This window comes from Brucella daejeonensis (assembly GCF_014199265.1).
GTDB classification, from domain to species: domain Bacteria; phylum Pseudomonadota; class Alphaproteobacteria; order Rhizobiales; family Rhizobiaceae; genus Brucella; species Brucella daejeonensis.
The window spans coordinates 1-56,902 of the sequence record NZ_JACIJG010000008.1; the positions used below are offsets into that span (position 1 = coordinate 1).

The following is a 56,902-nucleotide window of genomic DNA, read 5'->3' on the forward strand; positions in this document are numbered from 1 at the left end:
ACATCGGCCATCTCGTCACAACCATCGAACCAGCAGAATGCGCAAACTACTTCGAAAGCGCCGGATACGCTTCCGTCAAAACCTGAAAGGCTCTAAAGCCGCGCCCGTGTCGAGCGCGGGGTGGCAAGCAGCAGATTGGTTTCGCTGGCCTTGATGCCCGGCACCAGGCGAATGCGCCGCAACACAGCGTCGAAATCGGTGAGCGTCGCCGCACCCAGTTCCACCACCAGATCGAAACGGCCATTGGTGGTATGGACCGCCGAAACCTCGGAAAAGCCGCCAAGCGCCTTCACCACCCGGTCGGCGACATGGCCCTCAATCTCGATCATCATGATGCCGCGAACGGGCAGATCGACCGCATCGGACCGCAGGATGACGGTATAACCGATGATATCGCCGGAGCGTTCGAGCCGCTCCATGCGGGCGCGCACGGTCGCGCGGGACACGCCGAGATCGATCGCGATATCGGAAATGCTGCGGCGGCCATTATGTCGTAAAAGCGTTATCAGCTTTTCATCCAGATCGTCCATGCTTTCTCCATTTTGAAAAGCCAATCCGACATTCTGATAAACCAATCCGATAAAATTGCCAATCCGGTTGGTTCACATCGCCAAGCGTAAATGGTCAATCTTGGTACAGAGATTAGAAGGACTCCAGATTATGCATTGCAAGATTTTGGGATTGCCCGTTCAGGAAGGCACCGGCCGCGTAGGCTGCAATATGGGCCCGGATTCCTATCGCGCCGCGGGTATCGCGGCTGCCATCAGGGAACTCGGGCACGACTTCACCGATCTCGGCAATCTGGCGCCTGCCGTCCCGCGTCCGCTTGGCCATCCGAACCGGGCGATCAAGGCGCTTCCCCATGCTGTCGCATGGATCGAGGCGATCAGCGAAGCAGCCTATCGCGAGAGCGCTGACGGTTTTCCGATCTTTCTCGGCGGTGACCACCTTCTGGCTGCCGGTACCGTGCCCGGCATTGCGCGCCGCGCTGCCGAAAAGGGACGCAAGCAGTTCGTCCTCTGGCTCGATGCCCATACGGATTTCCACACGCTGGAAACGACGGAAAGCGGTAATCTGCATGGCACGCCGGTGGCCTATTACACTGGTCAGAAGGGTTTCGAAGGCTATTTCCCGGACCTCGTTGCCCCGGTTGATCCGAAGAATGTCTGTATGCTGGGCATCCGCAGCGTCGATCCCGCCGAACGCAATGCGATCAAGAAGACGGATGTTGCCGTCTATGACATGCGCCTGATCGACGAACACGGCGTTGCCGCCCTGCTGCGCCGCTTTCTGGAGCGGGTGACGGAGGAGGACGGTCTGCTGCATGTGAGCCTCGACGTCGATTTCCTCGATCCGGCCATTGCACCTGCCGTCGGCACGACCGTGCCGGGCGGCGCAACGTTCCGCGAGGCGCATCTCATCATGGAAATGCTGCACGACAGCGGGCTGGTGACAAGCCTCGATCTCGTTGAACTCAATCCATTCCTCGATGAACGCGGGCGGACCGCGACCGTGATGGTGGACCTGATGGCAAGCCTGCTTGGCCGCAGCGTCATGGATCGTCCCACCATCAGCTACTGACGCAGCCCGCTTGGCTGCCAAATGCTCAAGGAGCAATGATGACCCAACCGAACCTCAATATCGTTCCCTTCGTCAGCGTCGATCACATGATGAAGCTGGTGCTTTCCGTCGGTGTCGAGACGTTTCTGAAGGAACTTGCCGATTATGTGGAAGAAGATTTCCGCCGCTGGGAAAGCTTCGACAAGACGCCGCGTGTGGCTTCGCATTCCAAGGAAGGCGTGATCGAACTGATGCCGACGAGCGACGGTACGCTCTACGGCTTCAAATATGTGAACGGCCATCCGAAGAATACGCGGGAAGGTCTTCAGACCGTGACGGCATTCGGTGTTCTCGCCGATGTGGGCAGCGGCTATCCGATGCTGCTGACCGAAATGACCATTCTGACGGCGCTGCGCACGGCTGCGACTTCGGCCGTTGCCGCACGGCATCTGGCGCCGAAGAATGCCCGCACCATGGCGATCATCGGCAATGGCGCGCAAAGCGAGTTTCAGGCGATGGCCTTCAAGGCGATCCTCGGTATCGACAAGCTGCGCCTCTATGACATCGACCGCGGCGCATCGGAAAAATGCGCCCGCAACCTTCAGGGTGCCGGTTTTGACATCGTGATCTGCAAGGACGTCGAGGAAGTGGTCGAGGGTGCCGAAATCATCACCACCGTGACCGCCGACAAGGCCAATGCGACGATCCTCACCGACAACATGGTTGGCGCTGGCGTGCATATCAATGCGGTCGGCGGCGATTGCCCCGGCAAGACGGAACTGCATGGCGATATTCTGCGCCGCTCGGATATTTTCGTGGAATATCCGCCGCAGACCCGCATTGAAGGTGAAATACAGCAACTGCCGGAAGACTATCCGGTCAATGAGCTTTGGGAAGTCATTACCGGCAAGATCGCCGGGCGCAAGGACGCTCGCCAGATCACGCTGTTCGACTCCGTGGGTTTCGCAACCGAGGATTTTTCGGCGCTGCGCTATGTGCGTGACAAGCTGAAGGATACGGGCCTTTACGAACCGCTCGACCTTCTGGCCGACCCGGATGAGCCGCGCGATCTCTACGGCATGTTGCTGCGCCACGAAAAGCAGCTTCAGTCCGAAAAGACCAAGCCTGCGGCCTGATCCCGCTTTTCCGGAGACGGCCTCGGTCTGGATCCCGAACCGTCGCCGCTAGAGCGGTTCCTGTTTTGACTGAATCGTTGGAACGGCTCTAACTATTTGTTTTTACGCATTATCCTACGCAAAGCCGCTTCGCACTTTTGCTGGAAATGCTCTATTCCCTGCCGCGCTGACCGCGTCAGGGATGGGTTGCCGCAATCAGTGCGATAAGCGCTTGGTGCCTTCTGCAATTTCCATTATGGAAGATGTGGGTTTCAAAAACGGGGCAGGCGGCATGAATGACAGCGCGCAAGGTGAAACGATCTTCGGACAATCAGGGCGAGACGTTCGGTCTGCCGCCGCGCCCATCGTTTTTTGCGATACGCTGGGACTTTACCAGCAGCCTCTTGGCCAGCCTCTCGACACTGTTGTCCTGTTTGCAAGCCCCTGGGGGCTGGAAGATCTTTGCACGACTCGGAAATTCTGGCGCATCATCGCCGATGAACTCGCCGCACGCGGCATAGGTTCGTTCCGCTTCGACTGGCCCGGCACGGGCGACGGACGCGACGATATCGACTTTTCGAAGGGGCTTCAGGTCTGGCGGGACGCACTCGTCGAGGCGGCGACGAAGGCCCGCACGCTGTCCGGGGCCAGCCGTGTCGTGATCATCGGCCAGAGCCTTGGAGCCGCCATTGCCGCCGAAACAGCGCCGCAAATCGAAGGTGTCGAGGCACTGGCTCTGCTCGCGCCGGTTATTTCCGGGCGATTTTACATACGCGAGCTTGCCGTCTGGTCGAGCATGGTCGATGCCGATCTGGGACTGACGGACGATCAGAGGATAAGGGACGGCGTGGCCATCGCATCGTTGAAGATGCAGCCGGAAATCGCTGCCGATGTGAAGAAGCTCAATCTCCTGTCGCTCACGGCAAAGCCTGCACCGGCCTGTCTCCTGCTGGCGCGTACCGACCGTCCGAACGATGCCGAGCTTGCCATCCATCTGGAAGGGCTTGGCGCCAATGTGACGGTGGAATCCTTTGACGGCTACCGCAATCTGATCTCCAACCCGGTCATTACCCGCTTGCCCCTGGACGTGGCAGATCGTCTCGTTGCGTGGGTAGCGGGGATAGCCGGCGAGACGCCTGCCAGCAGTGAAGCCGACGATGCCGATCTTGGCGGCGAACTTGCCGGCGACGGGTTTTTCGACACGCCGGTTTCCTTCGGACCGAACAACCGTCTTTCCGGCGTGCTGTGTGCGCCTGCCGGGCTGCGTCGAGGCAGGACGGTCCTGTTCCTGTCATCGTCTTATGACCGCCGCATCGGCTGGGGCCGCACCACCGTCGAGATGGCGCGCAAGCTTGCGCGTGAGGGCATTGCATCCCTGCGTTTTGATCTTGCCAATGCAGGCGACAGCCCGCCCAATCCGGCCATGCCCGAACAGGTGCTTTATACGCATGGGCCGGAGGCCGACGTTGCCGATGCTCTCGATTATCTCGATGCAATCGGCTTGGGGCGTCCTGTGGTCGCGGGACGATGCAGCGGCGCGTTTCTCGGCTTCTATTGCGCGGTCAAGGACGAGCGCGTTTCCGGGGCGATTCTCGTCAATCCGGTCACGCTCTACTGGGCGCCGGGGCGTTCCGTAGAGGAAGCGGTGCGCGAGGGCAATCGCACGCTGGAAGATTATGGCAGCCGCGCCATGCGTCTGGAAACCTTCCAACGCCTGTTTCGCGGCGAGCTGGATTTTCGCGCCATCCTGCGCAATCTTGCACGCGGTGTCGGCGGGCGTATCCGAGGGGTAGGGCGCAAGCTGTTTCGCGGTCACACGCCGGAAGGCCGGGCGATCTATTCGGCCTTTGACGAGTTGAAGTCGCGTCAGGTCCCGCTGGCTCTGGTCTTTGCCGAAAAAGACAGCGGGCGCGAGCATTTCAATTTCTATTTCGACCAGACGGGTGACAGGGTACAGCGGTTCGATAATGTGTCGGTGTCGATCATCCCGAACGCCGACCATAATCTGACGCCGGAACATTCACGCGAAATCTATATCGACGCGATTCGTTCTCTGGCTCTGAAGTCGTCAGAACCAGACGATGCGTGACGAACCGGCGATGCGAATTTCGCCTGAAGGCTTTTCGGGCGTTTCGTTGCGTGGAAGGAGCGCGACGCGCCTCGTCTCGTTGGGTGCGAGGTGAAACCAGTTTTCTGCGGGGCGCCAGTCGCCCGCATCGATGCTGACGGACTGAGCCAGAACCTGCGTCTTCAGATCGAGGAACCAGTTTCCGTTCTCTTCAACAGTTGCGGCTTCGATAATCGCATCGTGGAAGGCCTTTGTTCGGCCAAGCGGGAAGTGAAAGGCCTCGGCGACGGTCTCGCCGTTGTGTTTCAGTCGCGCGACGGTCACGTCATGGGCCGGAGGGCCGAAACGATAGGCGTAGGTGATATCGAAAAACGCGCCGAACAGGTCTGTGGCGGGGATCGTGACTGCTGAACGGCCTGCGAGGGACAGTTCGCGACGGCCGGTCACCACGGGCTGCGAACCGGCGCGCAGACAGGCCACATCGAGCGAGAGATCGGCAGTGCGCGCCTTTTCATTCAATACGTGAATCGCAAGGCCATTGACGCCTTCATCGGTCAAGGCGACCTGCTGCGGGCGGGAGGCGCGCTTGAGGCCATGCCACGAGGCCTTGGGTTCGCCGGTTGCATCGATCATGCCCCAGCCCGCACCGGGCAGCACGTCCTGAAACATCCAGACAAGCGCGCCGAAGCAGGTGCTTCCCGGCCTGCGCCATTCGGCAAGGGTCGCTTCCATCACTTCCGCGGTCACAGCGCGGGAAAGATGGAGATATTGTTCCACATCCTCGCGGCGCAGGCGCGCCGGATCGTAACCGTAGAGCGTTTCCAGATAGTGATCGCGCACGTCCTCGAAGTCCCACGACACGCCACGGTCGCGCGGCACACGTGCTTTCCAGCGCGGATCGTGAACGGGTGGAACGTCGAGATGGGTTTTCAGCGTGCGGGCTTCCGGCACGTTGGAAAAGGCAAGGCATTCCGTGGCGAAGCGTACTTCGGCGCGTCGTGCGTCCTCCAACGGACGGCAATAGGCGCTGACGCCGTAATAATGGCTTACACCTTCATTGCTGGTGAAGGGCAGGGCGCCATCGCAAGGCGAGTTCGGCACATAAGGAATGCCGGGGCAGAGCGCGCGCGCCACGCCGGGCAGTATCTCCTCGGTGAGCGCGCCCTTCCAGGTCGTTTCCGGCAGGCCCATCATCGCGCCCTGCTGGTAGATTTCGCTGCCGCCGCAAAGGACGGTCAGCGACGGTGCGTGTCCGACAGCGGCGAGGAGCTGGGATGCTTCAGCCTGTACTTTCCCGACAAATGCCTCGTCCTTCACCGGATAGTCGAAGTTGGCGAACATGAAGTCCTGCCACACCATGATGCCAAGCTCGTCGCAAAGGGCATAGAAATCCGGTGTTTCATAGGCGGTGATGCCGCTCAGGCGCAGCATGTTCATGCCTGCTTCCTGTGCAAGTTTCAGCCACGGCTCATAATCGTCGCGCGTGCCCGGCAGGCGGATAATGTCGGCGGAACTCCATACCGCGCCCCGGCAGAAGATTTTTTCGCCATTGATCCTGAGTGCAAATCCCTTGCCGTCTGCGCCTCGGTCCACGCCGATGCGGCGAAAACCAGTCCGTCCGAGCGACCGCATTTTTCCATCGAACGACAGCTCGACATCATGAAGCGTTGGATTGCCATGCGTGTGCGGCCACCATGGTTCGACTGACGGGATGGTCAATTTCACCCGCCATTGCCCGTCGACCGACCGCGCACAGGCGATATGCCGGCCAGCACAATGGAGAATCAGTTCTGCGGCCTTGCCGTCATAAATAAAGCTGACGTCGAGTTCGCCGTCTCCACCTTCTGTCAGTGTTGCCCGAATGACGATCTCGCTGATGGCTTCGGTATCGGCGCGGCTGATCGTTATCGGACGCCATGGACCAACGGCATGTATCTCCGGGCACCAGCCCGGCATATAGCCCAGTGCCGTGGTGCGTACGAGGCGCAGACCCTGATTGCTCATCAATTGCGTGCGCCAGCGGGCGCGCGGGCCTTTCTGATCGAGACGCGATGCGAGCGCACGAAAACAGAGCGCAAGCTCGTCCCCGCCGCTCAGAACGACGGGCAGATCATGGTGCAGGAACATGCTGTCGGTTTGCAGCAGCAATTCGCCGTTGAGGAAAATATCGCAAATGGTGGCGAGGCCATCGAAATGCAGCGTGGCGGGGCCGGGCGCTGCATCGAGATCGAGGAAATACCAGGCGTCCCGATTGTCGAGCGGTATCGGCTTGTTACGGTCGAAGCGTCCGGCCTTTTCGAGCGCTTCGGCTACGGTGCCGGGAACCGGCGCTTCAAGGCCGTTTCCGTCACGCCCGACATCGCCGGGTTTCCGGGCAGCATCCGGTGTGGTGACGAAAAGCCGCCAGCCTTTCGCGAGCGAACGACTGGCGGCATTTGCGTCCATCGGCATTTCAGGCGGCATCACGGACGAGTTCCGTTGCAAGAGCCTCCATCATGCGATCCCAGGCGTCGGCAGCCGGTTGCAGGCTTCCGGCCAGGGCGTCGAATTTCTTGCGCATGACGGCGCGGGCAAGCTGGAACTGGACAGCCTTGGCGGTTTCCGCGATCTGCAAGGCATCTGCCGAGGCCGATGCAAAGCGCCTGCCTTGCCCCAGCCACTCCAGATGGCTTGCCGCGAGCTCGAAATTCGCGCCGAGCTGGCGCAGCGTGTTGAAAGCATATTTATGGAAGAAGCCGAACTGACGTTCCGCGATTGCTTCCACCTGTGCTGGAAAAAGCTGCGCGAAGGCCCTGATCGGGTTCTCCCCCGGTCTGCGCGCAAAATGGCGCGGCAGGAGAATTTCGGCGACACGTCGCTGATGAGCCTCGTCCGGCACGTTCTTCGGAAATTTGGCGAATTCCGTATAAGGCAGGAATGGCGGATCGTTCTCCGTCAGGTGCCGCTGGAAAACGCCATCGAAATCCTCGCCTTCCAGATGATAGAAGCCGCCATTGTGGAAGTAGTCCAGCGCGCGGTTTTCGACATCCATGCGGTTGATGGCGATGGTGGTCTTGCCATGTTCGGTGCGATAGCTCACGCCGTGCGTATCCGGCATGAAGAAGCTGTCCATCTCCACCATGCACAGGCGACCGCGCCCGATCTGGGCCGCAATATGGCTCTCGACGTTGTCGAAGATCGCAAGTTCCGTTGCGCGCAGGCCGTAAAGCGCCTCGAGGTCTTCCAACGGCACCTTGAAAAAGGTGAACTGGTCGCCCTCGAAATCCTGTGTCAGCGTGAAACCGAGCATGGCTTCAGGGGCGGCGCCCAAAGTCGCCAGAACTTCGATCCAGAGATCGACGTAGCAATTGGTTTCCGGCCAGATGCGCGTCTGCGCGTGAAGTGCGTGCGGCTCGTAACGTTCGGGTGCGATGTTCGGAAAAACAGCCTGCATAGAAGCGATCAGCCCCACAATTCCTTGCGCGTGTTTTCAGGCCAGGCTTCGACGTCCAGGCCATGGTGATGAAACAGCGCCAGTGCGATGCGTTCCAGTCCGAAACCGACGCAGGCGGTATGCGCCACGGAACCGTCGTGCAGCGAGAGGCCCCATTTCACGCCGAACTGATCCTGATGATAGTTGAAGCTCATGCAGGCGGTCGGCTTTTCGGTGCTGGTGATCGGGATCAGCAGTTCGAATTTCAGGTTCTGGTCGCGCTGGTTGTTGACCAGCATCTTGCCCGCGCGTCCGAAGAAGGGATCGTTGGCGACGTCGATCTCGACCGGCAGGCCAACCCTCTTCATCATTTCCGTGCCGCGCTCGATCCAGAGCTGGCGGAAGGCCATCACGTCGGCTTCTGTGCCCATGCGCACATATTCGCGCATACGGAAAAGCTGTTGCCGGGCCGGGTCCACCGAAGGTTCATGGCGGAAGCAATAGGATTGCAGATCGTATAGCCCGCCGCCCTGCGGCAACGGTCCGCGCCGGGCAACGGTCGGATAGAGTGGATAGCAGGCCGCGGGCGTCAGCACGATGTCCGTCGCCTTCTGTTCCAGTGTCCAGTCCTCGCCTTCGTCCATGCACTTGATGAGACTGATATGGTCAAGCTCGCAGCCGCAGAAGCTGTGCACGGTGCCCGCCAGTTGCGGGAAGCTTTTCATATAGCCGCTTTTTTCGAAAAAAGCGCGGTTCATGCCGGGCGGGAAGCGGATCGCTTCCGCGCCGTCATTGCCGCCTGTTCGGTCGATCAGCCGTTCGAAAGCCTGGATGACGTCCTCGAACCGACCGGAACGGCCATAAAGCCCGTCCACGCCGGTGTCGATCAGCAGGCCGGAATCGAAAAGCCGGTCGAGAAACGATCTTTGAGCATCCATTGCGATTATCCCAAAAGGCTGTTGTTCTGTTTGTGAATGAGCAGCATCGTGGCCGTATTGCCGAGAATGCGCTCGTTGGAAATCATGAGCTGTGCGGAATGTGCATCGCGCAGATGGCGTCCGAGGCTGTAGGGCGTGCCGTTCTTGTAGCCCATGATGCCGCAAACCAGCATGGCGTGGTTGATGATCTGGAGGATGGTCTGCGAGGCGGCAATCTTGAGATTGTTCATCGCAATCGCAAAACCCATCGAGGCCAGCTTGTCGGGATCGTGCTTCGCGTCGCGATAGGTCTTGAGACAGGCGACGATTTCCGACTTCAGCATCTGAAGCATGTTGGATGCTTCGGCAACACGCAATACGCCCGGCTGCGGTGCGCCCGGATTGCGCCGCGCGGCGGCGCGCACGAATGCCTGTGCCCGGTTGACCGCATCGACGGCGATGCCGTACCAGAGCGAACTCCACAGCGTATGCGACTGCGCCAGCATGGATTGCGCCGCGATTTCGGCGAAGGGATGCGGCAGTATCTGCACCTTTTTTGCCTCGCCGCGGAAGACGAAACCTTCGGAGCAGGTGCCGCGCATGCCGAGCGTGTCCCAGTCATTGGTCTTTTCGAGCGTATACTGGTCCTTGAGGAACACCGTCATCACCTGATCGGACGAAGCCGCGTCCTTGTGTGCGCGCGACGTGATCAGGATGGCGTCGGCGTAGACGCCGTAAGAGATGACCGTTGCATTCTTCTCCAGGCGGCACGTGTCGCCTTCGACCTCGATGGCGCAGATCGAATTGCGCAGATCGCCACCGATGCCGCCCTCCGTCGTCGCGGAAGCGAGCAGCAACTGCTCCCTGGCGATCCGCCGCATGAAATCGCGATGCCAGTCTACCGACTGGCCATGTTCCACGAGGCTCGAGAGCTTGATGTGATGCATGGCGAAAATCATCGCGCTCGACGCGCAGGACTGGCCCAGGATGCAGCACAGTTCGGCAATCTGGTCGATTCCGGCGCTTTCGCCGCCCAGTTCGCCCGGCACCTGAATGCCGAGCAGGCCTTCGGCCTTCATCGCGTCGATCGCCTCACGCGGGAAGCGGCCTTCCTTATCGACGCCATCGGAAAATTTGCCCGCTATGGCCGCAACGCGGCCCATGCGCTCTGAAAGACTGTTCCCCGCACCGACATTCATTATACGGCCTCTTTATCCTTGAGAATCTGGCTGATCGTCTGTTCGATGGCCTTGATGCTCGCGAAAGACTTGCGGTTGAGATACTGGTCCGGGAATTCGATATCGAACCTGTCTTCGAGACCGAGCATGAGCTGGACCGATGCAAAGGACGACAGGCCCGCGCTGTAAAGATCGGCGTCGTCGGCGATGTCCGTCACCGGCGTCGGCAATCCGCCGACCCTGGACAGAAGTTCGCGAATGGATTCGTTCATATTCAATCTCCCTGCATGTCTGCCCAAGTGGAATGTTCGCGTCTGGGTTGACGGAGCGTCCGGCCTTTGAGCTTCCCTGAAAAGCCATGGCAACTGTTCGAAATTCTCGTCGATTATGCAAGCGGCATATTGTGAATATTAGTTAGTTCGTAAATACGTCGCCGTGCGTTTCGCCTTATCTGCCCTTGCAAGCCTTTATTTTCTGTTGACGTGACTGAGCGGCAATCCGCCAGATCTGGAGAAGTGCTTATATAGTTAAATATTCGATGACAAGATGTATTGTATTGCCCGCAAGAGTTGCGGATACGACTTTCAGAGGGGGCGGCGTGAATGCCTCGGCGTGGAAATTTTTCCCGTATGGGTGGCGATTGCCATTTCGAAGCTGTCGGCGATGCGCCGTGCGCGGTCGATGAAGATGATCGCAGCTTCCGGTGGAAAAATCTCGCGCGCGGTTTGTTCGAACAGGTCCAGCCAGCGGTCGAAGTGTTCGTTTGCCAGCGCCAGTTTCAGGTGGGGCGGCATGGGGCGCCCCTCATAGCCGCCGGTCTTGAGGATGACGGACGACCAGAAGGCGGCAATCTGCGCGATGTGATGGTCCCAGTCGTGCACTGCCCTGGCGAAGATTGGACCGATGACGGCGTCTTCACGCGCTCGTCCATAAAACGTGGCCACCAGCTTGTGAATGGAGGTCGTGTCGATGGAGGGATGCGGCTGATTGATGAGAACGGTCATGATCGTATGTCCGGGTGCCTGTAATGGCGGGAGTTGCGGGCTGCGCCACCGATATAGTCGTTCGATCCCCCGCAATCCAGTGAAGCGTTGCCGCACGGTTTCCGCTGGCAGCGTGGAGAGGAGGTTGACTGTTGTCCAACTCGCCCAAACGATAAAACCGAAAGAATCGATAAGAGTATCTTCGTTAACCTAAGAAAGTTAAAGTCCATTTTTACGATAGACAGAAAATACAAAATTTTATATCCATTTTTCGGGAAAGCACAGCCTGTAGACGAAGTATTCCAAGATCAAAATGGAATATTATGAGTTGCTTATATAATATTTTGGATTGGTTTCTTTTCGGCAGGGTAAGGATGGCGGTCCCGTTCATTTTTGAGGATGTGGGTTTTGCTATGGAGAACCCTTCATTGAGTTTGCATGGCGTGAACCGTCTCTTCTCTTGGAGTTCAGGTTGCCAAATGAGCCGATAGCGCCTCAAACCAAAGTCGTTGAACTGACAGATGAGGAGAAAAAACGAAGGGCAAAGGTCAGGATGACAGGTGGGCCGGTTCCCACGAAATATCAGAGGTCATGAAGGCCGGGGGCTTCGCATTGATGCGAAATTCGCAAGGCGATGAGTTGGCGGCGGAAGGATGTTCCGCCTGCAACATGGACATACAGACGGAAATACCGGTCGATGCTTGCTGAAATCGTGACATGGCTGGCAAGGTTTTCGTCAAGTCAGGTCGTTGCCCGGATTACAGGCGTCCACGAAAACATGACGTGTTGGCGTTGAAGTTGGCTTCGCCATTTATTGGCGGTGCGACGAAAGGCAGGACCGCGGTGTCCGCATAAAGAATACTCTTCCTTTACAACGCTCTGCCGGTTTTGACTGGCGTATAAGGAGATAAAATGAAATCCATCCTCAAGAAAAACGCTCTCAGGCTCACGGTTGTTGCTTTTGCAACGATCGGCGCGAGTGCATCGGCTTTGGCCGAACCGGATGTGCCGCCGTTTTATGCAGCGGTGATGCAGATGAAGCCTGAAGGCAAGCTTGGTCAGGTCATCAGCAAGGAAAAAATCTCTACGTCGATCGAAGGCGCTCAGGCCTGGCGAATTGCCTATATTTCCTCGGACGTCAATGATCGCAAGACGATTTCGACCGGCTTTCTGGTTGCTCCCATTGGCGATGCCCCGAAGGAAGGGCGGCCGGTGATTTCCTGGGCGCATGGCACGACGGGCACGGCGCAGAATTGCGGCCCCTCGCAAGTGGTCAGCCCGGCGGCCCCGTTGAACCTGTATTTCCTTCCTGATGGTAACGCATCGACGGATTATGGCGCCCCTGCACTCGATACTTTCATCAAGGCCGGTTACGTCGTCGTCGCGACGGATTATCAGGGTCTGGGCGGTGGCGGCAAGCACCAGTATACTGTTGCGGCAACCAACGGTCGGGATGCCATCAATGCCATTCGTGCTGCGGGTGACGTGAAGGAAACCGGAGCTGGAAAGAAGGCTCTTATCTATGGCTGGTCGCAGGGGGGCGGAACAACCATTGCTGCCGCCAGTTCGGGCGATTACATCAATCAGACAGGTACGGCTTTCGACGGCATTGAACTCGTCGGATTTGTCGCCATGGCGCCGCAGGATATCGCGGCCGCAGCTTCTAAAGGCGAGATAACCGAAGCATCGAGCCAAGCCATGCTGGGGCGCTTGGTGAATCACTTTGCCGGCAACGTGTTCGATTTTACGCACTTTGCACAGAACATCTGGGCGACACAGTCAGCGTTTCCCGACAAGCTTAAGCTGACGGACATCTTCACGGATGACGGTGCCAAAATCGTTGACGAAATCATGTCGAACAAATGTATCCATGTGGCTTCGGATTCGTTGAACTACGCGCTGGGCGATAAATTCAGTTCAATGCTGAAACCCACACCGACGAATGCCAAGGCATGGGCAGATGCCATGCTGGCGGGCAGCGTTCCGAATGCCAAGCCGGTTGCTCCCGTCCTTGTTTACTGGGGCACGAAGGACACGGTCGTTCCACCGGTCATGGGTGAGATTTATCGGGAACAGATGTGCAAATTGGGCGGTAACGTTACGCGTGTGCAGTTGCCGGGCCAACAGAGCCATTTCAGCACGCCTGCTGCTGCACTGCCGCTGTATCTGCCCTGGATCACTGATCGGTTCGCCGGTAAAACTGCGGCTGATGGCTGCGCCGCTCAGTAAGCCCGATGTGGTGGCATTCCCGGCTCATCGGTCTCCACGATCCGATGTGAATATCCGGGAAGCGAGCCGCGACAGTTTATTGATGGCTTGAAAACAGTTTGCCAGGAGGAACACCGGTTTCCTCCTGGCACAGGCTGCCGCAATGGCTTTTTTTAGAACCTGTGCCAAAGTCGCCATAAGCGGTTGCAATCTTGCGGTGATGACACGGTTCTATCACGCTATCCTCGACGCAAGGCGTTGAAGCGTGTCGCGCTCAATCACATTCGGGCGGTACACTTTAAGTTTTTGTTTTGACGCATGTCTTTATCCCGTCGAAGCGGGACTAGAAATCAGTCCAGTAGACTGATTTCCCTGCGTAGCCGGTTTCCACTTTCGGGAGACAGGCTGTAGGATTGCCTTCCCGCGAAATGATGCCGATTATCGCTAGCCGTAGCATTGGGCCAATAATGGTCCATCTAGCTTGCTGCGCCATTTTTATAATGAAATCAGAGTTTTGGTAGCGGAGGAGGGATTCGAACCCCCGACACAAGGATTATGATTCCTCTGCTCTAACCTACTGAGCTACTCCGCCACGCGTCGCTTTACAGAGACGATCTCACAGTCACCGTTTCCAGTAAGGCAAATCATCGTTCCTGCAAGGAATGGCGGCGGTATATGTGGGGAATGAAAAGCTGTCAAGCACTCTTCGCATAGCTTTCGTCTTGTTTTCTATCATTTGCACCGATAAGGAACTCCGTATCAATAAAGGCTTGGTTTTATGGCACCTCGTATTGCGGTTTTGGGTTGCGGCTATTGGGGCGGCAACCACATTCGTACCCTGAAGAGCCTCGGAGTCCTTCAGGCAGTTTCAGATTCACGGACAGAACAGGCGGAACGCTTCGCGACCGAGTTCAACGTTCCCAGCGTTCCCGTCGACGAATTGTTCTCCCGTCCGGATATTGACGGCATCGTTCTCGCATTGCCGGCGCAGTTTCATGCGCAATATGCCATCGAGGCCGTGAAGAACGGCAAGGACGTTCTGGTCGAAAAGCCGATCGCGCTCGATATTCCGGCCGCCGAGGCCGAAGTCGAGGCCGCGCGCGACAATGGCCGGATTTTCATGGTCGGTCATGTTTTGCGCTTCCATCCGGCTTTCGAGAAGCTGCTCGACATGGTGAAGAGTGGCGAACTTGGCGATATTCGCTATGTGCATTCGCATCGCGTCGGGCTTGGAAAATTTCACAGCGAATTCGACGCCCTGTGGGACCTTGCGCCGCACGATCTCTCGATGATCCTTGCCATCACCGGCGAGGAACCGACCGCAGTTCGCGGCGAAGGCGTCGCGACGCTCGATCATCTCAGCGATTTCGCCCATCTTCATCTGGAATTCCCGAACGGTATTCGCGGACATCTGTTCGCCTCGCGGCTGAATGCCTATCGCGAACGCCGCCTGAGCGTTACCGGCACCAAGGGCATGGCGGTGTTCGACGACGGTGAGCCCTGGGACCGCAAACTTGCGCTCTACAGCCATGAAGTCTGGCGGGAAGACGACCGCTGGTCTTTCAAATCCGCGGAGCCTGCCTATATTCCGGTCGAGGAAGGGATGCCCCTGACCCGCGAATTGCAGCATTTCCTGCATTGCATCGAAACACGCGAAAAGCCGCGTACGGATGGCTGGGAGGCGATCAGCGTTCTGCGTATCCTTACCGAAGGTACGGTGCGCCATCCCCGATAGGGGGGGCTGCGCGGTTCGCTTTACGCCGCGTCAAGCGGTGTTACAGGAATCGCAAAACTTTGAACGCGCCAGCCATGGCAGGGCAGGGCGCAAGCGAATAAACAGGTTGCCGAGGATTCGCACATAGACTGTGCGGGCCAGATATATTGGAGCCAACATGCAGTTCATTGATCTTGGAGCGCAGCGCGCGCGTATCGAAGACCGTCTCAATGCCGCCATTTCCAAGGTTGTTGCGGAAGGCCGTTATATTCTTGGACCGGAAGTCGCCGAATTCGAAAAGAAGCTCGGCGAATATCTGGGCGTCGAGCATGTGATTGCCTGCGCCAACGGCACCGACGCCTTGCAGATGCCCTTGATGGCACGGGGTATCGGTCCGGGTCATGCGGTTTTCGTCCCCTCCTTCACTTTTGCCGCCACGGCGGAAGTCGTCGCGCTTGTTGGCGCGGAGCCGGTATTCGTCGATGTGGATCCGGACAGCTACAACATGAATGTCGAGCAGCTTGAAGCTGCCGTCGCCGCTATCCGCAAGGAAGGCCGTCTGGAGCCGAAGGCGATCATCCCGGTCGATCTGTTCGGTCTGGCTGCCGATTATAACGGCATCACGGCCATTGCCGACCGTGAAGGCCTGTTCATCATAGAAGATGCAGCCCAGTCCATCGGCGGCAAGCGCGACAATGTCATGTGCGGCGCTTTCGGTCATGTCGGGTCGACCAGCTTCTATCCGGCCAAGCCGCTCGGCTGCTATGGCGATGGCGGTGCGATGTTCACGAACGATGCGGAGCTTGCCGACACGCTGCGTTCGGTCCTGTTCCACGGCAAGGGCGAAACGCAATACGACAATGTCCGCATTGGCATCAATTCGCGTCTCGACACGATCCAGGCCGCTGTTCTCCTTGAGAAGCTGGCGATCCTCGAAGATGAAATGGAAGCCCGCGACCGTATTGCCAAGCGCTACAATGAAGCGCTGAAGGATGTGGTGAAGGTTCCGGCACTTCCTGCTGGCAATCGTTCTGCCTGGGCGCAATATTCCATCGAGAGCGAAAACCGCGATGGGCTGAAGGCGCATCTTCAGGCGGAAGCCATTCCTTCGGTTATCTATTATGTGAAGCCGCTGCATCTCCAGACGGCCTATAAGCATTATCCGGTCGCGCCGGGCGGTCTGCCGGTTTCCGAAGCCCTGCCATCGCGCATTCTGAGCCTGCCGATGCACCCTTACCTGTCGGAAGCGGATCAGGACAAGATTATCGGCGCGATCCGTGGTTTCCACGGCAAGAAGAGCTGATCTGCTCTCAATCCAATTGACAGGAAACCCGGCGAAAGCCGGGTTTTTTGTTCAGGTTTGCAGGTTCAGCTGCCAGGAGACGCCATATTTATCCTTGATCCAGGCGAAACGTTTGCTGAAACCGTAATCGTCGAGCGGCATCAATATCTCGCCGCCATCCGATAGCTTTTCGAAAACGCTGTCCAGTTTTTCCTCGTCGTGAAAATCCACGAAAAGGGAAATGGATGGGTTGAAATCGAACTGGTGAGGGATGGGGCTGTCGATGACGATCAGCCGATGTTCGGCAAAGGACACCCGGGCGATCTGCACCTTGCCGGGGCTGGCGCTCTCTTCGTCATAAATCTTGATCGAGTCGATCTGAAAGTCGGGAAAGATCGAGCGATATGTTTCGAGAGCTGCGCTTGCACTGCCCTGAAACATGAGATGGGTGCAAACCTGTGTCATGAAGAAAGCCTAACACGGTCCCGCCAGTTCCGGCAATCGGGCTTGTAGGCTACTCGTCCGCCCGCCTGGCGGTGAGGCGTTTATTGACGCGAGCGGCGACGAAACGGGCAATGGCGGGGCCTGCGAGAAGCACGATGAAGAAACGGCTCGTCTGCATCGCGATGATGAAGGGCAGGTCGACATTGCTCGATGCGGCGATGATGGCGACCACGTCCGCGCCGCCCGGACTGGTGGCAAGATAGGCGGTCAGCGGATCGAAGCCGAAAAGATGGCCGAGCGCCATGCCGAACAGGCCGCAGATGGCGATCAGGACCAGCGTGGATGTCAGGACCGCAGGGAGGGCTCGCGCCGCATGGGCGATGATGGATCGCGAGAAACCGAGACCGATCCGCCAGCCGATGAGCACATAGCTGGCGCCAAGCAGCCATGGCGGAAGGTCGATCGTCATGATCCCTATGGCCTGCAACAATGCGCCCAGCGCGAGCGGCACCAGCATGGCGCCGGTCGGAATGCGGGAGATTTCACCGACAAACGCGCCACCCACGATCAAGAGCAGGGTCGGGCCGAGTGTCGTCCAGTCTGGGGGCGGGAACCACACCGTTTCCGCCGGCGCCACGGTTTCAACGCCTGTGCTGAGACGGAGGACGAGCGAGGCGGCGGTGGCGACGAGCACGACGCGCAGATACAGCATGAAGGCAACGAGGCGGGCATCCGCTCCGTAGGACTCGGCCATCAGCGTCATTGCCGTGGCAGCTCCCGGCGAAGAACCCCACACGGCGGTTGTTCCGGGCAGGATGCGAAAGCGGGCAAGGAGATAGCCGATCAGCGTGCTTGCAAGCAGCACAAAGCCGACGGACAGCAGGATCACCAGCAGATGCTGGCCCATGCTGGTGAAGAACTCAGCGGTAATCGAGCGGGCTATGAGAGAGCCAACGACCGCTTGTGCGCCAAGCGACAGCCAGTGATGAATCCGCAGGGTGGTTTCGCCCGCGGTCATCAATATGGCGCCCAGCATGGCGCCAAGCAGCAGCGCGGCAGGCAATTGCAGTTTTTCGCCCGCAAGGATCAGGGCGGCGGAAAACACGACCAGCAAGCCCCACTGGACCAGCTTCGGTGCATTTCTGAAACTGAACTTGCCTGGGGTCACAACCGATCCGGAAGGGGAGATTTTCTGCATTGCCCTTTCTCACTACATCCGGCGCAGGGGCTATGCAAATCCGATTTTACGTCGGAAATATTGATTTCCAAATATCAATATGTCGGGGAAATCAAGATGGTTGCAGCAGACGGCAGGACGCTGCTTTTTAAAGACAGCGTCCTCAAATTCGGTTGGAACCGCTTCGATCAGCCGATCATTGCGCGGCGCTGATTGGCAGGCCGTTCGACGATTGCCCTAGGTGCCTTGCCGCCGTCGCGCTCTTCCAGTGCCTCGGCTTTCGACAGTTCGACCTCCGCAGCCGACAGTTCAGCTTCGGCTGCTTCCTTCTGGGACATCAGGTCGCGAATCGAAACGAAGAGATTGTCGCGCCGCTGGCGTGCCGCCTTGGCAAAGGTCGGATAGGCGAAATGATTAATGTCGGTGATGCCGGCCTTCTTTTCCTCCGAAAGAATCTGGGCGTCGAGTTCGCCTGCCATCCGTTCGAATTCGCCGATCATCAGGTCAAGCTGCCCCAGTTGACGGCGTTTCTCTTTCACCTGAAACAGTTTCAGCCTGACGAGGCTTTCACGTGGCTTCATACGCAATACTCCTTGAACACCAACCAGCTTCATATGTTGGGGCGTTCCCCCCGACTTTGTTAACAGGTGTAAACAGGCAAAACGCACCTGTTACACCGCCGAATCTCCTTGCGAATCCGCCTTCCCTAAAGGGGGAAGCGCCGCATTTGGCTTTAGAATGAGCTTCATAAGCGAAACAAAAAGTTAAGGATTCGCTCGTTTGGTAACCATTCCTTTACCGGCGGAGTTAATCATACGCGTTAGGACTTAAGGCTCGGTAAACCGAGTGTGGTTTTTGGGTAACAGGCGAAAGCTAGAGTCAGATGAATCGCTTAGAGAAGATTCTTAAAGTGATGCATTAGAGTCGTTATAGGGCGAATGTCTTTATGATTCAGGCAGATATGAGAATTTTCTAAACGGAACATAAATATGCTTGCCAAGCAGAATCATATTTTGTTAACCATTTGCTGGCACCTTCATGCAAAGGCAACGACAGTTCCGTGTGCTGCCGTGAGGGACATCTGGTCGGCTGCGGAAAGGGGATAAAAGATGCGCGTCCTTTTGATTGAAGACGACAGTGCTATCGCACAGAGCATCGAGTTGATGCTCAAGTCCGAGAGTTTCAATGTCTACACGACCGATCTGGGCGAAGAAGGCATCGATCTCGGCAAGCTTTACGATTACGATATCATCCTGCTGGATCTGAACCTGCCGGATATGTCGGGTTATGAAGTCCTGCGTACCTTGCGTCTGTCCAAGGTCAAGACGCCGATCCTCATCCTTTCCGGCATGGCCGGCATCGAGGACAAGGTTCGCGGTCTGGGCTTCGGCGCCGACGACTACATGACAAAGCCCTTCCACAAGGACGAGCTGATCGCCCGTATTCATGCGATCGTGCGCCGTTCGAAGGGTCATGCCCAGTCGGTCATCACGACGGGCGACCTGATCGTCAATCTCGATGCCAAGACGGTGGAAGTCGGCGGTCAGCGTGTTCATCTGACCGGCAAGGAATATCAGATGCTGGAGCTTCTGTCGCTCCGCAAGGGCACAACGCTCACCAAGGAAATGTTCCTGAACCATCTTTATGGCGGCATGGACGAGCCGGAACTGAAGATCATCGACGTCTTCATCTGCAAGCTGCGCAAGAAGCTCGATGCGGTTTCCGGTAGCCAAAGCTATATCGAGACTGTCTGGGGCCGCGGTTATGTGCTGCGCGAGCCGGATGCCGAATTGCGCGAAAGCGCCTGATCGCACGGCAGGGACTGAAACGTAAAAAGCTCCGCTTCGGCGGAGCTTTTGCTTTTGAGCCGGATATTTAAAGCGTGTCGCGTTCAATCATGCTCAGGCGACATGCTTTCGTTACAAAAGAAAAGCGCGGGACGTTTGCCCGCGCTTTTTTTGATTCATTCCGCTGAGAATACGATGTCTTCCGCGGTGGCATGAATGGAAATCTTCATGCCTGCTTCTTCCGCCAGAAGCAGCGTGTAATAGGGTTGGACGGAATGCGCATCGATCGGTTCTTCCGGCGTCGCGCCTGAGTGAAGCTCAAGAAACTTTGGCGGAACCCGCAGGATACGGCCCTTCACGGTGATGACGAAACGCGGTTCGGTGTCGCCGCCTTCAAGGCGCACGGCCAGTGAACCGCCGCGCGGTATGGCGGCATTGCCGATGAGGAGCAGGTTGAGGAGCAGCTTGACCTTGTTCTTCGGCAGAAGGACACGCGTGCCTTCCCAGCTGAATTCCGGCTTCTCGTTCTTGAAATATTCGGCGGCGACATTCTGCGCGTCACCTGTGTCGATCTGCACACCGGCGGAGCCTGCCGCGCCAAAAGCGATGCGGGCGAACTGGAGCCGTGCAGAGGCGTTGCGCGCGCTCGACTTGATCAGCGCCATCGCATCTTCGTCCGCTCCGCCTTCTTCAAGCAGTTCCAGGCCATTATTGATCGCGCCGACAGGCGAGATGATGTCATGACAGATCCTGCTGCACAGAAGCGCACCGAGGTCGAGTGCGGAAAGGGTAACGGGCAATGGCATGGCGCTTTCTCCGGGAACGCGGATCGATCCTTGTCGTTCTGGCGACGCCAGGTGACAGAACCGTTATCGGTTGACAAAACAGCCCGTAAAGCCTGTCGTTTACGCGCTGCATGAAGGCGGGCGAATCGCCCTGAATATCGATTTAACTGGATACACGCGACATCTGGCCGCCGCAACAAAGCTCTATTCTCCAGCCACGCCGGGATGGCCCGTCAGGCGCGGGTTCACATCGGCGTGAGAACCGGCTTTTTCTGTCCGCGAGGCCCAAATCGCGTCGCCTTTGTAAAGCCAATTTCAGACCCTAAAGGTTTAGACAATAAATTTGCGTCTAAAATAGACGCGATTCGACGGAAACGTCCGCAAGAGGCGCCGTCCGGCTTTCCAACAGGGGCCGTCAGACAGAGGAACGGATAGCCAAAAGGAATTGTAAATGGCCATACCAACCCTGTCACAAACCAGAATCCGCAAAGCGGCGTGCTTCATGGCGTTTTTCGCGGCTCTGTTTGTTTCTTTCATCGCCCGGCCCGATCAGGCCAGGGCACAGAACACCTACACGGCCGAAGAAATCGTCGCGTCCGGTCACAGATTTTTCGGCTCGACCTCGGGCGGCCTTGCCAGCGCGGTCGAGAAGGCATTTCAGAGCTTCGGATTGCCGAACGGCTACATTCTGGGCGAAGAAGGCTCCGGCGCCTTTATCGGCGGACTGACCTATGGTGAAGGCACGCTCTACACCAAGAATGCCGGCGATCATAAGACGTTCTGGCAGGGGCCTTCGCTCGGCTGGGATTTTGGCGGGCAGGGCTCTCGTGTGATGATGCTCGTCTATAATCTCGACGACATTCAGAACCTTTACGGCCGCTATGCAGGCGTCTCCGGTTCTGCCTATGTTGTCGCGGGCGTCGGTTTCAATGTTCTCAAGCGCGGGAATATCGTGCTGGTTCCGATCCGCACCGGCGTCGGCGCGAGGCTCGGCGTGAATATCGGTTATCTGAAGCTTTCAGCCGCGCCGACCTGGAACCCGTTCTGAGAGCCTTTTCCAAAAGTCGCCATGCCGGTCTGTTTCAATCAGATCGGCGCTCCGGCGCGCATACCCGAAACTGCCCGAAAAATGACCGACAACCGGTTCACACCTTTCGGGATGCGCTCTATGATCAGCCCGTTGAGAGCCTGTTCCAAAGTCGTCATGGGTGACTGCAAATGGCAGTTTTCGCACGCACATGCCGCTTTTGATTCAGGCCCTGAGTTCCTGTCCGAAACCGCCCGAGCTCGTTTGAAACCGTGATCCAGTCCGCTCTCTTTTTCATCCTTGGCGTTCTCGTGGCGGTTTTCGCCGTGGTTCTGCTTGGGCCGTCGGTCTGGCGTCGGGCTTTCTTTCTTGCGCGACGACAGGTTCAGGCGGAATTGCCGATCACGCTTGCCGAGATACGCGCCGACCGGGACGGACTTCGGGCGGAACATGCCGTCGCGGCGAGCCGTCTGGAGCAGCTTCTGAAGCTCGAACGTCATGAGGCGGCGGAACGACAAGTGGTTCTGGCCCGGCAACATGAAGAGCTGAAACGGATTCCGCTTCTCGAAGAAGGTCTCGCTCATGCGCAGACACAGATGGCGGAGCACGAAAAAGCCGTGAAGGAAGCCGGGACCGTGCGCGATACTGCTCTTGAAGAAGCCGGTATCCTGAAGGCCGAACTGGAGCGGATGCAGAGCCATTACAGCGCGCTTGAAGGGCTTGCCGATACGTTGCGTATAGAGATAAGTGGGAACGAGGCTGAATACAGCCGCCTGATAAACGAGATGACCGAAATGCGCCGTGACCGCAAGGAAGCCACTGCCCGCTACAACAAGCTCTCGACAGAACTGACGACAGCGCAAACGGAGCTGAAAAGCGAAAAGCGCCGGAATGGTGAGTTGCAGCAGAAGCTTGAAAAGCTGATTTCCGATTTATCCGATGCGCAGGAAAAACTGGAGCGTCGCGGTCGCAACGGCGCGGAGCCATCCGAAAGCGCCGATCTGGCGGAGATCAACAGGGAAAATGCGGTACTCCGCGAGGAAATGGCGCGTCTTGCCGCCCGCATGGTTGCGGCAACGGCTGAAAAGGAAGGGCCGGGATCGCCCATCCATAAGATCCTGGAGGCTGAAGACGTTCTCCATAAGGGGAAAAAGCCGCGCCGGAAAAGCCTGGCGCGACGTGTCCGCGATCTGCAATAGAGCGGTTCCTGTTTTCACCGCATTTGCGGCCGGATGCCGGCCTATTCGTTTCCGAAGACATCCGACCAGTCGGGATGGCGCATGGACTGCGCATGCATGAAGCTGCAGCGCGGAATGATCTTCCATCCGTTGCGGCGTGCATCCATGACCGCGTTCTTCGCGAGAGCCTGCGCGATGCCCTTGCCGCGCATCGCGTCGGGAACAAAAGTGTGATCGATGGAGACGAGCGAAGGCCCGAGCTTCGTATAGGTCATTTCGGCTTCGCTGCCGTCGAGCAGGGCGGAGTAGCGTCCGCCGTCCGAACTGTCTTCCTTGCGAATAGCGATATTTCCGCTCATGCCATCCTCCTGATGAAATTGTTTTCCAGTTCATATTATCGGGAAGAATTGTGCAAACAAAAACCGGCCCGAGGGCCGGTTTTCCGTTTGTTGAGCCGATGGCTGTCATTGCAGCGGCTCCCGGCATAGAAGGTTTTAATGCCGATATTGTTGAATTCTGGTGGTCCTGAGGCCGGCGAGACCATGCTCATCGATTGAGGATTGCCAGGAAAGGAATTCCTCCACCGTCAACGTGTAACGCTGGCATGCCTCCTCAAGACTCAGAAGCCCGCCGCGTACAGCGGCAACGACTTCGGCCTTGCGGCGGATGACCCAGCGCCTCGTATTGGCGGGGGGGAGGTCCGCGATGGTCAGCGGGCTGCCATCAGGACCAATAACATATTTTATACGCGGTCTTACCAGATCGGTCATTGTACTCTCTACACAACACTCAAGGACCTAATCGTGTAGGAGACTAGCGCGACAGCTTTAAAATTTACCTAAGCTGCCGGTAACGCTCTGGTAAGACTTGGAAAAATATTCACCTATGCCGGATTTCGGGCAATCTTGCGGCACACTGCGGGAAAACTTCACGGGGAAGTGCGCGCGACCCGCGGCAATCCTGACAATGATTGTTAGCTTACCCTTGGCAAATTGCCGCAGTTTGGCCTATATAGGGCGCAGAAACCTAAATTCTGAGAAGCAGGGCATATGCCCGGAAGCTGGATCAATCATGAGCCTGAACAGCCTCGATCTGCCGGGAAAGCCGGAAGACACGCGCGTTGTCGTCGCCATGTCGGGCGGCGTCGATTCATCTGTTGTGGCCGGGATTCTCAAACGTGAAGGTTACGATGTCGTCGGCGTTACGCTTCAGCTTTACGATCATGGCGCGGCGGTTCACCGCGCCGGGTCCTGCTGCGCGGGACAGGATATCGAAGATGCCCGCCGCGTTTCGGAAAGCCTTGGCATTCCCCATTACGTCCTCGATTACGAAGCCCGTTTTCGCGAGGCGGTGATCGATCCTTTCGCCAATTCCTATGTGAGCGGCGAGACGCCGATCCCTTGCGTCGCCTGCAACCAGACCGTCAAATTCGCCGATCTTCTCCAGACCGCGCGCGATCTGGGCGCTGATGCGCTTGCCACGGGGCATTATATCCGCAGTCGTGCCAATGGCGCGCATCGGGCACTTTATCGCCCCGTCGATGCCGACCGCGACCAGAGCTATTTCCTTTTTGCGACCACGCAGGAGCAGATCGATTATCTGCGTTTCCCGCTGGGGCATCTGCCGAAGGCACAGGTGCGCGAGATCGCCGAGGAAATGGGGCTGACGGTTGCCAAGAAGCAGGATAGTCAGGACATCTGCTTCGTGCCGCAGGGCAAATATTCCGATATTATCTCGCGCCTCAAGCCGGAAGCCGCCAATCCGGGCGATATCGTCCATATCGACGGACGCACGCTTGGACGCCACGACGGCATCGTTCATTATACGGTCGGTCAGCGGCGCGGTATCGGTGTCGCCACCGGCGAGCCGCTTTATGTGGTGCATCTTGATGCCGCCAACGCCCGGGTGATCGTGGGGCCGCGTGAGGCGCTTGAAACGCACAAGGTGTTCCTGCGCGATATCAACTGGCTGGGCGACGGTCCGATCGGCGGTCTGCCGGAAGGCGGGATGGAAGTTTTCGCCAAGGTGCGCTCCACGCGTCCGCCGCGTCCGGCGGTGCTGCATCATGCCGACGGCCAGACCTGGGTCGAACTGGTTGACGGCGAAAGCGGTATCGCGCCAGGTCAGGCCTGCGTGCTCTATTCCGATGAAAGCAACACGGCGCGTGTTTTCGGCGGCGGCTTCATCGGCCGGTCCGAACGGGAACCGAAGGCGGAAGAAATGCTTCGCCGCCTCGTTGCCGGCACGACAAGCGCTTCGGCGGCCTGACCCGCTCTCGCTGCGGTCTGTTTCCTGGAAGAGAGACGCCGCGTTGAAAACAAGAACCCCGGCTCGAAGCCGGGGTTTCTCTTTTGGTGGGTTCGCGCAAGCCCTTCAGGAAAATTTGCTGAAATGCGACAGTGCAATCCCCGAGGCGGTCGCGACGTTCAGGCTGTCGAATTCCGTCGACATGGGAATGCGGGCCGCCTGCAGCTTTTCGAGCAGGCGGGGCGGCAGTCCTTCCCCTTCCGTGCCGAGGAGGAGAGCCTGACGATCATGCCTGTCCGCGCGATAGATGCTGAGGTCGGACGACGGGCTGAGCGCGAGCAGATTGAACCCGGCGTCCCCGATCGCGCCGATGATCTCATCGATAGTGCCGCCGCGAAAGTAGGGGACCTTGAGCGTCGCGCCCACGGAAACGCGAGTGGCTTTGCGATAGAGCGGGTCGCAGCAGGTCTCGTCCATAAGCACGCAGTCGGCTTCAAACGCCGCCGCATTGCGAAAGATTGAACCGACATTGTCGTGATTGGAAATGCCGCATAGCACGACGATGAGCGATTTTGCCGGCAATCCATTCAGCATGGACCGCAAATCCGGTTGCGGTTTGCGGTGACCGACGGCCAGAATGCCGCGATGAACATGAAAACCCGCAACCGCATCCATGACCGTTTGCGGAACGGAATAGACGGGTACGCCATCGGGTAATTGCCGCAATTGCCCGGCAAGGCCGGCGAGGCGGTTTTCCAGCACGAGCAGGGACCGGGTCTCAAAACGTGCGGAAGAGGAAAGCAGGACGTTGAGGACGACTTTGCCTTCAGCGATGAAACTCTGCTGACGGCCAACGAGATCTTTCTCCCGTATGTCGCGATAAGGCGCCAGACGTCCGTCGTCGGGATCGTCGATCCTCAAGACACAGCCGTGCGAACAGGTTTTTTCCTTCATCGCACGGCTATATCCTCATGTGCTATGATGCGTGGGCGACTGCCGCCAGATTATGACGACGTGGAGTCGGACTCATATACAGACTCGAAAGCGTCGACAACATCAGTTCGATATGCGGTGAAGAGACCATGTAATATATGGTCTGTGCGTCGCGACGGGTCGATACGAGGTCAAGAGCCCGTAACTTCGCCAGATGCTGAGACAAGGCGGATTGGCTGAGGTCGATCGCTTTGGCGAGCGCGCCTACAGACATTTCATTGTGAAGCAACTTACATAATATCTGCAATCTCTTGTTATTGGCGAGAGCCGAAAGAAAATCGGCTGCCTGATCTACATTTTCCATCAAATCAATAAAAGTAACTTCGTTGCTCATTTGCCGTCATACCCCCGTAAGACTGGACAAAGTTAAAAATAAACATGCGTATTTCTATAGGCATGCAGATATAAATTAATACTATCTGTCGGGTTTGAAAAGCCCTTGCTTATATTCGTTGCAGGGCAAAATTATGCAGTTTTGTCCCAAAAAAAGAGCCGATTTGTTTCAAGGGGCTTTATTTTCCCATTTGGTCAATGTTTTAACCATCAAACTTGGGGAATCGAACGCGGACGAAAAACCATGCCGCAATACGGTATCGCCCAGGGCGATATCCATGCCGTCCGGGTCCAATCCTATCACCTTCCCACGGTCATTGACACTCGCAACTTTCAAGAGCGTTTGCAGGATGCGAGGGACCGTATCCCGGTCCTTCCGGTTCAAGGCGTCAATGGCTTCCTGCTCGCCATCCGCAAACCTTTCACTGGCGTCTTTCGCGCAGAGCAGGTCCTCACGGCGCAGGTTGAACGCCTTGCCGAAGCCGCCATTCAGGCTTGCGCTTTCGACCTTGAGGCGGAAGAAGGAGAAATCTCCCAGATCGACGTAAAGAGACCCTTTGGGATTGTGGTTCAGGTAACGCCGGCGAATGCGTGCATAGTCGGGCGCTGTGGGGGCGACCTTTTCGGCTTCGCAATGGATCGTGATCCGGGGGTGGGCGAGGGGGTCGCCTTTGCCCGGTTCCCCCAGAAGCAGGGACGAGGCCGGATGCGCCAGCAGGCCCGGCGTGTGCGCGGCCAGACCGGAAACAAGGATCAGCGGCGTCCCGTCAATGTCGGTTGCGACCGCGACGCGGCTGGCCAGCGGTCTTCCCGTTGCGGGGTCCAGCACCGCAATCGCGCCATGGCGCGCGGTTCGCAGCAGGCCCTTGGCAAGCCCGATGGCTTCGGGCGTCGTCGGGCGGATAGGGTTGCCGGTTTGTGTCATGGCTCCTGCCTCAAAGGTGAGTGTATTTATCCGGTTAATAGCCTGCATTTTGACGCCGGGCCAGAACCAGGCTGCCCTTTTCGATTCAAACACTGAAACCGGTTCGCTTACAGGACGGAAGTCATCGTGTTTCGGCACCATTGCAGGTTGTGTTCCCGTTGCCGGGGAATCAGCTGAAACGGGTAAAAACCCTGTGCGAATATTATTATAATTTAAATGGCTTTAGCGCAATTTTTCGAAAAGTCGGCAAATTTTGGAATAAAAATCCATCAGACGGAGCTTAAACCGGTTGAGAATGTGAACGCTTTCCTAAAATTGCGCTTGCAAAGTAGCGACCCACACGTTTCGATAGATGCAGGCTGCGGGCAATGGGGTGCGCGCGGCGTGTTTTTCCGTGGAGGCGGATAATAATGAAACTCTACCAGAAACTCCTGGCAGCGACTGCGCTCGTGGCTCTGATGAGCGGCGCTGCTTCGGCCAAAACTTTTGTGTACTGCTCGCCGGCATCGCCGGAAGGCTTCGATCCGGCAGCTTATACGGGCGGTGACACGTTCGATGCGTCGGCGCATCCGGTTTACAACCGTCTTGCGGAATTCGAAAACGGCACGACCAAGGTCGTACCGGGTCTGGCCGAGAGCTGGGACGTGTCCGACGACGGTCTGGAATATACGTTCCATCTGCGCAAGGGCGTGAAGTTCCATTCGAACGATCGCTTTACGCCGACCCGCGATTTCAATGCGGACGATGTGATCTTCTCCTTCGATCGCATGAGCAACAAGGAAAATCCCTGGCACGAATATACCGCAGGCATCACCTACGAGTATTTCGACAGCATGGAAATGGGCACGCTGATCAAGGAAATCGTCAAGGTTGACGACTACACGGTCAAGTTCGTGCTCAACCGTCCTGAAGCGCCGTTCCTTGCCAATATCTCGATGCCTTTCGCGTCGATCATCTCCAAGGAATATACGGACAAGCTCGCTGCCGAAGGCAAGAAGGAAGACCTGAACCAGTACCCGGTCGGTACCGGTCCGTTCGTCTTCGTCGCCTATCAGAAGGACGCTGTCGTTCGCTACAAGGCCAATGAAAACTACTGGGGCGCCAAGCCGAAGATCGACGATCTGGTCTTCGCGATCACGACCGATCCGGCCGTGCGCGCGCAGAAGCTCAAGGCTGGCGAGTGCCATCTGATGTCCTATCCGGCTCCGGCCGACATCAAGGGCCTGCAGGCCGATTCCAACCTCAAGGTCGACGAACAGGCTGGCCTCAATGTTGCTTATTTCGCGTACAACACGCTGAAGGCACCGTATGACAAGCCGGAAGTCCGCAAGGCGCTCAATCAGGCTGTCAACAAGCAGGCCATCATCGACGCCGTGTTCCAGGGGCAGGGTCAGGTTGCCAAGAACCCGATCCCGCCGACGATGTGGGGCTATAACGACAAGGTCGAGGACGACAAGTACGATCCGGAAGCCGCCAAGAAGGCTCTCGAAGCGGCTGGCGTCAAGGATCTGAAGATGAAGCTGTGGGCGATGCCCGTCAGCCGTCCTTACATGCCGAATGCACGCCGTACGGCTGAACTCATGCAGTCCGACCTGGCCAAGGTTGGCGTCAGCGCCGAAATCGTTTCGATGGAATGGGGTGAATACCTCAAGAAGTCGTCCGACAAGGAACGTGACGGTGCCGTGATTCTCGGCTGGACCGGTGACAACGGCGATCCGGACAACTTCATGGGCACGCTTCTCGGCTGCGCTGGCGTCGGTTCGAACAACCGCGCCCAGTGGTGCTACAAGCCGTTCGAAGACCTGATCCAGAAGGCCAAGGTTTCGACCAGCCAGGAAGAACGCACGAAGCTTTATGAAGAAGCCCAGGTGATCTTCAAGGAACAGGCCCCCTGGAATACGCTTGCTCACTCGACGGTCTTCGTGCCGATGTCGGCCAAGGTTACGGGCTTCAAGCAGAGCCCGCTCGGCGACTATCGCTTCGAAGATGTCGATATTGCCGAGTAATATCTGACAACATGAGTGTGGTGGATTTGAGGTTCCTGTCCTTTGCGTGACATGCGCGTTCGGGGATCTCAAATTCGTAAACCACACTCCATTCAACTGGTTGCTGGTTTTGTTTTGAAACCGAAATTCGTCCATGGCCTCACTCCAGAGGGCATACGAATTTCGGTTTCGCCAAATCGGTGGCCGGGTGTAGGGTGAAGCCCTGCACCCGGTCGGAGTTTTTGTATGCTTCGCTTCATATTCAACAAGCTCGTCTATCTGGTCCCGACCTTCATAGGCATCACCATCGTGGCTTTCGCCTTCGTCCGGGTCCTGCCCGGCGATCCCGTGCTGCTAATGGCCGGCGAACGCGGCGTCAGCCCGGAACGTCACGCCGAACTCATGGCGCAACTCGGATTCGATCGTCCGATCTGGCAGCAATATCTCCAATATGTCTGGAACCTGCTGCACGGCGATTTCGGCCAGTCCCTCGTCACCAAGAAGCCTGTTCTCGCCGAATTCTTCACCCTGTTTCCCGCGACCATCGAATTGTCGGTCTGCGCGATCATTCTGGCTGTTTTCCTCGGCATTCCGGCGGGCGTCATCGCCGCAGTCAAGCGCGGGTCGTGGTTCGACCAGGGGCTGATGGGCGTGGCTCTCGTCGGCTATTCGATGCCGATCTTCTGGTGGGCGCTGCTGCTCATCATCTTCTTCTCCGGCGTCCTGCAATGGGCCCCGGTCTCGGGCCGCATTTCGCTGCTCTATTATTTCCCTTCCGTAACCGGCTTCATGCTGATCGACAGCCTTATGTCCGATCAGAAGGGCGCGTTCATTTCGGCGCTTTCGCATCTCATCCTGCCAAGCATCGTGCTCGCGACCATTCCGCTTGCCGTCATTGCGCGCCAGACCCGTTCGGCAATGCTGGAAGTGCTGGGCGAGGACTATGTGCGCACCGCGCGCGCCAAGGGCCTGCCCGCCCGCCGCGTCATCGGACTGCACGCGCTGCGCAACGCCATGATCCCGGTCATCACCACCATCGGCCTGCAGGTCGGCGTGATGATGGCGGGCGCGATCCTGACGGAAACCATTTTCTCGTGGCCGGGAATTGGCAAATGGATGCTCGATTCCATTTTCCGCCGCGACTATCCGGTCGTGCAGAGCGGACTGTTGATCATCGCCTTCATCATCATGCTGGTGAATCTGGTGGTCGATCTGCTGTATGGCCTCATCAATCCGCGTATCCGGCACAAGTGAGGGTACTATGACAGACTCAGCTATTCAGCCGGAAGCCGCAAGCGACATCGGAAAAATCCGCGCGCTCAAGGATTTCTGGTTTTATTTCAGCGTCAATCGTGGCGCTGTCGTCGGCCTGGTGGTTTTCCTGGCTCTCGTCCTTGTCGCCATTCTGGCGCCGGTTCTGGCGCCGCACGATCCGGCGGAACAGTTCCGCGAGTTCCTGCTCGCGCCTCCCTTCTGGGAAGACGGCGGCTCGACCCGCTTTCTGCTCGGAACCGATGCGGTCGGTCGCGATATCCTGTCCCGCATGATCTACGGCTCGCAATATTCGCTGCTCGTCGGTTTCGTGATCGTGATCATCTCGATGTGCCTTGGCATCACGATCGGTCTTGTCACCGGCTATTTCGGTGGCGGCGTCGATACGGTCTTCATGCGCATCATGGACGTCATCCTTGCCTTCCCGTCGCTGTTGCTGGCACTGGTCCTGGTGGCGATCCTCGGCCCCGGCCTCATCAATGCCGTGCTTGCGATCACGCTGGTTCTTCTGCCGCACTTTTCGCGTCTGACCCGTGCCGCCGTGATGGCGGAAAAGGAACGCGAATATGTGACGGCGGCCAAGCTTGCAGGCGCAAGCAAACTGCGCCTGATGTTCAAGACCATTTTGCCAAACTGCCTTGCGCCGTTGGTGGTGCAGGCCACGATGTCGTTCTCCAACGCCATTCTCGATGTGGCGGCACTGGGCTTCCTCGGCATGGGCGCGCAGCCGCCAACGCCGGAATGGGGCACGATGCTGGCAGAAGCGCGTGAATTCATCATGCGCGCCTGGTGGGTCGTCACCTTCCCCGGCCTGGCAATCCTGATCACTGTTCTCGCCATCAACCTGATTGGCGATGGTCTGCGCGATGCGCTTGATCCGAAGCTTAAACGGAGCTGACCGATGGCGCTTCTAGAAATCAAGAATCTTTCGGTTTCCTTTGAAACATCCGTCGGCCCGTTCAAGGCTGTCGATGGTATCGATATTACGGTCGACAAGGGCGAAGTCCTCGCCATTGTCGGTGAATCCGGCTCCGGCAAGTCGGTCGGCATGTTGGCTGTCATGGGGCTCCTGCCCAAGACCGCGACCGTGACCGCCGACAGGATGGTGTTCGACGGCAAGGATCTGCGGACCATCTCCGACCGGGAGCGCCGCCAGATCATCGGCCGCGATATTTCGATGATCTTTCAGGAGCCGATCGCCAGCCTCAATCCGTGCTTCACGGTTGGCTATCAGCTTGAGGAAGTGCTCAAGCGTCATATGGGGCTCGGGGGGTCGGCAGCGCGCGCGCGTGCGGTGGAACTGCTCGAACTCGTCGGCATCCACGATGCGGGCGAGCGCCTGAAAAGCTTCCCGCATCAGATGTCGGGCGGCCAGTGCCAGCGCGTCATGATCGCGATGGCGATCGCCTGCAATCCGAAGCTGCTCATCGCTGACGAGCCGACGACCGCGCTCGACGTGACGATCCAGAAGCAGATCCTCGATCTCCTGATGCAGCTTCAGGTCGAACATGGCATGGGCCTGATCATGATCACCCATGACATGGGCGTCGTTGCGGAAACCGCGGACCGCGTGATCGTGCAGTACAAGGGACACAAGATGGAAGATGCCGACGTGCTGTCGCTGTTTTCCGCGCCCAGGCATCCCTATACGCGCGCGCTGCTTTCGGCCCTGCCGGAAAACGCGACGGGCGACCGCCTGCCGACGGTGTCCGACTTCGTTTTTGAGAATAACAGTGCGGCGGGAGATGCCCGATGAGCGAGATCGTTCTCGAAGCGCGCGATATCAAGCGCGACTATCATGTGGGCGGCGGACTGTTCGGCCAGGGAAAGGTGGTTCATGCCGTCAAGGGCGTGAGCTTCAAGCTGGAGAAAGGCAAGACGCTCGCCATCGTTGGCGAATCGGGTTGCGGCAAGTCTACGCTAGCCCGCATTCTCACCATGATCGATCCGCAAACGTCGGGTGACCTGATGGTGGGCGGCAAGGGCGTCAATATTGCCCGTGACGGCCTGACGGCGGAAATGCGCCAGAAGGTGCAGATCGTGTTCCAGAATCCCTATGGTTCGCTCAATCCGCGCCAGAAGATCGGTGATGTTCTGGCTGAACCGCTATTGCTCAACACCAAGATGTCGGCTGAAGAGCGTCGCGACAAGGCCATGCAGATGCTGTTGAAGGTCGGCCTTGGTCGCGAACACTTCAACCGTTATCCGCATATGTTCTCCGGCGGCCAGCGCCAGCGTATCGCCATTGCGCGCGCGCTGATGCTCAATCCGAAGCTGCTGATCCTCGACGAGCCGGTTTCGGCGCTCGATCTTTCGGTGCAGGCGCAGGTTCTGAACCTTCTGGCCGATCTTCAGGAGGAATTCGGGCTGACCTATGTCTTCATCAGCCATGACCTTTCGGTGGTGCGTTATATCGCCGACGAGGTGATGGTGATGTATTTCGGTGAGGTCGTCGAATACGGTTCGCGTGACGACGTGTTCAACAATCCGCAGCACGATTATACCAAGAAGCTTTTCGCAGCGACGCCGCGCGCCGATGTGGATGCTATCCGCGCGCGCGTGGAAGCGCGTGCCGCTGCAAGACAGGCTGCACATAGCTGATCCTGTCTATATGCGATCAAGCAACAAAAGCCGCACATGAAAATGTGCGGCTTTTGTTTTTGGTGGTGAACTCTAATTTCGGAGTTTTTGTTTAGCTCTGTGTGCCGCGCTGCTGATGCCAGGCGAGGGCGCGGACAATATCGTCGGAGGCGATCTTGCCGATAATCGCGCCGTTCTCGATGATGCCGACATCGCCGCTGCTGTCGGCGACGGCTCCCATCAGGTCGCGCACCAGCGTTTCGCGGCTGGCTGTCGCCGCGAAGGGACGGGGGGCCGCATTGCGGTCGAAGGGAACCATGATGTCGCCCGCCCGAAGAACGCCGAGCGGGTTCATATGGGCCACGAAATCGGCGACATAATCGTCGGCGGGGCGAAGCAGGATTTCCTGCGGCGTGCCGCATTGCACGATGCGCCCGCCCTCCATGATGGCGATGCGATTGCCGATTTTCATCGCTTCGTCGAGATCGTGACTGACGAAGACGATGGTCTTTTTCAGGCGCGACTGGAAGGCAAGCAGTTCATCCTGCAACCGCGTACGGATCAGCGGATCGAGCGCGGAGAAGGGTTCGTCCATCAACAGGATGGGCGCGCCGGTGGCAAAGGCGCGGGCAAGCCCGACGCGCTGCTGCATACCGCCGGAAAGTTCGCCCACCTTGCGTTTGGCCCAGTCTTGCAGGCCGACCAGTTCAAGCTGTTCGCGCGCCTTGGCGAGACGCTCTTCCCTGCTCATGCCTGAAATTTCCAGGCCGAAGCCGACATTATCCTCGACGGTGCGCCATGGCAGGAGACCGAATTGCTGGAACACCATGGAGACGAGTTCCGTGCGCAGATGGCGAAGCGCGGCCCGGTCGGCCTTTTCGACATCGATGGTCCGGTCCCCGTCACGCACGAGGACACGCCCGCGCGAGATCGGATTGAGTCGGTTGATGGCCCGCAGCAGGGTGGATTTGCCCGAACCGGACAGTCCCATCAGAACCAGGATTTCCCCTTCCTCGATGTCGAGCGTGCAATTGTGCACGCCCAGAACGAGGTCGGTTTCCGCCTGAATCTGAGAGCGGGTTGCGCCGCGATCGGCCAGCGCAAGGGCGTTGCCGACGTCATTGCCGAAAATGATGCAGACATCTTCGAGAGCGATGATGGTCATCCGCTTCCTCCTATTTCTCGCGACTATTTTCGTGATTGGCGCGGAAGATGCGGTCGAGCACGATGGCGACCACGACAATGACGAGCCCTGCCTCGAAGCCGAGGGCGGTGTTGACCGAGTTCAGCGCGCGTACGACCGGTACCCCGAGGCCATCCGCACCGACGAGCGCGGCGATCACCACCATCGACAGCGACAGCATGATGGTCTGGGTGAGACCGGCCAGAATCTGCGGCATGGCATAGGGCAGTTCGATTTTCCACAGGAGCTGCGAGCGCGACGCGCCGAAGGCTTCGCCGGCCTCGATCAGCGAGGAAGGCGTGGACGATATGCCGAGATGTGTCAGGCGTATCGGGGCGGGCAGGACGAAGATCGCGGTGGCAAGCAGGCCGGGCACCATGCCGATGCCGAAGAAGACGATGGCCGGGATCAGGTAGACGAAGGTCGGCAATGTCTGCATCAGGTCGAGGACGGGACGCATGGCGGCATAAAGCGTGGGGCGGTGGGCGGCTGCAATGCCGAGCGGAACACCGATGGCCATGCAGACAAAACAGGCCGAAAGCACGAGCGTCAGCGTTTCCAGCGTGCGGTCCCAGTAACCCTGATTGATGATGAACAGGAACCCCGCCACGGTCAGAATGACGACCAGGATGCGGCGCTGGATGAACCATGCGGCGAGCGCGAAAATGGCTATGAGCAGCAGGGGGTGCGGGAGCTTGAGAAGAAAAAGCAGGCCGTCGATGAGGCTCTGCATGACGGCGGCCAAAGCATCAAAAAAGCCGCCCATATTGTTCGTCAGCCAGTCCACCACGGCTTTGGCGGTCGGTCCGACAGGAATTTTATAGTCCGTCAGCCAGTTCAACGATCAAGTCTCCTGCTGCGTGCTAGGGTCTAAACTCAATTAGGTTTCGGGCGCGGCGTCCCTTCGGGATATGGCGGAAATTCTCCATCTTGGTGTCGCGAAACCTCGATGGAGGGACACTCCACCTTCGGTTTCGCTCCTAAAGCTGAAGGATTTCCGCTCATACCGCGCTCCAAATCCTAATTGCGTTTAGCCCCCAGAGCATTTCCAGCAAAATTGCGAAGCGGTTTTGCGTAGGATAATGCGTAAAACAAAGGGATAGGGTGGGGGTATCCACGGGTCGCTGGCTGCGGTTTTCCGCAGCCCGCTTTGTCGCAAATCAGAGGCCGAGAGCGGTCTTGACGGCTGGCAGGCCTTCCTTGCCGTCGACGGTGGTGACGCCTGCAAGCCACTGGTCGAGAGCGCCCGGATTGGCTTTCAGCCAGTTGGTTGCGGCTTTCGAAGGCTCTTCACCGTCATCGAGAATCTTGCCCATGATCTCGTTTTCGATGTCGAGCCTGAATTCCAGATTTGTGAGGAACTTGCCGACATTCGGGCATTCCTGCGTATAACCGGTGCGGACATTGGTCTCGACCTTGGCGCCGCCGAGATTGGGGCCGAAGAAATCGTCGCCGCCGGTCAGATAGGCGATTTCAAAGCGCTTGTTCATGGGGTGGGGTTCCCATGCGAGGAAGACGACCGGCTCCTTGCTCTTGATGTTGCGCGCGACCTGCGCAAGCATTCCCTGTTCGGAGGATTCCGCCAGTTGGAAGGATTTGAGGCCGAAGGCATCCTTGCCGATCATGTCGAGGATCAGGCGGTTGCCGTCATTGCCCGGCTCGATGCCGTAAATCTTGCCGCCGAGCTTGTCCTTGAACTTGGCTATGTCCTTGAAATCCTTCAGGCCTTCGTCATAGGCATATTTCGGCACGGCCAGCGTATATTTCGCGCCGGTCAGGTTGGTGCGCAGCGTCTCGACGGTCTTGTCATCGAGGTAGGGCTGAAGGTCGGCGGTCATGGACGGGTTCCAGTAGCCGAGGAAGACGTCGATATCCTTCTTGCTGAGCGACGCATAGGTTACCGGAACGGAGAGAACCTTGATATCGGTCTTGTATCCGAGGCCCTTGAGGATTTCGGTGGCGACCGCCGTGGTGGAGGTGATGTCGGTCCAGCCCACATCGGAAAAACGGACGGTCGAGCAGCTTTCGGGTTCTGCGGCGAGCCCGCTTGTCGGGGCGGCGAACATTGCCGTTCCCGTGGCAAGCCCACCCAGGGCAAGCGTCAGCATATAGGTTGATACGGGTTTCATCATTCTCTCCATTTACCGGGCCGTTTTGACGGATTGATTGTTTTTCCGGTTCCAGCTTTAGCAAACACCAAAGATTTCGCCATTCAAGTACCATAGCGGCGAAAATATTCTTGATTGCGACGTTGGTTGCAGTTTCCGGCGGAAAACCGTTCCGCACCTGTCCTGAAACCGCCTGTCACTCACCATTTTCCGGAACCGTCGACCGAGGGGAAACGGGCAGGATTGCCGCGCATTTGGCCGAAGCGGGGTGGCGCCATGTTAAGGATCGAGGCTCCGGTTTCAACCCTGTCAGCGGAAAATGACCGATAAAATCAGTTGGATGCCCGTTCTGGTGGTTTCATTCCGACATTTGCATCCCTCTGATACAGGTGCCGAGCAAATGTCGGAATCGAACGACCACTAGTAAATTTATGCATCTGGTGGAGTTTTCGAATTTGACGTTTGAAACAGCATCTCATTCAGTCGGGATTCAAACGTCAAATTCAATCCACTAGCTTGTCGAAAAGACAGCCACCCTCTATTTGAGGGGAAAGGGTTTCCGACCCATCCATGGCCGGCGGCAAAAGGAAGGACAGTGAAAGTGTTGAATGCAGTGCGGGGCTTTTTCTCCTTTCTCGGTCGTTTCATTGCGGCGCTTGCCCGCCTGATCGCCATTCCGCTGGGCGCCTTGTGGCGACTTTTCCTCCGGCTCGGAATCTTGTGGAAAGCAGTGGTCGCGGTCGTCGTGGTCGTGCTTGGCGGTCTCTACCTCTATTTCATCTGGCAGACTCAGGTCTGGGCAAATTTCGATCCCGACTATCCGGCTAAATACAGTTATCAGGATGCGGCGACGCCCGGCGAAGAGAAGAAGGCGGAGGCAGCGGAGGAGGCCATTGGGGGCGCCGATGCGCAGGCCGCGCCGGAAAACCAGCCGGTTCAGGCCGCTCAGGCACCGTCTGCGGCACGCAAATGCTCGCCCTCGGCCATTGCGGAAGTCGCAGCCGACCTCACCGATTTCAACGTCAACCAGAATGCATGGATTTCCTCCATGCTGCTTTACAAGCTCGGTTTCTTCGGCCTAGACTGGGATCGTACGCCATTCCTCGATAACAAGGCGTCGTTCCAGCGCGGCATCAATGCCGCCGTGCGCCGCACGGCAATCGAACTGGTCGATAATATCGGGCGCTTGCGCGGCACGTCGCAGATCGATGCCGATTTGCAGAAAGCGCGCGGCAATCTCCAGTTTGCGGAAGATGCCTGGTATTTCGGCCTCAGCCCCTTCGGGCCCAAGACGCCGACCCCAAGCTACTACCGATCGGCGATCAAGGATTTGCGCGCGTTCAACGGGCGGCTTGAAAACTGTCAGGCGACCTTCGATGCCCGCGCCGATAATCTGATCCAGTTCGTTGACCGCATTGCAAGCGATCTGGGCTCCACCTCCGCGATCCTGAAGGACCGCGCCGAAAATTATCATGCGGGCTGGTTCGATACGCGCGCCGACGACCGCTTCTGGTTCGCCTATGGCCAGCTTTACGCCTATTATGGTCTGCTGCGCTCGGCACATTCCGATTTCCGGGGCGTTCTTGCCGAAAAGCACCTCGACGGTGTCTGGGACGAGATGGAAAAGCAGATGCGGGCCGCGCTCGACATGCAGCCCCTGATCGTCTCCAACGGCAGCCCGGATGCCTGGTTCACCCCGTCACACCTGACCACCATGGGCTTCTACATCTTGCGTGTCCGCTCCAATCTGGTCGATGTGAAGCAGGTCCTGGAGCGCTGATCGGCAATGGAACTGCCAGCTTTATTGCGACAGGCGGTGGATGCCGCGCTTGAGGGCGTGGCGCTGGCCGATCTCAAACGCGCATCCGAAATGCTGTCCCGTCGCTACCGCGCGGAAACGCGGGACGGGCGGATGCATATATCCGACGATCTGGCGGCAAGGGCCTATCTGGCGGCGCGGCTGCCCGCGACCTATGCCGCCGTTCGCACCAGTCTGGACAGCGCCGCTGCGATATGCCCCGATTTCACCCCGCAATCCATGCTCGATGTGGGGGCGGGACCGGGGACGGCGCTCTGGGCCGCGAAGCAATGCTGGCCGAAACTTCATTCCGCGACAATGATCGAGGCCAGTCCGGCGATACGCGCTGTCGGCAGCGAACTTGCGCAGCGAAGCGGAGTGGACGCTCTCGACTGGCGGGCGGGCGATGTCGTACGCGAGAAGATCGACTTCCCGCAAGCCGATCTCGTGACCCTCGCTTATGTTCTGGACGAGCTTGCTCCCGAGAACCGGCAGAAACTCATCGAGCGGCTGTGGGCGTCGGCGAGGCAGATGCTGGTGATCGTGGAGCCGGGCACACCGGCGGGCTGGCAGCGCATTGTCGATGCACGCCGGGCGCTGATCGCGCAGGGCGCCCATATTGCCGCACCTTGCGCTCACCAATTGGAATGCCCGCTGGCCGCGCCGGATTGGTGCCATTTTTCGCGCCGCGTTGCCCGGTCGCGCATTCATCGCATGACCAAGGTCGCGGATGTTCCGTGGGAAGACGAAAAATTCATCTATCTCGCCGCCGTCCGGGAGACGGCGGAAAGCGTGGAAGCACGCATAATTGCGCCGACGAGGGTTGGCGGCGGCAAGGTTTCGCTCAAGCTTTGCAGGCGGGATGGCGCGGCGGAAGAACGCATGACCACGAAACGGGACGGTGAATTCTTCCGCTGGGCGCGCCGCGCGGACTGGGGCGATGCCTTTCTATGAAGCCTGAAGGGCGGGGCTTACGGCGGGCCGGCTGATGATGAACACCATGGCGGCTGCCGCAATGCACATGGCTCCGGCAAGAATCAGCGCAGGCGTGTAGCTGTCGTAATCCGTGCGCACGAAGCCCGCGAAGGCGGCAGCGGCGGCTGCACCGATCTGGTGGCCGGTGAACACCCAGCCGAAAACCAGACCGGCCTTTTCAGGACCGAAGCGCTCTGCGGCCAGCTTTACCGTGGGCGGCACGGTCGCCACCCAGTCGAGACCGTAAAAGACGGCGAAGAGCGCCAGCTCATAGACGCTGAAGTCGGTGAAGGTGAGATAGATCAGCGACAGTCCGCGCAGGGCATAGAACCAGAACAGGAGCCAGCGATTGTCGAAGCGGTCGGAAAGCCAGCCGGACATGATCGTTCCAATGAGGTCGAAGGCGCCGATCACTGCGAGAATGCCCGCCGCGCCCACCGGGGCGATGCCGAAGTCGCCGCACAGCGTGATCCAGTGCGTCTGGATGAGGCCGTTGGTGGAAAAGCCGCAGACGAAGAAGGTGAGGAACAGCACCCAGAAGGTCGCGGTGCCGGATGCCTCGCGCAGCGTCACGAGCGGCGAGGCCAGCATGGCGCCGAAGCCCTTTTTGGGTTCGGGCGCGGGAAGTGGTGCGGTGCGGCCGAAGGGTTTCAGGCCGATATCTGCCGGATGGTCGCGCATCAGGACCAGAACCAGCACCAGCGCCGCAATGAGAAAGCAGATGACGACGGCAAGCGCGGTGCGCCAGCCGATGGTCTGGCTTACACTGGCAAGGATGGGCATGAAGATGAGCTGGCCGGTGGCGTTGCTGGCCGTCATGAGCCCGACGACCAGGCCACGCCGCTTTTCGAACCAGCGTGCGGCGACGGTCGCACCGAGTACAAGCGCGGTCATGCCCGTGCCGAGGCCGATGACGACGCCCCATAATCCCACCATCTGCCATTCCTCGGTCATGAAAATGGAGCCGATCAGCCCGAGAGAAATCATGACGAGGGCCGCCGTCACGACGCGGCGCAGGCCGAACTGGTTCATGAAGGCGGCGGCGAACGGTCCCATCAGGCCGAAGAGAACCAGTCGCAGCGCCATTGCGAAGGAAATATTGGCGTTGGTCCAGCCGAATTCGCGCTGGAGCGGCTCGATCAGGATCCCTGCCGAACCCATGGCACCCGCTGTCGCCAGCATGGTGAGAAAAGTGATTCCCGCGACGACCCATCCATAGTGGATGTTTCTTCGGGCGAGGAAACTGGCGAGGCGGGCAGAAATCATCTTCGGTGCTTTCCGGTTGGCTGGTTTCCAGCAGTCCGTTGTTCGATGGTGAAGCCGCCCGCCGGGTAGCGGGAAATCGGCTTCAGTTCATTGTTTTCAGTCAATAGATGCGTCGATCCGAGAAACCGGCGCATCCGGGTCAAGCAGGGCGGTCAGTCGAGAGAGCGGAGCAGGGCCTGCAACTGCCCGACGCCTTCGCTGCCGAGGCGAGCCTCGATTTCGTCCTGCGCCTTGTCCCAGAGGGGCGCGCCACGTTCGACCAGATCGTGCCCTTCCGCGGTCAGGGTTACGCTCGTTTCGCGATGGTCGTCGCTTTGCGCGGGCGCAAGCAGGCCCATGCGCTGCAAAACCCTGGCATTGCGCCCCATCGTCGACCGATCCAGTTCGGACAGGCGGGCCAGTTCGGTCAGCGAAATGGAGCCTGCGCGGCGAACCTTTCGCAATATGCTGAACTGTCCGACATTGATGCCAAGCGGAGCCAGCGCCTCGTCATAGACAGTTGAGGTTTTGCGGGCTGCCTGACGCAGAAGAATACAGAAACACGGACTGGTCATGTTGCGGGTATATACCCCTATTCAATCTATGACAATATCCCCCGGACCCCAAAAGGCCATTGCTGTCACGCTACTGACAGCGGCTTTTGGAACAGCCTCTTATACCGAAATACAGGCGGTTTCCTTTACCTCTTCCATCACGGCGTAGGTATGGGATTCGCGGACGCCGGGGAGGGAAAGCAGCGCTTCCGAAAGGAAGCGGCGATAATGGTCCATGTCGGAGACGCGGGCCTTGACGAGGTAATCGAAGCCGCCCGCCACCATGTGACATTCCAGAATGTCGGGATTGCTGCGCGTGAAGGTCGAGAAGGTTTCGAAGACTTCCGGCGTGGTGCGGTCCAGCTTGATCTCGATGAAGACGAGCATGGCGCGGTCGAGCATCTTGGGCGAAAGCCGCGCCGAATAGCCCATGATATAGCCTTCGCGTGTCAGGCGCTTGACGCGTTCGGCGGTTGCCGTCTGCGACAGTTTTATGCGATCGGCAAGTTCGGTATTGGTAAGGCGTCCATTTTCCTGAAGCGCGCGCAAAATGCTCCTGTCCACCGCATCGAGACTTTTCATTTCATTCCCCAATGGCCGTTTAATTTTGACGGCTCTGTTCTTGATTTATGGATATGTGATTAAGTTGCGTCGGAAATGAATCCGAAATTGGTTCCCGACGCAAGATGAAACTTGCCGTATTGTTCTGGTGTCTGCTCCAAAAGTCGCCGTGCCAGCTCGTAAACGGCAAATTTTTCCGCGCGGGGGGCCTCATAGGGTCAGTACATTCAAGCTCCGGTACTCGAAAATGGCCATTTTCGCCACGGCCTGACGCCTTTCGATTCAGTCACTTGCGAAGTTTTCCAAATATTCCGCTGAATCGCGTTTGAATAAAAGGATATACTTAAATATAAATCACAGGTTGCATAGTATATGCAACCTATGCTATCGGTGTATTGCATATTGAAAATCATACCGCACCAATCAATTTAGTGTTGGGGTATGGGGCGCTCAAGCTTGAAGGATATATTGTTCCTTCCTGCTTGTTGATCCCAGTTTGAAGGAAATCCGGGCAGCTCCGGACTGTCCGGATTTTCATCGATGCGAAGGCGAACGGGGTTCGAGCAAATTTTGCCCCGGTGAGCAATCGAACCATTCATTCGGGCTTTTTCATTCCGGCGTGTCGAAAGATCGTCCGGGCGGCGCAGCTTGCCTTTATCCAGCGGTCGGTTCGGCCTTCGGCATGTGCCGGGGCGTCCGGGTTGGCCGGGTGGCCGGTTGTCTTTGTCGGGGAGGGCGGCTGTCGTCTGTATCGCGTGCGGTTGCGGGATGTGCTCCGGCGGGGTTCGATTCTCCGGCTGCTTTTTCGGGTTGCAAGGGAGCACGTTCGAGGCTAACAGTAGCTCCATGAACATTTCGCGCAACATCGTTATGAACGGTTGGTGGTGGGCCCGCTAAAGCGGCCACGCAGGCGTTTGTGCATTTGCGTTCAGAAAACAGGCCGCTGGGATTATCCGGGCGGCCTTTTTGTTTGGCTGTCCGGCCGGTGTTCAGGGAACCGTGTTCTGGAAGTGTTCGGAAACAAGCAAGATTTGGGATAGCCGATCATGAATGCGAAGATTGCGGATAGCGAGATATTTCAGCACGAGACGGCAGGCGGCATCGTCGTCGAGCGCGTGCGCCACCTCACGGCCTACAAGGGCGCCATCGAATCCTACATCGATGCGCTGAACGAAAGGCGCGGTGCGGTGTTCTCGTCCAATTATGAATATCCGGGGCGCTATACGCGATGGGACACGGCCATCGTCGATCCGCCTGTCGCGATCACTTCCCGCGCCCGCACGATGCGCATAGAGGCGTTGAATGCGCGTGGCGTCATCCTGCTTCGGCCCATTCTCGAAACGGTTGCGGCGCTTGCCGAAGTGACGGTGGACAATGCGACCGAAACCCGCATCGACCTGACCATCGCCGAGCCGAGCGGTACCTTCACGGAAGAAGAACGCTCGCGTATGCCGTCCGTCTTCACGGTGCTGCGCGCCATTGTCGGGCTGTTCTTCTCGGAAGAGGATTCCAATCTCGGCCTTTACGGCGCCTTCGGCTACGATCTGGCCTTCCAGTTCGATCCGATCCAGTACAAGCTGAAGCGCCCTGACGATCAGCGCGATCTCGTCCTGTTCATTCCCGACGAAATCTTCGTTGCCGATCACTATGCGGCGCGCGCCTGGGTCGATCGCTATGAATTCACCTGCGGCGGCTCCTCCACGCATGGGCTGGCGCGCGCGACGCCCGTGCAGGCCTTCAAGCCTTCCGAGCGCGACTTGCCGCGCGGCGATCACAATCCGGGCGAATATGCGAAACTGGTCGAACGCGCCAAGGAAAGCTTCCGGCGGGGCGATCTGTTCGAGGTGGTGCCGGGCCAGACATTTTATGAGCGCTGCCACACCGCGCCTTCTGAAATCTTCCGTCGTCTGAAGACGATCAATCCGTCGCCCTATTCCTTCTTCATCAATCTGGGCGACAACGAATATCTGGTCGGCGCTTCGCCGGAAATGTTCGTGCGCGTCAATGGTCGTCGCATCGAAACCTGCCCGATTTCCGGCACGATCAAGCGCGGCGAGGATGCGATTTCGGACTCCGATCAGATCCTGAAGCTGTTGAATTCCAAGAAGGACGAATCCGAGCTGACCATGTGTTCGGATGTGGATCGCAACGACAAGAGCCGGGTTTGCGAGCCGGGTTCGGTGCGTGTCATCGGTCGTCGCCAGATCGAGATGTATTCGCGCCTGATCCATACGGTCGATCATATCGAGGGCCGTCTGCGCGACGGCATGGACGCTTTCGACGGTTTCCTCAGTCATGCATGGGCCGTAACTGTGACCGGCGCGCCGAAATTATGGGCGATGCGCTTCCTTGAGGAAAACGAGCGCAGCCCGCGCGCATGGTATGGCGGGGCCATCGGCATGATGCATTTCAACGGCGACATGAATACCGGCCTGACGCTGCGCACTATCCGCGTCAAGGACGGCGTCGCGGAAATCCGCGCCGGTGCGACGCTTCTGTTCGATTCCAACCCGGAAGAAGAAGAGGCGGAAACCGAGCTGAAGGCCTCGGCGATGATCTCGGCTGTGCGCGAGGCGCAGAAGAGCAATCAGGTGGCTGAAGAGCGTGTTTCGGCCAAGGTGGGCGAGGGGGTTTCGATCCTGCTCGTCGATCACGAAGATTCCTTCGTGCATACGCTCGCCAATTATTTCCGCCAGACGGGAGCGAGCGTTGCGACCGTGCGTTCGCCGGTGACCGAGGATGTGTTCGACCGCGTCAATCCCGATCTCGTGGTGCTGTCGCCCGGACCGGGCTCACCGCAGGATTTCGATTGCAAGGCGACCATCGACAAGGCGCGCAAGCGGGAACTGCCGATTTTCGGCGTCTGCCTCGGTCTTCAGGCGCTGGCGGAAGCTTATGGCGGCACGTTGCGCCAGTTGCGCATTCCCATGCACGGCAAGCCGTCGCGCATTCGCGTGTCGAAGCCTGAACGCATTTTCTCCGGCCTGCCGAAGGAAGTGACAGTCGGGCGCTATCACTCGATCTTCGCCGATCCTGAACGCCTGCCGGACGATTTTCTCGTGACCGCGGAAACCGAAGACGGTGTCATCATGGCTTTCGAGCACAAGAAGGAGCCGGTGGCCGCGGTTCAGTTCCACCCGGAATCGATCATGACGCTCGGTCACAATGCAGGGATGCGCATGATCGAGAATGTCGTGACCCATCTGGCAGGCAAGAACAGGAAGCGTCGTTCCAACTACTGATCGAATGCATTTCGTCCTGATTTGAAACCAGCCGCAGCTACACGCTGCGGCTTTTCTTATGATCGGGTGGCGTTTTTAAGCTTGCTCCGGCAACTCATTTGCAACTGTAATGCCTTGCATTTGCAGGAGAAAATTAAATGCGGGAACTGAAAAAACAGGGTACGAAATTTTGTTGATCTGGGGTATAGAACGGCGGTGAAGTGCTGCTGCACATGCCAGATGCGTTGAGGGTATGTCCCGCGTGCCGGCTGTTGAGTGAAGGGCTGCGCGTTGGCCCACCCGGTTTCGGGACAAGATCAAAACATTCAAAGGTTCATCATGGACGCGAGTGCAAAGGTTCGGCGGCTTGCCGCTTGGTCTATTCCCGTTGCTTTCGGTGTGATGGGGCTGAAATATCTGGCCTATGCGCTGACAGGCTCCGTGGCTCTTTATTCGGATGCTCTGGAATCCATCGTCAATGTGATCGCGGCCATCGGTGCGTGGTGGGCGATCCGGGTAAGTTACCTTCCCGCCGATGAAAATCATCCTTTCGGCCATCACAAGGCGGAATATATTTCGGCCGTCGTCGAGGGGGTGCTGATTACGGTTGCCGCGCTTTTGATTTTCCGCGAGGCCTGGTTTGCGCTACAGACGCCGCACCGGCTCGAAGAACCGTGGCTGGGCCTTGCCATCAATACGGGCGCGGCGGCGATTAACGGCTTGTGGGCGACGCTTTTGATCCGCACGGGCCGCAGCCTGCGCTCTCCAGCCCTTGAGGCGGACGGCAAGCATATCATGACCGATGTGTTCACCTCGGCGGGCGTGCTGGTGGGTCTTGTGGGCGCGGTCCTGACCGGCTGGGCGGTGCTCGATCCCCTGCTCGCCATCCTGGTGGCGATCAATATTCTCTGGCAGGGCTGGGGCGTCATCAATTCGTCCGTGCAGGGGCTGATGGATATCGCCGTCGAACCCATGGAGGAAATGCGCATCCGTGACGTGATCTCGGCCAATGCGGGCGGCGCCATAGAAGTTCACGATCTGAAAACGCGCATTGCCGGACGGGTGACATTCGTCGAGTTCCATCTGGTGGTGGCGGCGGAAATGAGCGTCGGTGAAGCCCATGTGATCTGCGACCGCATCGAAGATGCGCTGCAGGAACAGATCAAGAGCGTGCGTGTGGTCATCCATGTCGAACCGGAAGAGGAAGCGAAGCTGCCGCTTGGCACCAGTTCCGTTCCATTCGCGTGAGCAAAATCGTCTTGCGCTAATCTGGTCCCGTGTGTAAAAGCTTTTCCATGATGACGATGAACGCAACATTTCTGGAACATTCGGCAGCCGCCTCCGGCGCGCGCGTGAATGTCTGCGTTCTAAACTCGCTTCTTACCCTCGGCCTTAGCGGCGATCGCCGGGCTCGTTGAAGGAGCGTCCGGCGGTCGATTACGGTCCCGCCGACTTCAGCTCCTTACACAATATCTCCATAAGACCTATCATCAGGAAATCCGCGCTTGACGGCTTGAGGGCCGGTGTGAAGCCGGGAGGAAACCAGAAATGAACCAGACTGTCGCCGCACCGCAAACCGAAGCCAGATCCGCCGGGCGCAAGGGTATGCCCGTTGCCGGCACCAAATATTCGCCGTTTCCCGTACCGCAGCTCGATGATCGTACCTGGCCGTCGAAGCGCATCGAAAAAGCACCTGTCTGGTGCTCGGTCGATCTGCGCGATGGCAATCAGGCCCTGATCGACCCGATGGGACACGACCGCAAGGAGCGCATGTTCCGCCTGCTGGTGGATATGGGCTTCCCGGAAATCGAGATTGGTTTTCCGTCAGCGTCGCAGACCGACTTCGATTTCTGCCGCTGGGCAATCGAGCAGGGTGATGTGCCCGACGATGTGGATTTGCAGGTTCTGGTGCAGTGCCGCCCGGAACTGATCACCCGCACCTTCGAGGCGCTGGAAGGCGCGAAAACGCCGATCATCCATTTTTATAACTCCACCAGCGAATTGCAGCGCCGCGTGGTGTTCGCAAAGGATGTGGCCGGCATCAAGCAGATCGCGACCGATGCGGCCAAGATGATCATGGATATGGCCACCAAGGCTGGTGGTGGTTATCGTTTCCAGTATTCGCCGGAAAGCTTTACCGGCACCGAGCTGGAGGTGGCGCTGGAAATCTGCAACGCGGTGACCGAGATCGTGAAGCCGACGGCGGAGAATAAGCTGATCTTGAACCTGCCGTCCACGGTGGAGATGAACACGCCGAACGTGTATGCGGACCAGATCGAATGGATGTGCCGCAATCTGGACAATCGAGAGAACCTGATCATCTCGCTGCATCCGCATAACGACCGCGGCACCGGCGTCGCGGCGACCGAACTGGGCCTGATGGCCGGTGCGGACCGTGTCGAGGGCACGCTGTTCGGCAATGGCGAACGGACGGGCAATGTCGATGTCGTGACGCTGGCGCTCAATATGTACACGCAGGGCGTCGATCCCGAACTGGACTGCACCGACATCAACCGGATGAAGGACGTCTACGAATATTCCAACCAGATGAAGATCGCCGAGCGCCACCCCTATGTGGGCGAACTGGTCTATACGGCTTTTTCCGGTTCGCATCAGGATGCGATCAACAAGGGCATGAAGGTTCGCCGCAGCGCCAATTCACCGATCTGGGAAGTGCCCTATCTGCCTATCGATCCGCAGGATGTGGGGCGCTCCTACGAGGCGATCATCCGCATCAACTCGCAGTCCGGCAAGGGCGGTATCGCCTATATCCTGCAAGCCGATTACGGCCTGAACCTGCCGCGCAACCTTCAGGTGGAGTTCCGCGAAATCATCCAGGGCATCACGGATGTGGAAGGCAAGGAACTGCCGTCGAAGCGCATTCATGACGAGTTCCAGGCAACCTATGTCACGCAGCCCGACGCCCGCATCAAGTTCGTCGATCATCACACGGTTCCCGATCCCGAACAGAAGGGCCGCCGTATCCTCACTGCCGAAATCATCGATAATGGCGTGACGAAGAATATCGAGGGCAGGGGCACCGGACCGATCGACGGCTTCGTGGATGCGCTGTCGAAATATCTCGGCGTGAAAATGTCGGTCGTCGATTATTCCGAGCACTCGCTTCAGCAGGGCTCCGACGCCTCGGCGATTTCCTATGTCGAAATGGCCTATCCGGGCGGCAAGCTGTTCGGCGTCGGCATCAACGACAATATCGTCAGCGCTTCGCTGGAAGCCGTGGTTTCGGCTGCGAACCGCGTCGCCGGCAAATAATATTTGCTGGCTGAAAATAACAAGGCGGAGCTTCGGCTCCGCCTTTTTTTGCAGTATCAGTAGAGAATACGTTCGTTCAGTTTTGAAATCTTTTCCGTGGCGTCGGAAATGCCGTGCTCTTCCATCACGCACGACCAGTTTCCGTCACCGCCTTTGTCGATATTGAATATATTGTAGCGCGCGGCGGGCTTATGGCCGCCAAAATTCTGGCTTGCGGAAGGAACGCTGATGACCGGCACCTTTCCGCCCGGCCCGTCGATTTCGTAATGGGTTATGAGATGGGTATGGCCGTGCAGCACGAGTTCCGCGCCGTGTTTGCGGATGACATTCTGGAAACGGCGGATTCCGAAAAGGCGCTTATGGGTCGGCGTCGCCCCGCGAATCGGTGGGTGATGGATCATGACGACGCGGAAAAGTCCGCGCTTCGCGGCATCGTCGAGCATGGCCCCAAGCCGCTTGGCCTGCGCGGAACGGAAATCGCCGCTGGCCATGAAAGGGGCGGTCGCCCGGGCGGAGGAGACGCCGATCAGCGCCACCGGCCCGCGTATGCGCATATAGGGAAATTCCGGGCGCTTGCCTTTATTGTCGATGCCGTCGCCGCGCATCCACGGCTCCCATCGGCCGCAGGACTTGTCCAGCGCGCCGGGTACATAGGCATCGTGGTTGCCGGGAATCACCGAGACGTCGTGCGGGTTGCCAAGCCGCTCCAGCCAGTCATGCGCGGCATCGATTTCGAGATTGAGAGCCAGATTGACGAGATCGCCCGTCACGGCGATGTGGTTGGGCGACCGGGCCAGCATGTCGGCGACAAGACTGTCGAGCACGGTTCCATGCATTGCGTCTTTGCGATTGCGCAGCCAGTTGATGTAACCGGTGATGCGCTTCGACGCCAGTTCACGGTATCGGATGCGCGGCAGCGGCGAGAGATGAATGTCGGATATGTGGGCTAGACGGAACATGAGGCCCGTTTACTGGATAATTCTTAAAATCGAAACCTGTTTGGCGACTTTTTATTGATGTCATTGATGCATTGATTCGAGGTATAATATTTCGCGGAGAGACGGAATGCGTTTTCGACATATTGTATTTCATACGTATTTTTTAATGCGACGTCCCATGACATTGGGAGTAAGGGCGATTGTCCTGGACGAGAAGAACAACAGCGTTTTCCTCGTAAGACATACTTATGTCCCCGGATGGCAGTTGCCGGGGGGAGGGGTCGAGCGTGGTGAGACTTTCGGGCAGGCGCTTGAAAAGGAATTGCGCGAAGAGGGCAATATCGTGCTGAAAGGACGTCCGGAGCTTTTCGCCCTGTACAAGAATGCCCATGCATCGCCCCGCGACCATGTGGCGCTCTATGTCTGCCGCCAGTTCGAACAGACGGCGCCGCGCCTGCCGGACAGGGAGATCGCGGAATGCGGTTTTTTCCCTCTCGACAGTCTGCCCGAGGGGACGACGCCGTCAACCAAGCGGCGGCTTCAGGAAGCGCTTCACGATCTGGAACCGCTGCCTTTATGGTGAAGGGTACGGGGGTACCCTTCACCTGAGCTCGATTTTGTACAAAGTCGAGCTAAGATGGTGCGCCTGGATCAGAAGCGGTAGGTGATACCCGTGCCGATCAGCCATGGGTTGAGCTTGGCCTTGCCCGTCAGTTCCTGACCGGCGACGGTCACGTCGAATTTCGGTTCGAGGAAAAGCTTCTTCACGTCGAAGTTCAGGCCCCAATGTTCGTCGATCATGTAGTCGAAGCCGATCTGAAGCGCGCCGCCGAAGGTGTTCTTGACCTTCAGATAATCGGCGCTGCCCGCATCCTGATTATAGAACACGGTGTAGTTCACGCCTGCGCCGACATAGGGCTTGAAGGCGCCGAAGTCGGTGAAATGATATTGCAGGGTGAGGGTCGGCGGCAGAATCCAGACTTTGCCGACCTTGCCGAGGCCGTCGATGGAGCCCGCGCCATTGATATTGGCATAGGTCGTACCGAGGATGAGTTCGGCGGCGATGTTCTTGGTGAAGTAATAGGTGATGTCGAGTTCCGGGGTAATCGATTTGGAATAATCGAGATCGGAACCGGGAACGCCGTTCACATGGCCCTTGTTGTCGGCAATGACGCCAAGCGCCCTTACGCGGATCTGCCATGGCGACAGCGCTTCGGGCACGGCCTCGATTTCGGTCGCAGGCTGGGCGACGATCACGTCTGCTGCGTAGGCGGCCGGAACGGCCAGGGTCAGTGCGGTTGCGGCCAGAAGCCCCTTGGCAACGCGGTTCATGGTCTCTCTCTCCTTCAAGGTCTTGGGTCGTGATGCGGGGCAATCTGAACCGCATTGCGAAACGCCCCATTGATCTGGATCAACGGGGCGCCGGAGATTTGAGAGAGTGATGATAATCGAAACCGCACTGTTGCAGGAAAAGCGCAGTTTCCTGTTACGGTCAGCTTTTCGCGAACCGGTCCCGGTCATGCGGGGCCGAGAAGTCGATCTGCGGTCCCTGCGGCACGACGCCGGTCGGGTTGATCGTCTTGTGGCTGCGGTAATAGTGCCCCTTGATGTGCTCCATGTCGACGGTCGCGGCCACGCCCGGCACCTGATAAAGCTCGCATGTGTAGTTCCACAGGTTCGGATAATCCGCGAGACGGCGGAGGTTGCATTTGAAGTGACCGACATAGACCGGGTCGAAGCGGAGCAGCGTGGTGAACAGCCGCCAGTCGGCCTCCGTCAGCCTGCCGCCAGCGAGGTAGCGCTGCCGGGAAAGCGTGTCTTCGAGTTTGTCGAGCGCTGCGAACACCTGGCCGAACGCTTCGTCATATGCTTCCTGTGTCGTTGCAAAACCGGCGCGGTAGACGCCATTATTGATGTTCGGATAGATGAAATCGTTGAGCGCGTCGATCTCGCCGCGCAGCGCTTCGGGGTAGAAGTCGAGCGATGCGTCGCCGAACGCGTTGAAGGCGCTGTTCAGCATACGGATGATTTCCGATGATTCGTTGGAGACGATCGTCTCGCGCTTCTTGTCCCACAGAACCGGAACGGTGACGCGACCGGAATAGGTCGGGTCGGCGCGGGTGTAGATTTCATGGAGCCGTTTGGCGCCATAAAGCGCATCGCCCGTGCTGCCGGTGGTGCCGTGGAAGGTCCAGCCTTCGTCCGCCATCAGATAATCCACCACGGACACCGAGATGATGTCTTCTAGCCCCTTCAGGGCGCGGAAGATCAGCGTGCGGTGCGCCCACGGACAGGCGTAGGAAACATAAAGATGATAGCGGCCGGGTTCTGCCTTGAAACCGCCTTCGCCGCTGGGGCCGGCGCTGCCATCGGCCGTCACCCAGTTGCGGAATTGCGATTTCGAGCGCTCAAAGCGACCTTGCGTGCTCTTGGTGTCATACCAGACATCGTGCCATTTGCCGTCGACCAGAAGTCCCATGTGATTTCTCCTTTTGACACAAGAATAGGAATTTCGGTGCCGGTCCGCAGCCTTTTAAGAGGTGAACAGTGCGTAACGGTGCCAAAAAGGGAAGTCCACTCCGCCATTTTGAAAAAAATTGTTTTACCTCTTTCCATTTTGGTGCTAGGCAAATTCCAGTTTGCGGTACGGTTCTCATGATGCGGGCCGAACCTACAGGAGAAACCTTGATGGAAATGCTGTTCATCCGACGATGAATCTTTGGCTGCGCCGCAGGCGCAGGATGCATTCCATCGACCGTTCGGCGGTCTTTTTCGACGGTATCGACTTCTCCCATTGCGATTGAAGCCCTCCATGCAGCAGCTTGAACTGACCTATGCGCCAGAAGATCCGGCGCACGACATCGAAATCGAAGCCATCAATGCGGAAGCCTTCGGGCCTGCACGTTTCACCCGCGCCGCGCATTTCATCCGGGAAGGCGGTCCGCACGACGTGAACCTGTCCTTCGTTGCACTGATGGGCGGCATAGTGGTCGGTTCCGTGCGGCTGACGTCGGTCGTGATCGGAACGACGCAAGCGCTTCTGCTCGGTCCGCTTGCCGTGCGGCCGGAATGGAAGAAGCGGGGGATCGGCGGCGCGCTGATGCGCATGTCGATGGAAGCGGCCCAAAAGGCCGGGCACAGACTGGTGATCCTCGTCGGCGACGAACCCTATTACGGGCCGTTCGGCTTCAAGATGGTGCAGCAGCCCGGCAGCATGATCATGCCCGCGCCCGTCGATCCGCGCCGGATGCTGGCCTGCGAACTGGTCCCCGGCGCGCTGAATGGCGTCGGCGGTATCGTGCGTCACGCCAACCGGGCCTGATTGATCCCGCCCTCGATCCTTCGGCAAACTCGGGACGAGGGAGATGGGCGAAGGCGGTTTACCGCCCTTCGCGATACCACATCCCGCCGAATACAAGCAGCAGGGCTGCAAGCGCCAGAAAACCGGAGAACAGCGGCAGGCGGTTGACGCTTTTGAGCTGGGTGTCGGACGTTTCGCGCAGGCCGATCCAGTCATTGCCGCTGGCGGCGCGACCGGCGCTGACGGCCACGATGGCAGGAACCCGCACCGGACCATCCGCCGTCGCCCTGACGCGGTGGACGGAACCGTCGGTTTCCGCCGCGAGCGGTTGCAGGCGGCTGGCGGTCGAGATGCTGTCGGCAAATTCGGGCGCATCGACCGGGCCGACATGGGCCAGCGCTTCCAGATCGCCGTTCTTCACCCGGAAGATGCCGATTTCGTCGGTCTGTATCGAACCTTCGAAGAGGCCGGGCTTGCTTCGGGCAAGCCTGACCTGCAACGTCTTGCCCGATGGCGTCGTAACGGTGGCGGCGCCGGGGTCGTCGCCCATGGTCTGGCGGCGGATGGAAAGGGCGCGGCCATTGCCTGCGGCGGTCAGTGCTTCCTCTTCCAGTTCGGGTTCCTGCATCAGCCAGTGGGCAATGCGGCGATAGAGCGAGGCATAGGGGCCGCCGCCCTCGAAGCCGCGCGCCCACAGCCAGCCCTGATCGGAGAGGAACATGCCGACGCGGCCCTTGCCGACACGGCTCAGCACCAGAAGCGGCTTGTTGTCGGCGCCGCTCATCACCGTTTCGCCCTGCGGCGCGGTGATGTCGATGGTGCGGAACCAGCGGCTCCAGTGCGGCGGTTCCTGATCGCTGCCGTCGAGGCCACGGGTCACGGGGTGGCGCTTGCCGACATCGGTGAGACGCGGATAGAAAGCCTTTTCTGTCACCGCGCCTGTCGGCATGGCGGGCAGTGCGCTGTAGAGCGGTGTGCGGGCAATGGACATTTCACCTGCATATTCCGGCCCGGCGGCGATCAGAAGCGCACCGCCATTTTCCACATATTGCGCGATATAATCGTAATAGAGCAGCGGCAGCACATCGCGATGCTGGTAGCGGTCGAGAATGATGAGATCGAATTCGTTGACCTTGTCGACGAAGAGTTCGCGCGTCGGGAAAGCGATGAGCGACAATTCGTTGATCGGCGTGCCGTCCTGCTTTTCCGGGGGGCGCAGAATGGTGAAGTGGACGAGGTCCACCGCCGCGTCGGATTTCAGCAGGTTGCGCCAGGTGCGCTCGCCATTATGCGGCTCGCCCGACACGAGAAGCACGCGCAGGTTTTCGCGAATGCCGTCCACGGTGGCGACGGCGCGATTGTTGGCGTCGGTCACTTCGCCGGGTTGTGCCGGGGTGACGATCTCGACAATGTTCACGCCCGCGCGCGGCAGGTCGATGGTGATCGGCGTTTCCTGCCCGACCTGCGCCTCTTCCTGCGCCACGGTCTGGCCGTTCACGCGGATATCGACCGGAGCCGGGCTGCCGAGGCTCTTGCCTTCATCGATCACCGTGAAGGACATTTCAAGCGGCTTGCCGCTGATGCCGTAGCGCGGCGCCTTGTTGAAACGGATGCGGCGGTCGAATTCGTCGGGCCTGCCGGTCACGAGCGCGTGCAGCGGGGCATCGAAGCCAAGCGCGTTCCTGCCTGCCGGAATGTCATGCACCTGTCCGTCGGTGATCACGATAGCGCCCGCCACGCGGGAAGGCGGCACGTCGAGAAGCGCGCGCGCCAGCGGGCCGAAAAGCCGGGTGGCATAGCCGTCATTGTTCTCGTCCGGCTTGCCGGTTTCCACCACGCGGGTTTCGAATTGCGGCATGGCGGCAAGCTGATCCTGCACCACTTTCAGCGCTGCGTCCGTATCGGCACGACGCTGCCCAAGCTCCTGGCTCTGGCTGCGATCCGCAATCAGCGCAACCACGCTTTTCAGCGGCTCGCGCTCCTCATTGATGACGACCGGATTGAAAAGCGCCAGCGCCAGTGCAGCAGCGGCCAGCAAACGGATCAGGCCACCACGCATCCGCAAGGCAATCGTCGCGAGCACCAGAAGCGCCAGCGGCACGAGAATGGCAGCAAGCCACGGCGTGGAAAGGAACGGTTCGAATTCGATATTCATTCTCACCTCCTACCGCCGCGTTTTTCTAACGAGATCAGCTACCATGCTTCTCACCTCATCCTGAAGCGCGGAGCGAAGCGCAGCATCATCCTGAGCTTGTCGAAGGATCGAAGGACGAGGGCAGGTGCGCTGTGCGTTTCCCCTCAGCCCTTCGAGACGCCGTGCCTTCGCAAGCTCAGGACGGCTCCTCAGGATGAGGGGAAAACGAGACGGGGAACGGGAGATGTCGTTGGAAAATATCATGCTAATTCCCCAGCCGTTCGAGCAGGGCCGGAACGTGGACCTGATCGGACTTGTAATTGCCGGTGAGCATATACATCACGATATTGACGCCGCCGCGTATGGCATAGATGCGCTGCATCGGGTCGTTCGGCACTGTGGGCAGCAGGGGATTGCCTTGCTCATCGACGGCCCATGCGCCCGCGAGATCATTGGCCGTGATCATGATCGGCGTCACGCCATCGCCGGTGCGCACCGGGCGATCCTGCGGGGAGGCGTTCGGCGTCGTGGCTTCGACCCAGAGCGGGCTTCCTTCATAGCGACCCGGAAAATCCGGCATGATGAAGAAGGATTTGGTCAGCACATGGTCGTCGGGAACCGGTTCCAGCGGCGGCACGTTCATATTGTCGAGAATGGCACGCAGGCGCTGGTTGGCGGGTGAGGCGGACGGATCGAGGCTCGCGCCCGCCTGCAACTGGTCGCGGGTATCGAAAAGCACCGTGCCGCCCTGCTGCATATAGGCGTCGACCCTGGCAATCGCTTCGGGGCCGGGCATCGGCGCATCGGGGGCGATAGGCCAGTAGATCAGCGGGTAGAAGGCCAGTTCGTCTTTTGCCGGATCGACGCCGACAGGGTCGCCCGGTTCCAGCGCGGTCTTGTCCATCAGGGCGAAGCTCAGACCCCGCAAGCCCGCCTTGCTGATATTGTCGGTCCCGGCATCGCCGGTGACGATATAGGCAAGATGCGTCTGTGCGACCGAGTTGACGATGGCTTCATCGCCCGGCTTGCTGTCGTCATGCGCCTGCGGCGCGGACGGCTGCGCCTCCTGCGCGACGGCGCGCCCGGCAGGCAGCAGCGTGAACGCCAGTCCGCCCGCAAGCAGGATGGCGATCCCTGCCGCCCCGGCGCGCACCTTCATGCGGCGGCGGAACGCGCCGCGCAGCCACAGCATCAGAAGCGTATCGAGCGCCAGAAGCATCGCGGCGACGGCGAAAAAAGGCCCGGCAAGCGAGATCGAGCGGTCGTCGGTGTAGGACAGGTTCACGATGCCCGCGGAAAGTTGCGGCTGACGGATGGGTTGCAGCCTGGCGTCGCTGCCTTCGAAAATGTTGAGCGCTTTCAAACCGTCCTCATTGCCGTAGAAGCCGGGCGGCGTGTTGATGCCGACGCTGGCCTGCCGGTTCTTTTCGACGATCAGCGGTTTTGCCTCGGGGGTTGGCGGCGTCAGCGCGCCGGAAGCGGAAAGAAGCTGGAAAGGCGGCAGCGATACCGCGTCCCGGTTCTCCTGCGCGCCGGTTCTCTGCGACAGCGAAACGAGGCGGCGCAGCATCTCCACGAAAGAGCCGGAGATCGGCAGATTGGACCATAAGGCGTCCGGCGCGATGTGGAAGAGCACGATATTGCCGCGTCCGCGCCGTTCGCCGGTGACGAGCGGCGTACCGTCCTGAAGGATGGCATAGGCCTTGTCGTTGAGGTCGAAAGACGGTTCGGCCAGAACCTGCCGGTTGATGTCGACGTCCTCGGGGATGGCAAGCCCGGCAAAAGGCCCCTTGTCGGTGAAGGCGCGCAATTTCTGCGGTTCCGACCATGACAGGGTGCCGCCGAGCGCGCGTTCGCCCTTGCGCAGCCGGACGGGCAGCAGCGGATCGCTGTCGCTCGCGCCCGCAAGGCGCGGACCGGCGAAGCGCACCAGAGTGCCGCCGTCCTGCACCCATTTGGAAAGCTGTTCGATGGCGGGCTGCGGCATGGTGCCGATATCCGCCATGATGAGGACCGACGGTTTTGCCTCCAGCAATTCGGGTACGGATTGCAGCAGGTCGGCGGAACGCGGCTCGACCAGATTGGCGTAGGGCGACAGGGCGCGGGAAATATAGTGCAGGGGCGAAAGCAGGGGCTGGGCGAGATCGCCGTCGCCGCTGGCGACGAGGCCGATGGTGCGGCGCTGGGAACCGGCATCGACCAGCCGTGCCGCTCCGGCCTGCTCGCTGCCCTCGATACGGATCACGCGGAAATCGTTGCGCAGTTCGACCGGGAGGTTGAAGCGCGCCGTGCCTTCCGCGCTGCCGAGCGCGAAGGAAAGCGGCGCTTCGGCGATGCGCCGGCCCTTGTCGTCATAGGCGGCGGCGGTCAAGCCGCGCGGGGCGGTCACACCTTCGGGACGGATGGCGCGCGCTTCCAGACTGTCGGCCTTGTTGTCGATG

49 protein-coding genes and 1 tRNA gene (1 of these 50 cut by a window edge) are annotated in these 56,902 nt (G+C 58.8%); 22 read left to right on the forward strand and 28 right to left on the reverse strand.

Annotated features, from left to right (window positions below; translation table 11 throughout):
- Positions 1–92: 92 nt before the first annotated feature.
- Complete coding sequence (locus tag FHS76_RS11605) at positions 93–530, reverse strand: Lrp/AsnC family transcriptional regulator (RefSeq protein ID WP_183652380.1); 438 nt, start codon at positions 528–530, stop codon at positions 93–95.
- Positions 531–660: 130 nt separating this feature from the next.
- On the opposite strand from FHS76_RS11605, the gene rocF reads away from it, so the two are divergent.
- The 3 genes from rocF to FHS76_RS11620 all read left to right on the forward strand — a co-directional run bounded on the left by rocF (position 661) and on the right by FHS76_RS11620 (position 4,764).
- Positions 661–1,581, forward strand: coding sequence for an arginase (gene rocF / locus FHS76_RS11610; protein ID WP_183652383.1), 921 nt, complete (start codon positions 661–663; stop codon positions 1,579–1,581).
- A gap of 38 nt (positions 1,582–1,619) precedes the next feature.
- Positions 1,620–2,696: an ornithine cyclodeaminase gene (locus FHS76_RS11615; RefSeq protein WP_183652386.1), complete on the forward strand. Its 1,077-nt coding sequence runs from the start codon at positions 1,620–1,622 to the stop codon at positions 2,694–2,696.
- Positions 2,697–2,931: 235 nt separating this feature from the next.
- The gene (locus FHS76_RS11620; RefSeq protein WP_235992651.1) at positions 2,932–4,764 is read left to right on the forward strand and encodes an alpha/beta fold hydrolase; all 1,833 of its coding nucleotides are present in this window, start codon (positions 2,932–2,934) and stop codon (positions 4,762–4,764) included.
- Here the strand turns inward: FHS76_RS11620 and FHS76_RS11625 are convergent.
- From FHS76_RS11625 to FHS76_RS11650, 6 genes are all read right to left on the reverse strand, one after another.
- On the reverse strand, positions 4,744–7,206 hold the full coding sequence (locus tag FHS76_RS11625; RefSeq protein ID WP_374828592.1) for a glycoside hydrolase family 2 protein: 2,463 nt from the start codon (positions 7,204–7,206) through the stop codon (positions 4,744–4,746). The two genes, FHS76_RS11620 and FHS76_RS11625, sit on opposite strands and share 21 nt — an antisense overlap.
- A complete protein-coding gene (locus tag FHS76_RS11630) occupies positions 7,196–8,176 on the reverse strand; it encodes a DUF1839 family protein (protein ID WP_183652389.1) in 981 nt (326 codons plus the stop codon). The genes FHS76_RS11625 and FHS76_RS11630 overlap by 11 nt, the downstream gene beginning before the upstream one ends.
- Positions 8,177–8,184: 8 nt before the next feature.
- Positions 8,185–9,093, reverse strand: a complete 909-nt coding sequence (locus tag FHS76_RS11635) for an amino acid--[acyl-carrier-protein] ligase (protein ID WP_183652392.1) — start codon at positions 9,091–9,093, stop codon at positions 8,185–8,187.
- A gap of 5 nt (positions 9,094–9,098) precedes the next feature.
- Positions 9,099–10,271 (reverse strand): acyl-CoA dehydrogenase family protein, encoded by a 1,173-nt coding sequence (locus tag FHS76_RS11640; RefSeq protein ID WP_183652433.1) that lies wholly within the window; start codon positions 10,269–10,271, stop codon positions 9,099–9,101.
- Positions 10,271–10,522: an acyl carrier protein gene (locus tag FHS76_RS11645; protein WP_183652436.1), complete on the reverse strand. Its 252-nt coding sequence runs from the start codon at positions 10,520–10,522 to the stop codon at positions 10,271–10,273. The genes FHS76_RS11640 and FHS76_RS11645 overlap by 1 nt, the downstream gene beginning before the upstream one ends.
- Before the next feature lie 312 nt (positions 10,523–10,834).
- Positions 10,835–11,254, reverse strand: a complete 420-nt coding sequence (locus FHS76_RS11650; protein WP_183652439.1) for a group III truncated hemoglobin — start codon at positions 11,252–11,254, stop codon at positions 10,835–10,837.
- 891 nt (positions 11,255–12,145) lie between these two features.
- Here FHS76_RS11650 and FHS76_RS11655 point away from each other — a divergent pair.
- Positions 12,146–13,462 carry an alpha/beta fold hydrolase gene (locus tag FHS76_RS11655; RefSeq protein WP_183652442.1) on the forward strand — a complete coding sequence of 439 codons (1,317 nt, stop codon included), beginning with the start codon at positions 12,146–12,148 and terminating at the stop codon, positions 13,460–13,462.
- 494 nt (positions 13,463–13,956) lie between these two features.
- Here FHS76_RS11655 and FHS76_RS11660 read toward each other — a convergent pair.
- Positions 13,957–14,033, reverse strand: a tRNA-Met gene (locus tag FHS76_RS11660).
- A gap of 186 nt (positions 14,034–14,219) precedes the next feature.
- On the opposite strand from FHS76_RS11660, the gene FHS76_RS11665 reads away from it, so the two are divergent.
- Positions 14,220–15,176 carry a Gfo/Idh/MocA family protein gene (locus tag FHS76_RS11665; protein ID WP_183652445.1) on the forward strand — a complete coding sequence of 319 codons (957 nt, stop codon included), beginning with the start codon at positions 14,220–14,222 and terminating at the stop codon, positions 15,174–15,176.
- A 157-nt stretch (positions 15,177–15,333) separates the two neighbouring features.
- Positions 15,334–16,458 (forward strand): DegT/DnrJ/EryC1/StrS family aminotransferase, encoded by a 1,125-nt coding sequence (locus FHS76_RS11670; RefSeq protein ID WP_183652448.1) that lies wholly within the window; start codon positions 15,334–15,336, stop codon positions 16,456–16,458.
- 51 nt (positions 16,459–16,509) lie between these two features.
- On the opposite strand, the gene FHS76_RS11675 is transcribed toward FHS76_RS11670, so the two are convergent.
- From FHS76_RS11675 to FHS76_RS11685, 3 genes are all read right to left on the reverse strand, one after another.
- Entirely contained in the window at positions 16,510–16,902 is a 393-nt protein-coding gene (locus FHS76_RS11675; protein WP_183652452.1) for a VOC family protein, read from the reverse strand.
- A 49-nt stretch (positions 16,903–16,951) separates the two neighbouring features.
- Positions 16,952–18,079 (reverse strand): AbrB family transcriptional regulator, encoded by a 1,128-nt coding sequence (locus FHS76_RS11680; protein ID WP_183652456.1) that lies wholly within the window; start codon positions 18,077–18,079, stop codon positions 16,952–16,954.
- A 167-nt stretch (positions 18,080–18,246) separates the two neighbouring features.
- The gene (locus FHS76_RS11685) at positions 18,247–18,639 is read right to left on the reverse strand and encodes a flagellar export protein FliJ (RefSeq protein ID WP_183652459.1); all 393 of its coding nucleotides are present in this window, start codon (positions 18,637–18,639) and stop codon (positions 18,247–18,249) included.
- A 528-nt stretch (positions 18,640–19,167) separates the two neighbouring features.
- Here FHS76_RS11685 and ctrA point away from each other — a divergent pair.
- Positions 19,168–19,866 (forward strand): response regulator transcription factor CtrA, encoded by a 699-nt coding sequence (ctrA, locus tag FHS76_RS11690; protein ID WP_183652462.1) that lies wholly within the window; start codon positions 19,168–19,170, stop codon positions 19,864–19,866.
- Positions 19,867–20,021: 155 nt separating this feature from the next.
- On the opposite strand, the gene chpT is transcribed toward ctrA, so the two are convergent.
- Positions 20,022–20,651: a histidine phosphotransferase ChpT gene (chpT, locus tag FHS76_RS11695; protein ID WP_183652465.1), complete on the reverse strand. Its 630-nt coding sequence runs from the start codon at positions 20,649–20,651 to the stop codon at positions 20,022–20,024.
- A gap of 430 nt (positions 20,652–21,081) precedes the next feature.
- Between chpT and FHS76_RS11700 the strand changes: the two genes are divergently transcribed.
- Positions 21,082–21,678, forward strand: a complete 597-nt coding sequence (locus FHS76_RS11700; protein ID WP_183652467.1) for a DUF1134 domain-containing protein — start codon at positions 21,082–21,084, stop codon at positions 21,676–21,678.
- 275 nt (positions 21,679–21,953) lie between these two features.
- Entirely contained in the window at positions 21,954–22,856 is a 903-nt protein-coding gene (locus FHS76_RS11705; RefSeq protein WP_183652980.1) for a coiled-coil domain-containing protein, read from the forward strand.
- Positions 22,857–22,897: 41 nt separating this feature from the next.
- Here the strand turns inward: FHS76_RS11705 and FHS76_RS11710 are convergent, their stop codons facing one another.
- Both FHS76_RS11710 and sciP read right to left on the reverse strand, forming a co-directional pair.
- Positions 22,898–23,194, reverse strand: a complete 297-nt coding sequence (locus tag FHS76_RS11710; RefSeq protein WP_183652470.1) for a GNAT family N-acetyltransferase — start codon at positions 23,192–23,194, stop codon at positions 22,898–22,900.
- 135 nt (positions 23,195–23,329) lie between these two features.
- A complete protein-coding gene (gene sciP, locus FHS76_RS11715; protein WP_002964694.1) occupies positions 23,330–23,605 on the reverse strand; it encodes a CtrA inhibitor SciP in 276 nt (91 codons plus the stop codon).
- Positions 23,606–23,906: 301 nt separating this feature from the next.
- On the opposite strand from sciP, the gene mnmA reads away from it, so the two are divergent.
- Complete coding sequence (gene mnmA / locus FHS76_RS11720) at positions 23,907–25,103, forward strand: tRNA 2-thiouridine(34) synthase MnmA (RefSeq protein ID WP_183652473.1); 1,197 nt, start codon at positions 23,907–23,909, stop codon at positions 25,101–25,103.
- A 105-nt stretch (positions 25,104–25,208) separates the two neighbouring features.
- On the opposite strand, the gene FHS76_RS11725 is transcribed toward mnmA, so the two are convergent.
- The 3 genes from FHS76_RS11725 to FHS76_RS11735 all read right to left on the reverse strand — a co-directional run bounded on the left by FHS76_RS11725 (position 25,209) and on the right by FHS76_RS11735 (position 27,333).
- Entirely contained in the window at positions 25,209–26,036 is an 828-nt protein-coding gene (locus tag FHS76_RS11725) for a TrmH family RNA methyltransferase (protein ID WP_183652476.1), read from the reverse strand.
- A gap of 22 nt (positions 26,037–26,058) precedes the next feature.
- Positions 26,059–26,409 carry an ArsR/SmtB family transcription factor gene (locus FHS76_RS11730; protein WP_183652479.1) on the reverse strand — a complete coding sequence of 117 codons (351 nt, stop codon included), beginning with the start codon at positions 26,407–26,409 and terminating at the stop codon, positions 26,059–26,061.
- A 168-nt stretch (positions 26,410–26,577) separates the two neighbouring features.
- Positions 26,578–27,333 (reverse strand): HugZ family pyridoxamine 5'-phosphate oxidase, encoded by a 756-nt coding sequence (locus FHS76_RS11735; RefSeq protein WP_183652482.1) that lies wholly within the window; start codon positions 27,331–27,333, stop codon positions 26,578–26,580.
- Positions 27,334–27,743: 410 nt separating this feature from the next.
- On the opposite strand from FHS76_RS11735, the gene FHS76_RS11740 reads away from it, so the two are divergent.
- The 5 genes from FHS76_RS11740 to FHS76_RS11760 all read left to right on the forward strand — a co-directional run bounded on the left by FHS76_RS11740 (position 27,744) and on the right by FHS76_RS11760 (position 33,191).
- On the forward strand, positions 27,744–29,339 hold the full coding sequence (locus FHS76_RS11740; protein WP_183652485.1) for an ABC transporter substrate-binding protein: 1,596 nt from the start codon (positions 27,744–27,746) through the stop codon (positions 29,337–29,339).
- A gap of 225 nt (positions 29,340–29,564) precedes the next feature.
- A complete protein-coding gene (locus FHS76_RS11745) occupies positions 29,565–30,572 on the forward strand; it encodes an ABC transporter permease subunit (RefSeq protein WP_183652488.1) in 1,008 nt (335 codons plus the stop codon).
- A gap of 7 nt (positions 30,573–30,579) precedes the next feature.
- Positions 30,580–31,488, forward strand: a complete 909-nt coding sequence (locus FHS76_RS11750) for an ABC transporter permease subunit (protein WP_183652491.1) — start codon at positions 30,580–30,582, stop codon at positions 31,486–31,488.
- Between the two features lie 3 nt (positions 31,489–31,491).
- The gene (locus FHS76_RS11755) at positions 31,492–32,346 is read left to right on the forward strand and encodes an ABC transporter ATP-binding protein (protein WP_183652493.1); all 855 of its coding nucleotides are present in this window, start codon (positions 31,492–31,494) and stop codon (positions 32,344–32,346) included.
- Entirely contained in the window at positions 32,343–33,191 is an 849-nt protein-coding gene (locus FHS76_RS11760) for a dipeptide ABC transporter ATP-binding protein (RefSeq protein ID WP_183652496.1), read from the forward strand. The genes FHS76_RS11755 and FHS76_RS11760 overlap by 4 nt, the downstream gene beginning before the upstream one ends.
- A 91-nt stretch (positions 33,192–33,282) precedes the next feature.
- Here the strand turns inward: FHS76_RS11760 and choV are convergent, their stop codons facing one another.
- The 3 genes from choV to FHS76_RS11775 all read right to left on the reverse strand — a co-directional run bounded on the left by choV (position 33,283) and on the right by FHS76_RS11775 (position 36,482).
- Positions 33,283–34,335 (reverse strand): choline ABC transporter ATP-binding protein, encoded by a 1,053-nt coding sequence (gene choV / locus FHS76_RS11765; RefSeq protein WP_183652499.1) that lies wholly within the window; start codon positions 34,333–34,335, stop codon positions 33,283–33,285.
- A 10-nt stretch (positions 34,336–34,345) separates the two neighbouring features.
- Positions 34,346–35,194 carry a choline ABC transporter permease subunit gene (gene choW / locus FHS76_RS11770; RefSeq protein ID WP_183652502.1) on the reverse strand — a complete coding sequence of 283 codons (849 nt, stop codon included), beginning with the start codon at positions 35,192–35,194 and terminating at the stop codon, positions 34,346–34,348.
- Between the two features lie 319 nt (positions 35,195–35,513).
- The gene (locus FHS76_RS11775; protein ID WP_183652505.1) at positions 35,514–36,482 is read right to left on the reverse strand and encodes a choline ABC transporter substrate-binding protein; all 969 of its coding nucleotides are present in this window, start codon (positions 36,480–36,482) and stop codon (positions 35,514–35,516) included.
- Positions 36,483–37,056: 574 nt separating this feature from the next.
- Between FHS76_RS11775 and FHS76_RS11780 the strand changes: the two genes are divergently transcribed.
- Positions 37,057–38,241 carry a DUF2333 family protein gene (locus tag FHS76_RS11780; protein ID WP_183652508.1) on the forward strand — a complete coding sequence of 395 codons (1,185 nt, stop codon included), beginning with the start codon at positions 37,057–37,059 and terminating at the stop codon, positions 38,239–38,241.
- 6 nt (positions 38,242–38,247) lie between these two features.
- Positions 38,248–39,213, forward strand: a complete 966-nt coding sequence (locus FHS76_RS11785; RefSeq protein WP_183652511.1) for a small ribosomal subunit Rsm22 family protein — start codon at positions 38,248–38,250, stop codon at positions 39,211–39,213.
- Here FHS76_RS11785 and FHS76_RS11790 read toward each other — a convergent pair.
- The 3 genes from FHS76_RS11790 to FHS76_RS11800 all read right to left on the reverse strand — a co-directional run bounded on the left by FHS76_RS11790 (position 39,208) and on the right by FHS76_RS11800 (position 41,615).
- The gene (locus FHS76_RS11790) at positions 39,208–40,500 is read right to left on the reverse strand and encodes an MFS transporter (protein WP_183652513.1); all 1,293 of its coding nucleotides are present in this window, start codon (positions 40,498–40,500) and stop codon (positions 39,208–39,210) included. The two genes, FHS76_RS11785 and FHS76_RS11790, sit on opposite strands and share 6 nt — an antisense overlap.
- Before the next feature lie 152 nt (positions 40,501–40,652).
- Positions 40,653–41,054: a MarR family winged helix-turn-helix transcriptional regulator gene (locus FHS76_RS11795; RefSeq protein WP_183652516.1), complete on the reverse strand. Its 402-nt coding sequence runs from the start codon at positions 41,052–41,054 to the stop codon at positions 40,653–40,655.
- A gap of 99 nt (positions 41,055–41,153) precedes the next feature.
- Positions 41,154–41,615 carry an Lrp/AsnC ligand binding domain-containing protein gene (locus FHS76_RS11800; RefSeq protein WP_183652519.1) on the reverse strand — a complete coding sequence of 154 codons (462 nt, stop codon included), beginning with the start codon at positions 41,613–41,615 and terminating at the stop codon, positions 41,154–41,156.
- A 1,025-nt stretch (positions 41,616–42,640) separates the two neighbouring features.
- Between FHS76_RS11800 and FHS76_RS11805 the strand changes: the two genes are divergently transcribed.
- From FHS76_RS11805 to leuA, 3 genes are all read left to right on the forward strand, one after another.
- The gene (locus FHS76_RS11805; protein ID WP_183652522.1) at positions 42,641–44,836 is read left to right on the forward strand and encodes an anthranilate synthase component I; all 2,196 of its coding nucleotides are present in this window, start codon (positions 42,641–42,643) and stop codon (positions 44,834–44,836) included.
- Positions 44,837–45,154: 318 nt separating this feature from the next.
- A complete protein-coding gene (locus FHS76_RS11810; RefSeq protein WP_183652524.1) occupies positions 45,155–46,063 on the forward strand; it encodes a cation diffusion facilitator family transporter in 909 nt (302 codons plus the stop codon).
- Between the two features lie 300 nt (positions 46,064–46,363).
- The gene (gene leuA, locus FHS76_RS11815; protein ID WP_183652527.1) at positions 46,364–48,088 is read left to right on the forward strand and encodes a 2-isopropylmalate synthase; all 1,725 of its coding nucleotides are present in this window, start codon (positions 46,364–46,366) and stop codon (positions 48,086–48,088) included.
- Positions 48,089–48,144: 56 nt separating this feature from the next.
- Here the strand turns inward: leuA and FHS76_RS11820 are convergent, their stop codons facing one another.
- Positions 48,145–49,047, reverse strand: coding sequence for a metallophosphoesterase family protein (locus FHS76_RS11820; protein ID WP_183652530.1), 903 nt, complete (start codon positions 49,045–49,047; stop codon positions 48,145–48,147).
- A 106-nt stretch (positions 49,048–49,153) separates the two neighbouring features.
- Between FHS76_RS11820 and FHS76_RS11825 the strand changes: the two genes are divergently transcribed.
- The gene (locus FHS76_RS11825) at positions 49,154–49,609 is read left to right on the forward strand and encodes an NUDIX domain-containing protein (RefSeq protein ID WP_183652533.1); all 456 of its coding nucleotides are present in this window, start codon (positions 49,154–49,156) and stop codon (positions 49,607–49,609) included.
- A gap of 68 nt (positions 49,610–49,677) precedes the next feature.
- Here FHS76_RS11825 and FHS76_RS11830 read toward each other — a convergent pair whose 3' ends face one another.
- Positions 49,678–50,358: an OmpW/AlkL family protein gene (locus FHS76_RS11830; protein WP_183652535.1), complete on the reverse strand. Its 681-nt coding sequence runs from the start codon at positions 50,356–50,358 to the stop codon at positions 49,678–49,680.
- A gap of 160 nt (positions 50,359–50,518) precedes the next feature.
- Positions 50,519–51,505: a glutathione S-transferase family protein gene (locus FHS76_RS11835; protein WP_183652538.1), complete on the reverse strand. Its 987-nt coding sequence runs from the start codon at positions 51,503–51,505 to the stop codon at positions 50,519–50,521.
- A 333-nt stretch (positions 51,506–51,838) separates the two neighbouring features.
- On the opposite strand from FHS76_RS11835, the gene FHS76_RS11840 reads away from it, so the two are divergent.
- Complete coding sequence (locus tag FHS76_RS11840) at positions 51,839–52,348, forward strand: GNAT family N-acetyltransferase (protein ID WP_183652540.1); 510 nt, start codon at positions 51,839–51,841, stop codon at positions 52,346–52,348.
- Positions 52,349–52,406: 58 nt separating this feature from the next.
- Here the strand turns inward: FHS76_RS11840 and FHS76_RS11845 are convergent, their stop codons facing one another.
- Both FHS76_RS11845 and FHS76_RS11850 read right to left on the reverse strand, forming a co-directional pair.
- A complete protein-coding gene (locus FHS76_RS11845; RefSeq protein WP_183652543.1) occupies positions 52,407–54,482 on the reverse strand; it encodes a glutamine amidotransferase in 2,076 nt (691 codons plus the stop codon).
- A 244-nt stretch (positions 54,483–54,726) separates the two neighbouring features.
- On the reverse strand, positions 54,727–56,902 hold the 3' portion of the coding sequence (locus tag FHS76_RS11850; protein ID WP_183652546.1) for a DUF4159 domain-containing protein. 686 nt of this gene lie beyond the right edge of the window; the window shows 2,176 of its 2,862 coding nt (coding positions 687–2,862); its start codon lies beyond the right edge, outside the window — the gene reads right to left on this strand; its stop codon occupies positions 54,727–54,729.

What these genes read in the sequence shown, in the direction of transcription:
- FHS76_RS11845 (WP_183652543.1), bottom strand. Translation starts at nt 54,482, where the DNA reads ATGAATATCGAATTCGAACCGTTCCTTTCCACGCCGTGGCTTGCTGCC.
- FHS76_RS11810 (WP_183652524.1), top strand. Translation starts at nt 45,155, where the DNA reads ATGGACGCGAGTGCAAAGGTTCGGCGGCTTGCCGCTTGGTCTATTCCC.
- FHS76_RS11830 (WP_183652535.1), bottom strand. Translation starts at nt 50,358, where the DNA reads ATGAACCGCGTTGCCAAGGGGCTTCTGGCCGCAACCGCACTGACCCTG.
- FHS76_RS11640 (WP_183652433.1), bottom strand. Translation starts at nt 10,271, where the DNA reads ATGAATGTCGGTGCGGGGAACAGTCTTTCAGAGCGCATGGGCCGCGTT.
- FHS76_RS11800 (WP_183652519.1), bottom strand. Translation starts at nt 41,615, where the DNA reads ATGAAAAGTCTCGATGCGGTGGACAGGAGCATTTTGCGCGCGCTTCAG.
- FHS76_RS11685 (WP_183652459.1), bottom strand. Translation starts at nt 18,639, where the DNA reads ATGAAGCCACGTGAAAGCCTCGTCAGGCTGAAACTGTTTCAGGTGAAA.
- FHS76_RS11785 (WP_183652511.1), top strand. Translation starts at nt 38,248, where the DNA reads ATGGAACTGCCAGCTTTATTGCGACAGGCGGTGGATGCCGCGCTTGAG.
- FHS76_RS11635 (WP_183652392.1), bottom strand. Translation starts at nt 9,093, where the DNA reads ATGGATGCTCAAAGATCGTTTCTCGACCGGCTTTTCGATTCCGGCCTG.
- FHS76_RS11730 (WP_183652479.1), bottom strand. Translation starts at nt 26,409, where the DNA reads ATGAGCAACGAAGTTACTTTTATTGATTTGATGGAAAATGTAGATCAG.
- FHS76_RS11700 (WP_183652467.1), top strand. Translation starts at nt 21,082, where the DNA reads ATGGCCATACCAACCCTGTCACAAACCAGAATCCGCAAAGCGGCGTGC.
- FHS76_RS11755 (WP_183652493.1), top strand. Translation starts at nt 31,492, where the DNA reads ATGGCGCTTCTAGAAATCAAGAATCTTTCGGTTTCCTTTGAAACATCC.
- FHS76_RS11675 (WP_183652452.1), bottom strand. Translation starts at nt 16,902, where the DNA reads ATGACACAGGTTTGCACCCATCTCATGTTTCAGGGCAGTGCAAGCGCA.
- FHS76_RS11680 (WP_183652456.1), bottom strand. Translation starts at nt 18,079, where the DNA reads ATGCAGAAAATCTCCCCTTCCGGATCGGTTGTGACCCCAGGCAAGTTC.
- FHS76_RS11825 (WP_183652533.1), top strand. Translation starts at nt 49,154, where the DNA reads ATGCGTTTTCGACATATTGTATTTCATACGTATTTTTTAATGCGACGT.
- FHS76_RS11775 (WP_183652505.1), bottom strand. Translation starts at nt 36,482, where the DNA reads ATGAAACCCGTATCAACCTATATGCTGACGCTTGCCCTGGGTGGGCTT.
- FHS76_RS11710 (WP_183652470.1), bottom strand. Translation starts at nt 23,194, where the DNA reads ATGAGCGGAAATATCGCTATTCGCAAGGAAGACAGTTCGGACGGCGGA.
- FHS76_RS11645 (WP_183652436.1), bottom strand. Translation starts at nt 10,522, where the DNA reads ATGAACGAATCCATTCGCGAACTTCTGTCCAGGGTCGGCGGATTGCCG.
- FHS76_RS11605 (WP_183652380.1), bottom strand. Translation starts at nt 530, where the DNA reads ATGGACGATCTGGATGAAAAGCTGATAACGCTTTTACGACATAATGGC.
- FHS76_RS11625 (WP_374828592.1), bottom strand. Translation starts at nt 7,206, where the DNA reads ATGCCGCCTGAAATGCCGATGGACGCAAATGCCGCCAGTCGTTCGCTC.
- rocF (WP_183652383.1), top strand. Translation starts at nt 661, where the DNA reads ATGCATTGCAAGATTTTGGGATTGCCCGTTCAGGAAGGCACCGGCCGC.
- FHS76_RS11840 (WP_183652540.1), top strand. Translation starts at nt 51,839, where the DNA reads ATGCAGCAGCTTGAACTGACCTATGCGCCAGAAGATCCGGCGCACGAC.
- chpT (WP_183652465.1), bottom strand. Translation starts at nt 20,651, where the DNA reads ATGCCATTGCCCGTTACCCTTTCCGCACTCGACCTCGGTGCGCTTCTG.
- FHS76_RS11740 (WP_183652485.1), top strand. Translation starts at nt 27,744, where the DNA reads ATGAAACTCTACCAGAAACTCCTGGCAGCGACTGCGCTCGTGGCTCTG.
- sciP (WP_002964694.1), bottom strand. Translation starts at nt 23,605, where the DNA reads ATGACCGATCTGGTAAGACCGCGTATAAAATATGTTATTGGTCCTGAT.
- FHS76_RS11655 (WP_183652442.1), top strand. Translation starts at nt 12,146, where the DNA reads ATGAAATCCATCCTCAAGAAAAACGCTCTCAGGCTCACGGTTGTTGCT.
- FHS76_RS11805 (WP_183652522.1), top strand. Translation starts at nt 42,641, where the DNA reads ATGAATGCGAAGATTGCGGATAGCGAGATATTTCAGCACGAGACGGCA.
- FHS76_RS11795 (WP_183652516.1), bottom strand. Translation starts at nt 41,054, where the DNA reads ATGACCAGTCCGTGTTTCTGTATTCTTCTGCGTCAGGCAGCCCGCAAA.
- FHS76_RS11820 (WP_183652530.1), bottom strand. Translation starts at nt 49,047, where the DNA reads ATGTTCCGTCTAGCCCACATATCCGACATTCATCTCTCGCCGCTGCCG.
- leuA (WP_183652527.1), top strand. Translation starts at nt 46,364, where the DNA reads ATGAACCAGACTGTCGCCGCACCGCAAACCGAAGCCAGATCCGCCGGG.
- FHS76_RS11620 (WP_235992651.1), top strand. Translation starts at nt 2,932, where the DNA reads ATGGAAGATGTGGGTTTCAAAAACGGGGCAGGCGGCATGAATGACAGC.
- ctrA (WP_183652462.1), top strand. Translation starts at nt 19,168, where the DNA reads ATGCGCGTCCTTTTGATTGAAGACGACAGTGCTATCGCACAGAGCATC.
- FHS76_RS11670 (WP_183652448.1), top strand. Translation starts at nt 15,334, where the DNA reads ATGCAGTTCATTGATCTTGGAGCGCAGCGCGCGCGTATCGAAGACCGT.
- FHS76_RS11735 (WP_183652482.1), bottom strand. Translation starts at nt 27,333, where the DNA reads ATGACACAAACCGGCAACCCTATCCGCCCGACGACGCCCGAAGCCATC.
- FHS76_RS11745 (WP_183652488.1), top strand. Translation starts at nt 29,565, where the DNA reads ATGCTTCGCTTCATATTCAACAAGCTCGTCTATCTGGTCCCGACCTTC.
- FHS76_RS11725 (WP_183652476.1), bottom strand. Translation starts at nt 26,036, where the DNA reads ATGAAGGAAAAAACCTGTTCGCACGGCTGTGTCTTGAGGATCGACGAT.
- FHS76_RS11615 (WP_183652386.1), top strand. Translation starts at nt 1,620, where the DNA reads ATGACCCAACCGAACCTCAATATCGTTCCCTTCGTCAGCGTCGATCAC.
- FHS76_RS11665 (WP_183652445.1), top strand. Translation starts at nt 14,220, where the DNA reads ATGGCACCTCGTATTGCGGTTTTGGGTTGCGGCTATTGGGGCGGCAAC.
- FHS76_RS11835 (WP_183652538.1), bottom strand. Translation starts at nt 51,505, where the DNA reads ATGGGACTTCTGGTCGACGGCAAATGGCACGATGTCTGGTATGACACC.
- FHS76_RS11630 (WP_183652389.1), bottom strand. Translation starts at nt 8,176, where the DNA reads ATGCAGGCTGTTTTTCCGAACATCGCACCCGAACGTTACGAGCCGCAC.
- choV (WP_183652499.1), bottom strand. Translation starts at nt 34,335, where the DNA reads ATGACCATCATCGCTCTCGAAGATGTCTGCATCATTTTCGGCAATGAC.
- FHS76_RS11760 (WP_183652496.1), top strand. Translation starts at nt 32,343, where the DNA reads ATGAGCGAGATCGTTCTCGAAGCGCGCGATATCAAGCGCGACTATCAT.
- FHS76_RS11790 (WP_183652513.1), bottom strand. Translation starts at nt 40,500, where the DNA reads ATGATTTCTGCCCGCCTCGCCAGTTTCCTCGCCCGAAGAAACATCCAC.
- mnmA (WP_183652473.1), top strand. Translation starts at nt 23,907, where the DNA reads ATGAGCCTGAACAGCCTCGATCTGCCGGGAAAGCCGGAAGACACGCGC.
- FHS76_RS11750 (WP_183652491.1), top strand. Translation starts at nt 30,580, where the DNA reads ATGACAGACTCAGCTATTCAGCCGGAAGCCGCAAGCGACATCGGAAAA.
- FHS76_RS11650 (WP_183652439.1), bottom strand. Translation starts at nt 11,254, where the DNA reads ATGACCGTTCTCATCAATCAGCCGCATCCCTCCATCGACACGACCTCC.